47 protein-coding genes and 1 pseudogene are annotated in these 50,150 nt (G+C 64.7%); 28 read left to right on the top strand and 20 right to left on the bottom strand.

What is annotated here, in order from left to right; translation table 11 throughout:
* Both A5906_RS45345 and ccoS read left to right on the top strand, forming a co-directional pair.
* Nucleotides 1–757: HAD-IC family P-type ATPase (locus tag A5906_RS45345; RefSeq protein WP_245326986.1), on the top strand; the 757-nt coding region annotated here is incomplete at its 5' end.
* Complete coding sequence (gene ccoS, locus A5906_RS30860) at nucleotides 757–924, top strand: cbb3-type cytochrome oxidase assembly protein CcoS (RefSeq protein WP_008138466.1); 168 nt, start codon at nucleotides 757–759, stop codon at nucleotides 922–924. The genes A5906_RS45345 and ccoS, both read left to right, overlap by 1 nt.
* A 98-nt stretch (nucleotides 925–1,022) precedes the next feature.
* On the opposite strand, the gene A5906_RS30855 is transcribed toward ccoS, so the two are convergent.
* Together A5906_RS30855 and A5906_RS30850 are read right to left on the bottom strand one after the other, a co-directional pair.
* Entirely contained in the window at nucleotides 1,023–2,225 is a 1,203-nt protein-coding gene (locus A5906_RS30855) for an MFS transporter (RefSeq protein WP_080139018.1), read from the bottom strand.
* Between the two features lie 139 nt (nucleotides 2,226–2,364).
* Nucleotides 2,365–2,844 carry a cupin domain-containing protein gene (locus A5906_RS30850; protein ID WP_080138958.1) on the bottom strand — a complete coding sequence of 160 codons (480 nt, stop codon included), beginning with the start codon at nucleotides 2,842–2,844 and terminating at the stop codon, nucleotides 2,365–2,367.
* Nucleotides 2,845–3,079: 235 nt separating this feature from the next.
* Here A5906_RS30850 and A5906_RS30845 point away from each other — a divergent pair, with 235 nt between their 5' ends.
* Both A5906_RS30845 and A5906_RS30840 read left to right on the top strand, forming a co-directional pair.
* Nucleotides 3,080–3,364: a hypothetical protein gene (locus tag A5906_RS30845; protein ID WP_080138957.1), complete on the top strand. Its 285-nt coding sequence runs from the start codon at nucleotides 3,080–3,082 to the stop codon at nucleotides 3,362–3,364.
* Nucleotides 3,365–3,444: 80 nt separating this feature from the next.
* A complete protein-coding gene (locus tag A5906_RS30840) occupies nucleotides 3,445–4,161 on the top strand; it encodes a peroxiredoxin-like family protein (protein ID WP_080139017.1) in 717 nt (238 codons plus the stop codon).
* Between the two features lie 203 nt (nucleotides 4,162–4,364).
* Here the strand turns inward: A5906_RS30840 and A5906_RS30835 are convergent, their stop codons facing one another.
* The gene (locus A5906_RS30835; RefSeq protein WP_080138956.1) at nucleotides 4,365–5,252 is read right to left on the bottom strand and encodes a LysR family transcriptional regulator; all 888 of its coding nucleotides are present in this window, start codon (nucleotides 5,250–5,252) and stop codon (nucleotides 4,365–4,367) included.
* A gap of 197 nt (nucleotides 5,253–5,449) precedes the next feature.
* On the opposite strand from A5906_RS30835, the gene A5906_RS30830 reads away from it, so the two are divergent.
* Entirely contained in the window at nucleotides 5,450–6,598 is a 1,149-nt protein-coding gene (locus A5906_RS30830) for a DUF3734 domain-containing protein (RefSeq protein WP_080138955.1), read from the top strand.
* A gap of 82 nt (nucleotides 6,599–6,680) precedes the next feature.
* Entirely contained in the window at nucleotides 6,681–7,631 is a 951-nt protein-coding gene (locus A5906_RS30825) for an oxygenase MpaB family protein (protein WP_080138954.1), read from the top strand.
* Nucleotides 7,632–7,914: 283 nt separating this feature from the next.
* Here A5906_RS30825 and glgA read toward each other — a convergent pair whose 3' ends face one another.
* Nucleotides 7,915–9,330 (bottom strand): glycogen synthase GlgA, encoded by a 1,416-nt coding sequence (gene glgA, locus A5906_RS30815; protein ID WP_080138952.1) that lies wholly within the window; start codon nucleotides 9,328–9,330, stop codon nucleotides 7,915–7,917.
* A gap of 197 nt (nucleotides 9,331–9,527) precedes the next feature.
* Here glgA and A5906_RS30810 point away from each other — a divergent pair, with 197 nt between their 5' ends.
* The 3 genes from A5906_RS30810 to A5906_RS30800 all read left to right on the top strand — a co-directional run bounded on the left by A5906_RS30810 (nucleotide 9,528) and on the right by A5906_RS30800 (nucleotide 13,153).
* Nucleotides 9,528–10,724 carry a CaiB/BaiF CoA transferase family protein gene (locus A5906_RS30810; RefSeq protein ID WP_080138951.1) on the top strand — a complete coding sequence of 399 codons (1,197 nt, stop codon included), beginning with the start codon at nucleotides 9,528–9,530 and terminating at the stop codon, nucleotides 10,722–10,724.
* Nucleotides 10,725–10,870: 146 nt separating this feature from the next.
* Nucleotides 10,871–11,938 (top strand): alcohol dehydrogenase, encoded by a 1,068-nt coding sequence (locus tag A5906_RS30805; RefSeq protein ID WP_080138950.1) that lies wholly within the window; start codon nucleotides 10,871–10,873, stop codon nucleotides 11,936–11,938.
* A gap of 135 nt (nucleotides 11,939–12,073) precedes the next feature.
* Nucleotides 12,074–13,153 carry an isocitrate/isopropylmalate dehydrogenase family protein gene (locus A5906_RS30800; RefSeq protein WP_080138949.1) on the top strand — a complete coding sequence of 360 codons (1,080 nt, stop codon included), beginning with the start codon at nucleotides 12,074–12,076 and terminating at the stop codon, nucleotides 13,151–13,153.
* A 46-nt stretch (nucleotides 13,154–13,199) separates the two neighbouring features.
* Here A5906_RS30800 and A5906_RS30795 read toward each other — a convergent pair whose 3' ends face one another.
* The 5 genes from A5906_RS30795 to A5906_RS30775 form a co-directional block, all read right to left on the bottom strand.
* On the bottom strand, nucleotides 13,200–13,475 hold the full coding sequence (locus A5906_RS30795) for a hypothetical protein (RefSeq protein WP_080138948.1): 276 nt from the start codon (nucleotides 13,473–13,475) through the stop codon (nucleotides 13,200–13,202).
* A gap of 256 nt (nucleotides 13,476–13,731) precedes the next feature.
* Nucleotides 13,732–14,547 carry an enoyl-CoA hydratase gene (locus A5906_RS30790; RefSeq protein WP_080138947.1) on the bottom strand — a complete coding sequence of 272 codons (816 nt, stop codon included), beginning with the start codon at nucleotides 14,545–14,547 and terminating at the stop codon, nucleotides 13,732–13,734.
* 109 nt (nucleotides 14,548–14,656) lie between these two features.
* Nucleotides 14,657–16,006, bottom strand: a complete 1,350-nt coding sequence (locus A5906_RS30785; protein WP_080139016.1) for a L,D-transpeptidase family protein — start codon at nucleotides 16,004–16,006, stop codon at nucleotides 14,657–14,659.
* A gap of 395 nt (nucleotides 16,007–16,401) precedes the next feature.
* A complete protein-coding gene (locus A5906_RS30780) occupies nucleotides 16,402–16,773 on the bottom strand; it encodes a helix-turn-helix domain-containing protein (protein ID WP_020608151.1) in 372 nt (123 codons plus the stop codon).
* Between the two features lie 30 nt (nucleotides 16,774–16,803).
* Nucleotides 16,804–17,850: a LysR family transcriptional regulator gene (locus A5906_RS30775; RefSeq protein WP_080138946.1), complete on the bottom strand. Its 1,047-nt coding sequence runs from the start codon at nucleotides 17,848–17,850 to the stop codon at nucleotides 16,804–16,806.
* Nucleotides 17,851–18,334: 484 nt separating this feature from the next.
* Here A5906_RS30775 and A5906_RS30770 point away from each other — a divergent pair, with 484 nt between their 5' ends.
* Complete coding sequence (locus A5906_RS30770; protein ID WP_080138945.1) at nucleotides 18,335–18,601, top strand: hypothetical protein; 267 nt, start codon at nucleotides 18,335–18,337, stop codon at nucleotides 18,599–18,601.
* Between the two features lie 203 nt (nucleotides 18,602–18,804).
* Entirely contained in the window at nucleotides 18,805–19,536 is a 732-nt protein-coding gene (locus A5906_RS30765; RefSeq protein ID WP_080138944.1) for a cytochrome c biogenesis CcdA family protein, read from the top strand.
* A 42-nt stretch (nucleotides 19,537–19,578) separates the two neighbouring features.
* Here the strand turns inward: A5906_RS30765 and A5906_RS30760 are convergent, their stop codons facing one another.
* The 7 genes from A5906_RS30760 to A5906_RS30730 all read right to left on the bottom strand — a co-directional run bounded on the left by A5906_RS30760 (nucleotide 19,579) and on the right by A5906_RS30730 (nucleotide 26,614).
* A complete protein-coding gene (locus A5906_RS30760; RefSeq protein WP_080138943.1) occupies nucleotides 19,579–20,235 on the bottom strand; it encodes an HAD family hydrolase in 657 nt (218 codons plus the stop codon).
* 171 nt (nucleotides 20,236–20,406) lie between these two features.
* Nucleotides 20,407–21,324 (bottom strand): MBL fold metallo-hydrolase, encoded by a 918-nt coding sequence (locus A5906_RS30755; RefSeq protein ID WP_080139015.1) that lies wholly within the window; start codon nucleotides 21,322–21,324, stop codon nucleotides 20,407–20,409.
* Nucleotides 21,325–21,401: 77 nt separating this feature from the next.
* Complete coding sequence (locus A5906_RS30750) at nucleotides 21,402–22,607, bottom strand: NAD(P)/FAD-dependent oxidoreductase (protein WP_080138942.1); 1,206 nt, start codon at nucleotides 22,605–22,607, stop codon at nucleotides 21,402–21,404.
* A 114-nt stretch (nucleotides 22,608–22,721) separates the two neighbouring features.
* Entirely contained in the window at nucleotides 22,722–23,003 is a 282-nt protein-coding gene (locus A5906_RS30745; protein ID WP_080138941.1) for a hypothetical protein, read from the bottom strand.
* A gap of 97 nt (nucleotides 23,004–23,100) precedes the next feature.
* Nucleotides 23,101–24,060 (bottom strand): helix-turn-helix domain-containing protein, encoded by a 960-nt coding sequence (locus A5906_RS30740; RefSeq protein ID WP_167523696.1) that lies wholly within the window; start codon nucleotides 24,058–24,060, stop codon nucleotides 23,101–23,103.
* A 413-nt stretch (nucleotides 24,061–24,473) separates the two neighbouring features.
* Nucleotides 24,474–25,931, bottom strand: a complete 1,458-nt coding sequence (locus tag A5906_RS30735) for a sensor histidine kinase (protein WP_080139013.1) — start codon at nucleotides 25,929–25,931, stop codon at nucleotides 24,474–24,476.
* Nucleotides 25,932–26,269: 338 nt separating this feature from the next.
* Nucleotides 26,270–26,614 (bottom strand): DUF1236 domain-containing protein, encoded by a 345-nt coding sequence (locus A5906_RS30730; RefSeq protein ID WP_080138940.1) that lies wholly within the window; start codon nucleotides 26,612–26,614, stop codon nucleotides 26,270–26,272.
* A gap of 138 nt (nucleotides 26,615–26,752) precedes the next feature.
* On the opposite strand from A5906_RS30730, the gene A5906_RS30725 reads away from it, so the two are divergent.
* The 4 genes from A5906_RS30725 (at nucleotide 26,753) to A5906_RS30710 (ending at nucleotide 30,274) form a co-directional block, all read left to right on the top strand.
* A complete protein-coding gene (locus A5906_RS30725) occupies nucleotides 26,753–26,986 on the top strand; it encodes a hypothetical protein (protein WP_080138939.1) in 234 nt (77 codons plus the stop codon).
* 373 nt (nucleotides 26,987–27,359) lie between these two features.
* Nucleotides 27,360–28,358 (top strand): TRAP transporter substrate-binding protein, encoded by a 999-nt coding sequence (locus A5906_RS30720; RefSeq protein ID WP_080138938.1) that lies wholly within the window; start codon nucleotides 27,360–27,362, stop codon nucleotides 28,356–28,358.
* An 84-nt stretch (nucleotides 28,359–28,442) separates the two neighbouring features.
* Nucleotides 28,443–28,958, top strand: coding sequence for a TRAP transporter small permease (locus A5906_RS30715; protein WP_080138937.1), 516 nt, complete (start codon nucleotides 28,443–28,445; stop codon nucleotides 28,956–28,958).
* Entirely contained in the window at nucleotides 28,955–30,274 is a 1,320-nt protein-coding gene (locus A5906_RS30710) for a TRAP transporter large permease (protein WP_080138936.1), read from the top strand. The genes A5906_RS30715 and A5906_RS30710 overlap by 4 nt, the downstream gene beginning before the upstream one ends.
* A 46-nt stretch (nucleotides 30,275–30,320) precedes the next feature.
* Here the strand turns inward: A5906_RS30710 and A5906_RS30705 are convergent, their stop codons facing one another.
* Nucleotides 30,321–31,595 carry a serine hydrolase domain-containing protein gene (locus A5906_RS30705; protein WP_080138935.1) on the bottom strand — a complete coding sequence of 425 codons (1,275 nt, stop codon included), beginning with the start codon at nucleotides 31,593–31,595 and terminating at the stop codon, nucleotides 30,321–30,323.
* A 163-nt stretch (nucleotides 31,596–31,758) separates the two neighbouring features.
* Between A5906_RS30705 and A5906_RS30700 the strand changes: the two genes are divergently transcribed.
* Complete coding sequence (locus A5906_RS30700) at nucleotides 31,759–32,676, top strand: intradiol ring-cleavage dioxygenase (RefSeq protein WP_080138934.1); 918 nt, start codon at nucleotides 31,759–31,761, stop codon at nucleotides 32,674–32,676.
* Between the two features lie 5 nt (nucleotides 32,677–32,681).
* Here A5906_RS30700 and A5906_RS30695 read toward each other — a convergent pair whose 3' ends face one another.
* Both A5906_RS30695 and A5906_RS30690 read right to left on the bottom strand, forming a co-directional pair.
* Nucleotides 32,682–34,418, bottom strand: coding sequence for a bifunctional protein-serine/threonine kinase/phosphatase (locus A5906_RS30695; protein ID WP_080138933.1), 1,737 nt, complete (start codon nucleotides 34,416–34,418; stop codon nucleotides 32,682–32,684).
* Between the two features lie 59 nt (nucleotides 34,419–34,477).
* Complete coding sequence (locus tag A5906_RS30690; protein ID WP_080138932.1) at nucleotides 34,478–35,317, bottom strand: formate/nitrite transporter family protein; 840 nt, start codon at nucleotides 35,315–35,317, stop codon at nucleotides 34,478–34,480.
* 680 nt (nucleotides 35,318–35,997) lie between these two features.
* Here A5906_RS30690 and A5906_RS30685 point away from each other — a divergent pair.
* Genes A5906_RS30685 through A5906_RS30675 form a run of 3 tightly spaced genes read left to right on the top strand, consistent with a single transcriptional unit; the run spans nucleotide 35,998 to nucleotide 39,079 of the window.
* Nucleotides 35,998–37,314 carry a CmpA/NrtA family ABC transporter substrate-binding protein gene (locus tag A5906_RS30685; protein ID WP_080138931.1) on the top strand — a complete coding sequence of 439 codons (1,317 nt, stop codon included), beginning with the start codon at nucleotides 35,998–36,000 and terminating at the stop codon, nucleotides 37,312–37,314.
* 60 nt (nucleotides 37,315–37,374) lie between these two features.
* Nucleotides 37,375–38,271: a nitrate ABC transporter permease gene (gene ntrB, locus A5906_RS30680; RefSeq protein ID WP_080138930.1), complete on the top strand. Its 897-nt coding sequence runs from the start codon at nucleotides 37,375–37,377 to the stop codon at nucleotides 38,269–38,271.
* A 13-nt stretch (nucleotides 38,272–38,284) separates the two neighbouring features.
* The gene (locus A5906_RS30675) at nucleotides 38,285–39,079 is read left to right on the top strand and encodes an ABC transporter ATP-binding protein (RefSeq protein WP_080138929.1); all 795 of its coding nucleotides are present in this window, start codon (nucleotides 38,285–38,287) and stop codon (nucleotides 39,077–39,079) included.
* A 7-nt stretch (nucleotides 39,080–39,086) separates the two neighbouring features.
* Here the strand turns inward: A5906_RS30675 and A5906_RS41910 are convergent, their stop codons facing one another.
* Nucleotides 39,087–39,320, bottom strand: coding sequence for a hypothetical protein (locus tag A5906_RS41910; protein ID WP_136615601.1), 234 nt, complete (start codon nucleotides 39,318–39,320; stop codon nucleotides 39,087–39,089).
* A 96-nt stretch (nucleotides 39,321–39,416) separates the two neighbouring features.
* Between A5906_RS41910 and A5906_RS30670 the strand changes: the two genes are divergently transcribed.
* The 9 genes and pseudogenes from A5906_RS30670 to A5906_RS30630 form a co-directional block, all read left to right on the top strand.
* Nucleotides 39,417–40,796 carry an MFS transporter gene (locus A5906_RS30670; protein WP_080138928.1) on the top strand — a complete coding sequence of 460 codons (1,380 nt, stop codon included), beginning with the start codon at nucleotides 39,417–39,419 and terminating at the stop codon, nucleotides 40,794–40,796.
* A gap of 122 nt (nucleotides 40,797–40,918) precedes the next feature.
* Nucleotides 40,919–41,347 (top strand): globin family protein, encoded by a 429-nt coding sequence (locus tag A5906_RS30665; protein WP_080139012.1) that lies wholly within the window; start codon nucleotides 40,919–40,921, stop codon nucleotides 41,345–41,347.
* A gap of 10 nt (nucleotides 41,348–41,357) precedes the next feature.
* On the top strand, nucleotides 41,358–42,575 hold the full coding sequence (locus tag A5906_RS30660) for an NAD(P)/FAD-dependent oxidoreductase (RefSeq protein ID WP_080138927.1): 1,218 nt from the start codon (nucleotides 41,358–41,360) through the stop codon (nucleotides 42,573–42,575).
* A 1-nt stretch (nucleotide 42,576) separates the two neighbouring features.
* Complete coding sequence (locus A5906_RS30655; RefSeq protein ID WP_080138926.1) at nucleotides 42,577–45,279, top strand: nitrate reductase; 2,703 nt, start codon at nucleotides 42,577–42,579, stop codon at nucleotides 45,277–45,279.
* Between the two features lie 326 nt (nucleotides 45,280–45,605).
* Nucleotides 45,606–46,511, top strand: coding sequence for an SMP-30/gluconolactonase/LRE family protein (locus A5906_RS30650; RefSeq protein WP_080139011.1), 906 nt, complete (start codon nucleotides 45,606–45,608; stop codon nucleotides 46,509–46,511).
* Between the two features lie 10 nt (nucleotides 46,512–46,521).
* Nucleotides 46,522–47,361, top strand: coding sequence for an aldo/keto reductase (locus A5906_RS30645; RefSeq protein ID WP_080138925.1), 840 nt, complete (start codon nucleotides 46,522–46,524; stop codon nucleotides 47,359–47,361).
* 189 nt (nucleotides 47,362–47,550) lie between these two features.
* Nucleotides 47,551–48,492 carry a DMT family transporter gene (locus A5906_RS30640; protein WP_080138924.1) on the top strand — a complete coding sequence of 314 codons (942 nt, stop codon included), beginning with the start codon at nucleotides 47,551–47,553 and terminating at the stop codon, nucleotides 48,490–48,492.
* 61 nt (nucleotides 48,493–48,553) lie between these two features.
* The gene (locus A5906_RS30635) at nucleotides 48,554–49,633 is read left to right on the top strand and encodes a zinc-binding dehydrogenase (RefSeq protein ID WP_080138923.1); all 1,080 of its coding nucleotides are present in this window, start codon (nucleotides 48,554–48,556) and stop codon (nucleotides 49,631–49,633) included.
* Nucleotides 49,634–49,942: 309 nt separating this feature from the next.
* Nucleotides 49,943–50,150, top strand: a pseudogene (locus tag A5906_RS30630) (IS110 family transposase); the annotation flags it as partial.

The following is a 50,150-nucleotide window of genomic DNA, read 5'->3' as shown; positions in this document are numbered from 1 at the left end:
GGTTGCGCAGGCCGCCGGCGCAAGGGCACCCATCGTCAGTGCGGTCGAGGAGGCCGGGCAGGGCGTGCGGGCGGTGGTGGACGGCGCAGAGCTCCGACTTGGCCGTCCGTCCTTCTGCGGCGCAGAGGCGCTGGTTGACGGGGCCATGCTCGATCCGGAGGCCTCCATCGTGGCCTTCAGCAAGGGGACTGAAAAATTCATCCTTTCGGTGCGCCAGGGCCTGCGTCCGGATGCGCAGGCGGTGATCGCCGCGCTGAAGGCGCGCAATATCGGCATCGAGATTCTTTCCGGCGACCGCGAGCCGGCGGTGAAGGCGGCGGCGCATGCACTGGCGATCCCGGAGTGGCGCGCCGGCGTCATGCCGGCCGACAAGATCGCACGGATCGAGGAATTGAAGCGGCGCGGCACGAAGGTGCTGATGGTCGGCGACGGCATGAACGATGCGCCCTCGCTGGCCGCAGCCCATGTCTCGATGTCGCCGATCTCGGCCGCCCATCTCAGCCAGGCCACCGCCGACCTCGTCTTCCTCGGCCGGCCGCTGGCCCCCGTGACCGCCGCCATCGACGCTTCGCGCAAGGCGCTGCACCTGATGCGGCAGAACCTCTGGCTCGCGATCGGCTATAATGTGCTCGCCGTGCCGGTCGCGATCAGCGGCGTGGTGACGCCCCTGATCGCTGCGGCCGCCATGAGCGGGTCGTCGATCCTGGTGATGCTGAACTCGCTGCGCGCCCGCAGCTCGGCGCGGGAGATCGTGTGATGGAAATCCTGGTCATCCTGGTGCCGCTCGCCTTGATGCTCGGAGGTGCCGGTCTCGTCGCCTTCCTCTGGTCGCTCAGGAGCGGCCAGTACGACGATCTCGACGGCGCCGCCTGGCGCGCCATCGCCGACGACGAGCCGCCGCAGGAAGCGCCGGTGAAGCGTTAAAGCACGATCCGGAAAGGTGCGAAGCGGGTTTCCGGAAAAATCATGTCTAAAGCAATGATCCAAAGCGCGATGACGATTCATCCAAATCTCATTGTGCTTCAGCGTTTCAGGGCGACGGTGAGCAGGGCCGCCAGCGCAAGGGCCAGGCCGACACCCGCGACGCAGGCGTGCCAGCCGAAACCGTCGAACAATCGCCCGAGCACGACCGTCCCGACCAGCCCGCCGCAGAAGTAACACGCAAGATAGCTCCCGCTGGCGATGCCGCGGTTGTCGGTTGCCGCCTGCCCGACGAAGCTAGTTGCGGCGGCCTGTGCGAAGAATGTCCCGACGCCGACCAGAACCATGCCGGTGAGGACTTCGCCGAGATGCGGCGCCAGCATCAAGGGCAGGCCGAGCCCGGCGACAGCGAGCGCGCCCCAGATCGTCGGCCGCGTTCCGAGCCGAGCGGCCACCTTGCCGGCCAGAAGCGTCGTGACGACCGACGGCAGGAAGACGAAATAGACGAAGCCCAGATCCATCATGCCCAGCGCCAGCGGCGGCCGCACCAGCACGAAATTGACGAACGTGAAGGTACCGATGAAGGCGAACAGGATGCAGAAGCCGATGCCGAAGGCCGCGCGCAGGCGCGGATTGCGCCAATGTGCGATGGTGGCGGCGAGGGGCGAGGCCACCGGCATCATCGCATGCATCGGCTGCACGCGTCGAATCGTGAAATAGACCAGCACCGCTCCGGCCAGATTCAGCGCTGCGAACAGATAGAAGTTCCAGGCGAGGCCAAGGCCCTCGGCGACCGCTGCCGAGATCAGACGGCCGATAAGGTTGCTGGCGACATTGCCGGTGATGTAGGCGGCAAAGGCGCCGCCGGCATCGATCGCGCTGCATTGCTCGCCGAGATAAGCGAGGGTGAGCGCGAAGGCGGAGGCCATGCACAGGCCCTGCGCGACCCTCAAGGCTGTGAAGACGGCAAGATTTGGCGCGGACGCCAGCAGGCCGGTGGGGATCGCCAGCAGCATCAGGCTGAGCAGGATGCCGGTGCGCCGGTTGATGTGCGGGCTGAAGAAGCCGACGACGAGGCTGGCTGTCGCCATGCCGAACGTGCTGGCGTTGACGGCAAAGCCCATCGCCGCGGGTGTGACGCCGTAGTGCCGCGTCAGCGAAGGCAGGATCGCCTGTGTCGCGAAGAGATCGACGACGGTGAGGAATGCGGTGAGGCCGATCACCAGCGAGCGCAGCGTGAGGCCCGGCGAGTGCGCCGCCATCGTCATCGCAGCCGGTTTGATCGACGCGGAAAGATCAGTCATGGCGTGCATCTCCTTCGACTGTCATTCCGGGCTGGCGCGAACGGGACCGCAAAGCGGCCCGGAGCACCAGACCCGGAATCTCGAGATTCTCAGGTGCGCCTCGCTTCGCGTCCCGGAATGACTGGACACTAAAGGCTCGTCACATGTGATGGTCGTTGGGATCCTTGCGCACATCGCCGACATAGAGAATGACGGTCTCCTTGCCGAGGTTCTTCCACCAATGCGAGGTGCCGTAGACTTCGGGGCGGATGTCGCCGGCCTTGTGCACGATCGGATCGACGCAGTTGGAGGCGTATTCGACGATCTCGCCCTGCTGCACGAAGATCAGCGCAGGGCGGTCGTCATGGCTATGCCAGGGCACGACGCCGCCGGGCGCGATGGTCAGCTTGCGGAAGCGCAGCTCGCGGCCCTCGATATGAGCCGGCTGCTTGCCGAGATCGATGGCGCCGAGCGTCACGTCGGTGACGCCGACCGGCTTGGTGTCGACCATCTGCTGCGCGTTCGGCTTGATCCTGTCGGCGGGACATTCGCCGGCGAAGACCGGCGTTGCGAATGTCAGTGCACCGAGAGCGGCTGCGCCCGCCCAGACCAGGCGCGACAACATCTGCTGCTTGAACATGGGAAGTCTCCTCTGTTGGCCGCAACCTCGCTGGTCGCCGGCTATGGCAGGAGCTTCGTCGAGACCGCATCGCTGTTGAAATGCCGGCTCGCTTTCGATGCGATAGCCAAGCGCTATCTCGATGTCCGGCGGCTATCGAACCGATTGGGCAACGGCATTTCCGCTTCCGGGGCATCCGGCGTCCGATGGCAGCGCGCCCGATTGGCGGGCGTTCACNCAATCCGGAGGAGCGTCCATGACGAAACTGTCAAAAACCCTGATCCTTACCGCCGCAGTCGCGGTGATTGCCACCTCGGCCTTCTCGCAGGCCACCTGGGATTTCAAGGCCGGCATGGCCTATGTCTATGGCGGGCCGGGCAAGATGTCCGCGATGGCCATGGCCCCGGCCGAGAAGAACCATGAGGCCATGATGAAGAACGCCAAGAAGGTGCCCGAGAACACCGTCTTCTTCATGGACAACGGCACGCTGTACTCCACGTCGGGGCGGCTCGATCCCACCGGCAATTTTTACGTGAACTGAGCCGCCCTCGCGCAACGGCCGCCCCTTGTGGGCGGCCGGATAAAGCACCTACTATTCGCCTTCAAATGCCGGAGCGGAAGATGACGTCTCTTTCACCAGCCGACGCCGATCGACTGAGGCTCGCCTACCAGCGCTGCCGCGACATGGAGGGAACGCTGAACGAGCAGCTGCGCGCCTATGCCGATGCGAGCCGCGAGGTGTTTCCGGCCTATGGCGAGGCGGTCGACCGGCTCGTGGTGAGGCTGAACGGCAACGGCGGTGGGGAGACCGCGCCGCGTCCGGGCGATGCGATGCCGCCGTTCATGTTGCCTGACGAGGGCGGGCGTCTCGTGACGCTGCCCGCGCTGCTGGAGCGGGGTCCCGTCGCGGTGATGTTCTTCCGTGGCCACTGGTGCCCCTATTGCCGGCTCAATGTCCGTGCCGTCGTGCAGGCGCAGGAGCGCATCAAGGCGATGGGCGCACAGGTCGTCGCGATCATGCCGGAGATGCAAGAGTACACGAGGCAGGTCAAGGCCGATTCCGGCGCGCCCTTTCCGATCCTGACCGATCTCGACAACGGCTATGCGCTGTCGCTCAATCTCGCGATCTGGCTCGGCAGCGAGCTCCAGAGCCTGTTGTCCTATCAGGATATGGCGAAGTTTCACGGCAATGACGGCTGGATGCTTCCGATCCCCGCCGTGTTCGTCGTCGGCCGCGACGGACTGGTGAAGGCACGCTTCGTCGATCCGGATTTCCGCAAGCGCATGGAGATCGACGATCTGCTCGCGGCGCTGGAGCGCGCGAGCCGGGAGAATTGACTTCACGCACAGCGATCTCTCTTCCTTCTCCCCTTTGGGAGAAGGTGGCGCGAAGCGGAGGGGTATGTCTCCGCGTGCACTGATGCTCGCGGAGACATACCCCTCACCCAAGCGAGTCTGCGTCTACCAGCGTCGCTGCCCTCTCCCACAAGGGGCGAGAACACAGCAATGCGCATCTTGCGTGGTGCAAGACCGCTCATCTGCTACCCCGCGATCGCTCTCCAGTCCGCGCCGCGCAGCATCCGCATCACTGCATTGGCGACGGCCGTTCGCTGACGGCCGGCGACGCCGTAGAGGCTGACGGTGCGGCGGGTATCGAGGCCGGTGACCGCGGTGCGCTTCAAGCTGTCCGGCACCGGCGAGGTGCGCGGCATCATGGCGATGCCGATATCGGCCTCGACCAGCTCGATCAAATCGCGCTCGCTCGAGATCTCGTGGCCGTGATCGACGTCGATGCCCTGCTCGCGCAGGCTGGCGGAGATGCGCCTGGAATGCTCGCAATAGCTGCGGCCGAGCAGTTGCTCCGCGCGCAGATCGTCCGGCTCGACCGTATCTTGTCCGGCGAGCCGATGCTCGCGGCTGACGACGAGATCGAAGCCTTCCGTGAACAGCGGCCACACGTCGAGCCGCTCCCAGGCTTCGTCGATCTCGGCGGCGATGCCGAGCTCGGCTTCACCCTTCTTCAGGAATTCACCGACCTCGCGGCTCGTCCCGCGCTGGAAGCGCAACTCGAGCCGGTTGAACTGCCGCCTGATTTCGTTGAGATGCGGAATGAGCAGTGCGAGGTCGATCGAATGCGTCAGCGCGATGCGCAGCGCGCCGATCTCGCCGCTGCGGAACGAGGAGGCGAGCGAGCGCGCACCGGTGGCGGCGTCGTAGCACTGCTTCAAGAGCGGATGCATGCGCTGGCCGAGCTCGGTCAGTTGCGCAGCGGGCCGCTCGCGGCGGAATAGGTCGCCGCCGAGCTCGGCCTCGAGCTGCTTGATCGCGCGCGTCAGCGAGGGCTGCGTCACGTTGCATTCCTCGGCGGCGCGCGTAAAATTCAACAGCTGCGCGACCGCGAGGAAATAGCGGACCTGGTGCATTTCCATGGATCGGCTCCCAGCTGGATCGGCCGGAATCTAGCCGATCCGGACCGGGAATGACATCCCGGGCTCGATAGCGCCTGCGTATGGTTACGGAAGCCAGCCGGCATTTCCAAAAGGCCCGACAATCGCCGAGAACGGCAGGACGTAACAATGGCCTTACACCTGACGAATGGTAACGATAGGCTCGACGGGAGCGAGACATGAACGGCATGCAGGACAAGGTACAGCGCAGGAGTATGGACCTGCCAGGCCAGGTCGTCCTCGTCCTTCAGGGCGGTGGCGCGCTCGGCTCCTATCAGGCCGGGGTCTATCAGGCCTTGCACGAAGCCGGCATCGAGCCGGACTGGATCATCGGCACGTCGATCGGCGCCATCAATGCGAGCCTGATTGCGGGCAACGCAAGGGAGCACCGGCTGGCGCGCCTGCGGGAGTTCTGGAAGCGGATGGAGCAGCAGCCGGTCTGGGACTGGCGCGCCGCATTTCCCGGCTTCAACGAGAAGCTGGCCTATTGGTCGACCGTGACCCACGGCATTCCCGGTTTCTTCCGGCCCAATCCGCTGGCGCATGCAGGCGATTCATATCCGCTGGGTGCGGATCATGCCGGCTTTTATTCGACCGCGCCGCTGGAGAAGACGCTGCTCGAGCTGGTCGATTTTGATCTGGCCAATCGCTGCGCGCCGCGCCTGACGGTCGGTGCGGCACATGTCTGCACCAGCGAGATGCGCTATTTCGATAGCCGTGACGGCGAGCTGACGGTGAAGCATGTGATGGCTTCGGGCGCGCTGCCGCCGGCTTTTCCGGCGGTGCGCATCGACGGTGAGCTCTATTGGGATGGCGGCATCCTGTCGAACACGCCGACCGAAGCGGTGTTCGACGACAATCCGCGCCGGGATTCGCTGATTTTCTCGGTGCATCTGTGGAATCCCGTCGGGCCTGAGCCGGCCACGATGGCGGAGGTGATGAACCGGCACAAGGACGTGCAATATTCCAGCCGCATCGCGAGCCAGATCGTGCGACAGCAGCAGGCCCACCGCCTGCGCCACGTCATCAACCAGCTCGCGGCGCTGCTGCCGGAGAGCGAGCTGAATGATCCCGCCGTGAGGGAACTGATGAGCTACGGCTGCTCGACCCGCATGCATGTGGTGCGGCTCCTGGCGCCGCAGCTCGAGCACGAGACCCACACCAAGGATATCGACTTCAGCCCGTCGGGGATCACGCGGCGCTGGCATGCCGGCTATGCTCACACGCGATCGGTGCTGGCGCGCAGGCCCTGGATCGGCGAGTTCGATCCGCTCGCCGGCGTGGTGCTGCACGAGCATACGGACGAGATGCCGATTGCGGCGGAGTGAGGGCCCTGTTTTGGGCGGTGACGATGTCAAGAGGCCGCGGTCTGGGCTATTGTCGCGACCTCTTCTCTCGCGAGACTCGCAAGTGGTCGTTGAGAAAGATCTGGAAGCGGCGCTCGATCAGGTCCGTGCTGATGCCGCGGGCGCGGTTGCCGGCGTGTTCGGTCCTGACACGGTGACCTGGCGGATCGACCGGGAGGCCGTGAACTTCCTTGGCGCCGGTCGCGCGCTGCTGCTGCAACTCGCCCATCCGTGGGTCGCCGCCGCCATCGCCGAGCATTCGAAAACATTCGCCGATCCGGTCGGCCGCTTCCATCGCACCTTCGACATCGTCTTCGCCATGGTGTTCGGTTCGCTCGACCGTGCCATGCAGTCGTCCCGGCAATTGCACCGGCGCCACGGCATGATCGTCGGGCAGATGCCCGAGACGGTCGGCCCGTTCGCGGCGGGCTCGCGCTACTGCGCCAACGACATTCCGCCGCTGCGCTGGGTCCACGCCACGCTGGTCGACACCGCGCTGATGGCGCATGACCTCGTCCTGCCACAGCTCTCCGTGGAGGAGCGCGAGCGCTATTGGGCCGAGAGCCGGACGTTCGGTGCGCTGTTCGGGCTGACGGGGGATGATTTGCCGGCGGACTGGGCCGGCTTTGCGGCTTACACCGCGGCGATGGCGCAATCGGACACCCTCACGGTCAGCGCGGCGGCACGTGAGATCGCGTCGCAGATTTTTGATGGCGCGCGTCCGTGGTTACGGCCGCCGCGATGGTATCGCGCGCTTACCGCGAGGATGTTGCCGGAGCGCTTGCGTGTGGGGTTTGGCTTTGAGCTTGACGAGCGGGATGCCAGATCCGCCGACAATGCGCTGCGCTGGATCAGGCGCGTCTATCCGAAATTGCCAGACAGGCTGCGCTATGTCGGCCCCTATCAGGAAGCGCAGGCGCGGCTGCGGGGCGAGTTGCAGCCCGACTGGATGACGCGCTGCCTCAACCGCGCCTGGATCGGCCGGCCGCAGATGGACGTGCGCGGGAAGAGGTGAAGGCCAAATCTCTCGTGTCCCGGACAAGCCGCAACGGGTGAGCGTTGCGGCGCGGAGCTGGGACCCAGAGTCACGGCTTTTCTCTGTGAGACGGGCCCCGGCTCAGCAGCGCACCACGTCGCAAGGCGATGCGCTGCGTCCGGGACACGAGATGGGAGCGAGGCGATACTCTCTCCTCATCGTCATTGCGAGCGCAGCGAAGCAATCCAGAATCCGTCCGCGGAGAGACTCTGGATTGCTTCGCTGCGCTCGCAATGACGGAGTATGCGGAAGCACTCCGGCCTCACACCGACGCCAGTTTCCTATACAGCGCGCTGTAGCTGCCGGCGGAGATGCTCCAGGAGAACGATCGTCCCATGGCGCTGCGGCGCATGGCGTCGAGCTGGTCGTGCGCCATGAAGGCCGAGAAGGCGCGGCGGACGCCGCCGAGGAAGGATTCGTGCGAGGGCTTTGAGAACAAAAAGCCGGTCTCGCCGTCGCTGATGGTCTCGGCGAGCCCGCCGGTCTGGTGACCGATCGGCAATGAGCCGAAGCGCTGGGCGTACATCTGGCTGAGGCCGCAGGGCTCGAACCGTGATGGCATCAAGGTGAAGTCGCTGCCGGCAAAGATGCGCCGCGCCTGGGCGTCGTTGAAGCCGATCGCGACGCCGATGGCGTCGGGACGGCGGCGATGGGCGTCGATCAGCGCCTGCTCGAGCGCCGGCTCGCCGGAGCCGGTGACCACGATCTGTCCGCCGGCATCGATGATCTCGTCGGCCGCCGCCAGCACGAGGTCGATGCCCTTCTGATGCACGAGTCGGGCGACGATGCCGAACATCGGTCCGCGCGACACCGCAAGCCCGAACTGCTTGCGCACGTAATCCGCATTGGCCTTCTTGCCGACCCAGTCGCCGGCACCGAATTGCTGGGCGAGCTGCGCGCAGGAACGCGGGTCCCAGCTCTCGTCGATGCCGTTGAGGATGCCGGTGAGCTCGGCGGCGTCCGAGCGCAGGCGGAGCAGGCCTTCCAGGCCGCAGCCGAATTCGGCCGTCGTGATCTCGCGCGCATAGGTGCCGCTGACCGTGGTGAGGTGTGAAGCGTAGACCAGGCCGGCCTTGAGGAAGGAGACCTGGTCGTAGAACTCGACGCCGTCGATGTGGAAGGAGCTCTCCGGTGCGCCGATCCGCCGCAGCGCCTCCTTCGGGAAGAGGCCCTGATAGGCGAGGTTGTGAATGGTCAGGATCGACGGCAGCTTGGCGCCGCGCCAGGCGAGATAGGCCGGCACCAGCGAGGCTTGCCAATCGTTGGCATGGACCAGGTCCGCTGCCCAATTCTTGTCCAGCCTGCCCATGGCCAGCTCAGCGGCTGCCGAGGCGAAGCGCGCGAAGCGGATGTCGTTGTCGGGCCAGTCGCGCCCGGACTCGTCGCCATAGGGATTGCCGGGCCGGTCGTAGAGCTGCGAGCACAACAGCACATAGACCGGCAGGCCGTCCTTGGTCGCGGCACGGCCGAGCGAACAGGCCGGCAGCTCCGCGAACGGCGGACAGCGACCGACGATCTGGATATGCGTGAGCTGCTCGATGATATCGCGATAGCCGGGCAGCATGATCCGGATATCGGCGAAGGGGCGCAGCGCTCGGGGCAGGGCGGCGGAAACGGCTCCAAGCCCGCCGACGCGGACAAAGTCGTCCATCTCTGTCGTAACGAACAAGACCCTCAAGAACTGCTGCCCTCTTCCGATCCCGTTTGCTGCTATGCAAGAACGGGTCCAGTTGCCCAGGAAATTCTCAAGCCCGCCGCGAGACGCGTCTGCTCGGTAAAGACTTTCCTACTCAGCCGCCGCCCTCTAGGGTCGCCGCACCAACAAGAGAGAACATCCATGGTTCCCGAAGGGAGCCCCAGGGAGACGCGGCACGCATGCAGCTACCAGACAAGCATGAGGGGACGACGACAAAGGCTTTCGCGGGCCTGCGGGTCCTGGATTTTTCGACCACGATCGCCGGTCCCCATTGCGCGCGCATGCTAGCCGACATGGGCGCCGAGGTCATCAAGATCGAGTCCGATGGCGGGGAGACGATGCGGACCCGGCCGCCGCTGCGCAAGGGGTGCAGCACCGCGTTCGGCCAGCTCAATGTCGGCAAGAAGAGCCTGGTGCTCGACCTCAAGTCCGAGGATGGCAGGGAGGCGGTCCGCCGGCTGGCCGCGACCGCCGACATCCTGGTCGAGAACTTCCGGCCAGGCGTGATGCACCGGCTGCGGCTCGACTATGACAGGCTGCGTGCGGTCAACCCGAGACTGATCTACTGCTCGATCTCCGGCTATGGCCAGACCGGCCCCTCGGCCGAGCTGCCGGCCTATGCGCCGGTGATCCACGCCGCCTCCGGCTACGACATGGCGCATCTTGCCTACCAGCCCGGCCGTGTCAGGCCCGACTATTGCGGCATCTACCATGCCGATGTCCTCACCGGCACCTACGGTTTTGGCGCGATCGCGTCGGCGCTCTATCAGCGCACCGTGACCGGGCTCGGCCAGCACATCGACGTCTCCATGCTGGAATCGATGCTGACCTTGACCCTGACCGAGTTGCAGAGCTCGCAATTCGCGGTTGCACCGCCGCCGCGCCCGATGTTCGGGCCGACCGCGACGGCCAGCGGCTATGTCATGATCACGGTCGCCAGCGAGAAGACGTTCCAGGCCCTGATGGGCGTGATCGGCCGCCCCGAATGGATCTCCGATCCACGCTTCGTCAGCTACGCGCCGCGCCGCCAGAACTGGGCGGAGTTGATGGACGGCGTCGAGGTCTGGTCGGGGCAGCTTTCGACCGATGCATGCCTGCTCGCGCTTGGCGCTGCCGGCGTGCCGGCGTCAGCCTATCGCACCGTGTCAGAGGCACTGGCCGATCCGCAGCTTGCGCATCGCCAGGCGCTATCCGAGGTGCGGGACGAGGGCGGATCGTTTAGGGTGCTCAACCTGCCGTTCCGGATGTCCGGCGCCGATACGACGCCGGCCAGGACGGTGGCGGTGCTCGGCGCGCACACGGATGCGTTGCGCGACGAGATCGGCCTTGCGAACGATGCGGCAATTCCGTCAGGCAAAACGGCCGCGCAAGGCTGAATGGCTTCGTGCCGCGAGCAATGCGGCCCTGCGCGCCGTCGGGTTGCCATCCTTGATCGCCGTAAACTAGACAGGAGCGAGTTTGTCTCGCCCCGCCGGCCATGGCATGCTGAGGCGAGAACAAGAAGCATGCCGGGAGGATTGCGATGAAGAGTTTCAAGGTTGCCGATTTCAAGGCGCCGCTGCAGGAGTTCGACGAGGCGACGCCGCAGCCTTCGGGCACGCAGGTGCTGATCAAGGTGAAGGCTGCCGGCGTCTGCCACAGCGACCTTCACATCTGGGAAGGCGGCTACGATCTCGGCCACGGTCGCAAGCCGCTGTCGCTGAAGGACCGCGGCATCAATCTGCCGCTGACGATGGGGCACGAGACCGTCGGCGAAATCCTCGCCTTCGGCCCGGACGTGAAGCCGACCGATCAGGGCGATCTCAAGCTCGGCGATGTTGGCCTCGTCTATCCCTGGATCGGCTGCGGCAAGTGCGCCACGTGCCTCGGCGGCGACGAGAACATGTGCCTGACGCCGCGCTCGCTCGGCGTCTATTGCGACGGCGGCTATTCCGATCACATGCTGGTGCCGCATCCGCGCTATCTGCTCAATCTGAAGGGGCTCGATCCCGCGACGACCGCGCCCTATGCCTGCTCGGGCGTCACCACCTACAGCGCGCTGAAGAAGGTCGAGCAGCATTTCGACACGCCGATCGTGATGTTCGGCGCCGGCGGCCTCGGCCTGATGGCGCTGTCGCTGCTGAAGGCGATGGGCGGCAAGGGTGCGATCATGGTCGACATCGACGCCCGGAAGCGCGAGGCGGCCGAGAAGGCCGGTGCGCTTGCGACCATCGATCCCAAGGCCCCGGATGCGCTGGAGCAGCTTGCGAAGAAGGCGGGCGGGCCGATCCGCGCCGTGATCGACCTCGTCGGCAACTCCGCGACGACACAGCTCGGCTTCGACTGCCTGACCAAGGGCGGCAAGCTCGTCATCGTCGGCCTGTTCGGCGGCGGCGCGACCTGGGCGCTGCCGCTGATCCCGATCAAGGCGGTGACGATCCAGGGCAGCTATGTCGGAAATCTGCGCGAAACGCAGGAGTTGCTCGACCTCGTTCGCACCAAGAAGGTGCCGCCGATCCCGGTGACGACGGCTCCGCTCGCCAAGGCCAACGACGCGCTGGTGCAGTTGCAGCAGGGCGCGGTGGTCGGCCGCACGGTGCTGACGCCGTAGTTACAACTCTTTCCACCGTCATTGCGAGCGAAGCGAAGCAATCCAGAAATCCCTCCGCGGAGACAGTCTGGATTGCTTCGTCGCAAGAGCTCCTCGCAATGACGAGATCACTTTGACCTTCACGCAGGAATCCTCATGTCCGCGAACAACGCCTTCCACATTGCCGTGCTCGCTGGTGACGGCATCGGTCCCGAAGTCATGGCGCCGGCGCTCGAGGTGCTGCGCAAGGTCGGCGCAAAATCCGGGCTCGGCTTCCGCTTCACCGAGGCGCCCGCCGGCGCCAACAATTATCTCGCCACCGGCAAGTCGATGCCGGATACGACGATCAAGCTGTGCGAGGAGGCGGACGCGATCCTGCTCGGAGCCTGCGGCCTGCCGTCGGTGCGCTACCCCGACAATACCGAGATCGCGCCGCAGATCGAACTGCGCTTCATCTTCGATCTCTATGCCGGCGTGCGGCCGGCGCGCCTCATTCCCGGCGTGCCGAGCCCGATTGTGGGAGCCGACAAACGCGGCATCGATCTCGTCGTGATCCGTGAATCCACCGAGGGCTTATTCGCCTCGATGGGCAAGGGCGTCGTCACTCATGAGGATGCGCGCGAGACAATGGTGATCACGCGCAAAACCTCCGAGCGTCTATTCGAATTCTCGTTCCGCCTCGCCGAACGGCGCAAGGCGCGCGGCAAGCCGGGGATGCTGACCTGCGTCGACAAGGCGAACGTGTTCAAGGCCTTTGCCTTCTTCCGCGGCATCTTCGATGAGATCGAGAAGAAGCACCCGGGTGTGAAGAGCGACCGGCTCTATGTCGATGCCTGCTCGGCGATGCTGGTCAAGCGACCCTGGGATTTCGACGTGATGGTGATGGAGAACATGTTCGGCGACATCGTCTCCGACATCACCGCGAGCCTGATCGGCGGCCTCGGCATGGCGCCGTCGGCGGACATCGGCGACAAATATGCCGTGTTCCAGCCTTGCCACGGCACCGCGCCCGACATCATGGGGCAGGGCAAGGCCAATCCCACCGGCATGATCCTGTCGGCCGCAATGATGCTGGACTGGCTCGCCGAGAAGCATGGCGTGGAGAGTGCGGCGGAAGCGGGCCAGACCATCGAACGCGCGGTGGACCAGGTCTATGCCGGCGGCATCAAGCCGATGGAATTCGGCGGCAGCAATGGCACGGCCGACATCACGAAGGCAGTGCTGGGGGCGCTGTAGTCAGCGCGCGCACTTGAAAAAGGGGCCCTCGGGGCCCCTTCATCGTTTACCAGCGACGCCAATGGTGGCCGTAATAGCCATATCGTGGCCCGTAGAAGCGGCGCGGGCCGTAATAGCCATAGGCACCGTAATAGTTCGGTCGCCACCAGCAGCGGCCCCACGCATTGCAGACCATGCGGACCTGATCGACATTCGCGGCCGGACCGCTCGCGATCTGGTCGGCCTGCGGAATGCCGTTCGGCATCGCCGCGAGCGCTTGTCCCGACGCCAGCGCAGCGCCGCCCAGGGCAGCCAGACCGAGAAAAGCAAATCTGAGTTTCATCGCAATCTCCCTCGTTGGTGGCGGAAGAACTTGCGACGGATCAGTTAGTTGCTATCGCGGTGCGGGCGGCTGAGGAATTTAATCTTCCTGAACGTTGGTTCAGGTTCGTCGAGAGTTCCGAGATCTCTCCACCTCGGCATTGCGAGCGCAGCGAAGCATCCAGAGCCTTTCCGCGGAGAGACTCTGGGTTTCTTCGTCGCTGCGCTCCTCGCAATGGTGATGGAGAGATGCGTGGGCTCGGCAATGACGCCGGGACTCACCGCCCCGAGAACTTCGGCTTGCGCTTCTCCATGAAGGCCTGCCGGCCTTCGCGGAAATCCGCGCTGTCCATGCATGCGGTGCCGATCGTCTTGATCGCACCCATGTCGCGCGCACTCTCGTCCTTCAGGACCTGCGCGATGGTGATCTTGGCCGCCTTGATCGCGAGCGGGGCGTTCTGCGAGATGGTCTCGGCAATCGCCATGGTCTCGCCCCAGAGCTCGCCCTCCGGAAACACGCGCTCGACGAGGCCGATGCGCAGCGCTTCGGCTGAATCGATCCGCATGCCCGTGTACATCAAAAGCCGCGCCCAGGACGGGCCGACCAGCGACACCAGGTGCTTCAAGCCGTCGAAGCCATAGGCGATGCCGAGCTTCGCTGCGGGGATGCCGAACTGGCTGCCCTGTGCGGCGAGGCGGATGTCGGCGAGCATCGCGACCTGCATTCCGCCGCCGAGGCAAAAACCCTGGATGCAGGCAATCGTCGGTTTCGGATAGTCGGCGAGCAGCGCGCGCTGGGCGACGCTGCGCCTGGCGTATTCCTCGGACGCGGCGGCGTTGTGGCGGGACTTCTCGAACTGGCTGATGTCGGCCCCCGAGACGAACGCCTTGCCGCCGGCACCGCGCAGGATCACGACGCGCACGGCGTCGTCGTCGCGCAAGGCCGTCAGCGCCTCGCCAAATCCCTCCCACATCTCCAGCGACATCGCGTTGCGCTTGTCGGGATTGTTGAATGTGATCACGCCGACGCCGTCGGTGGCGTGCTGGAGGATCTTGCCGTCGGCGTAGGATTTTTCGTTGGGGAGATCAGGCATCGCGCGCTCGCTCGTCTTGGGCCGAGCGCAATGTGCGACCTTGCCGCGGCCTTGGTCAACCGCGGCAAGGCGAGGGACCCGTGCCGCGATTGCATGGCGCGGAGAGCGCCTATTGCGTCACATGCATGTGTGCGGTCAGCGGATGGTCGGCGGCCCTGCCGAAGAACGCGGCCTCTTCGGCCGTCGCCTCCAGCAGCTGCTCGTCCTGGTTATAGACGTCGTTGCGGAACTGGATGGTCTGGTCCTTGGTCATCCAGGCCGTGAGATAGATCCATGCCACCGGCACCTTCTTCGCCATGGCGACCTCGAGGTGCTGGCCGCTGGCGATCTCGGCGTCGATCGCCGCCCGGCTCCATTTCGGCTGGTCCTTGAGCAGCCAGGCGGCGAGATCGCGCACGTTGTCGACGCGCGAGCAGCCGTGGGAATCGAAGCGGTAGTCGTCGCTGAACAAATTGCGCTGGTTGGTGTCGTGCATGTAGACGGAATAAGAATTCGGCATGTCGATCTTCACCGCGCCGAGCGCGTTGAAGGTGCTGTTGTGCTGGCGCACGGTGAAATTTGGCGTGTGCGTGCCGGACCAGTCGACCGAATGCGGATCGATCGGATTGTCGTGGGCGTCGAGCACCTCCATGTGCATGCGCGACAGGTACGTCGGGTCCTTGCGCATATGCGCCGAGATCTCGGTCTTGGCGATCGAGGCCGGCACCGTCCAGGTCGGGTTGAGGACGACGCTGGTGATCTGAGCCGTCAGCGTCGGCGACGGCTTTTCGGTCTTGCCGACGATGACGCGATAGCGCCGCACCACGACGTCGTTCTCGACCGCCTCGGCGAAGGCAGCGGGGATGTTGACTACGACATAGCGCTCGCCGAAGCCGAAATTCATGTTCTCGAGCCGCTCGAGCGAAGCCTCGAGCTGGCGGATGCGCTTCTGTACGGAGACGTTCATCGCCGCGAGCGTGCGCGGCGTCACCGTGCCGGTCGGCGCGAGGCCGTGACGGGCCTGGAAGCGCTTCACCGCGTCGGCGAGATCCTGGTCGAAGGCGCCGCTGGTCTTGTCGGCGGAAAGATCGCCGGAGAGGATCAGCCGTTTGCGCAGGAGATCGTCGCTCGCGCCCTGGACGCCGAGCGCGAACTTGGCGTCGGCAGGGATCGTCGGCCAGCCGCCGCGCACGGCGAGCGCGGAATAGCTGAATGCGGCCTCCTTGATCCGCTGGGCGGAGCCTTCGTCATAGGTCGGCTCGTGCGTCAGCGCGAGCGCCGCGGCTGAACGGCTTTCCGCCGTAGAGGCGGGCGTCGTTGCGGCCTTCGGCGCAGCTGCGTGAGCCGGATTCGTCGCGGCCGGCACTGTCCCGGCCGTCGCCGGCTTGGGCGTGGCCTGCCCAACGGTCTCGGTTTGCGCGAGCGCCGAGGCGCTGGCGAGCACGCCGACGGCAATGATCATCGCATGGCGTTTCGACATGTGTCCCATCTTCCCCAAGAGAGCGAGGCCCGGACAGGCCCTCGCATTGGCAATCCTCGGCCGCCGCACTGCGTACGCCGATTCGTGAAATCGGCGGAAAATTAGGGCGCCGGTGTTGAGGTCCCATTAAGCGCGGCAGTCGAAAGCTCCGCGCGTCCGCTGCGGAGTCTCTCGATTGGGTCGCCGCAAGGCCGGAATGGGTTCGCGAAATCCGCGATGGAGGAGGGTAAAGGGCGAGAAAAAAGGGCGGTCGGGCCGCCCCGAGGGCCGCGTGCGGATGGCACACGCCAAATCTGGTTCAGAAGATCCGATCCAGCTCAGATCGTCCAATCCGGCCGCGCCCCCGTGACGCGGCGGATTGAACGTTGGCCGTCAAGGCCAGACCGTCGATCGGCTCAGCTTTCGTTGGCCGCGATCGATTCCATCAGCGAGACGAGCTGACGCTGCACCGTCTGGTCCTTGATCTTGCTGTAGGCGCGCAGCAGGCGGAGGCTGAAAGCCGAATCGAGGAAGAGCAGGCTCTCGACTTCGCGCGCCTTGTTGTCGCCGTCGTAGAAGAAGGTCACGGGCACGTCGAGGGCGGAGGCGATCTGCTGCAGGCGGGCTGCGCCGACGCGATTGACGCCCTTCTCGTACTTCTGGACCTGCTGGAAGCTCACGCCGAGCTTTTCGCCGAGCTCGGCCTGCGAGATCTTCATCTCGACGCGCCGCAGGCGGATCCGCTTGCCAAGCTCAATGTCCGGCTTGCCAGCGCTGCGCTGCTTCATTCTTTTCGCCGCTGTTTTCATAGTCGTTTCTCACCGTTCTTCGGTTGAAAATCCCCCGAAGAGCTGGGTCAGGGGTTCGCCCATATACGAGTCCTCGAATTCATGCGGGTGCACGAACTCTTCCTTAAACCACGGGAATCGAGCCGGATTGAAAGCCTCGATCAGCCAGTCAATCATGTGCCGGACGCGTGGGATGCGGCCGCTACCGGGATGGTAGGAAAGCCAGATATCCAGCGGACGGTTCAATTCGACCTCCAGTGGAATCAACTTCCCGCCAAGCGCAATGGCGTAGCTCGGGAATACGCCGATTCCGGCGCCATTCGCGACCGCCCAGTAATTGGCGCTTGAGACGTTCGTCTTCATGACCAGAAGGTCACGTTCCTGAACGCCCGGGAAGAAGCTCTCAAAAGTCTCCTTGGCTGCGAGCTGGTCGGCGAATTGCAGCACCAGGCGGTGCTTGATCAATTCATGGGCCGAGCGCGGCGTGCCGTATTTTTCGAGGTATTTCTCCGAAGCCCAGAACATCAGATGCATGCGGCCGAGCCGCACCAGCTTGACGTCGAGCGCAGAAGGCCGGGACAGGTGGATGGCGACGTCGGCCTCGTGGCGCGAGACGTCGGCCGAGCGCATGGCGCAATGTAGGTCGACCAGGATCTTCGGATAGGCCTGCTGGAATTCGACCAGGCGCGGGGCGAGCCAGAAGGTGCCAAGGCCCTCGGTGACGGCGACGCGGACCTCGCCGGAGAGGGCATTGCCCGTCGAATCACTGGTGCGCAACACGTCGAATGCGGCGGCTTCCATCCGCTCGACGGCAGAAACGACGAGCGCGCCTTCGTCGGTCAGATGAGTGCCATGGACGTCGCGGGTGAACAGGGTGGTGCCGGTCTGGCGCTCGAAATCGTCGATGCGGCGGCGGACAGCATTGATCGACAGCGACAGCCGTTCGGCCGCCGAACGGAAACTTCCGCAGCGGACGACCTCCAGGAAGATGCGCGCCGCATCCCAATCGGAGAGGCTGCTGAGATTTGTTTTTGGGCGTTCCTCTGGAGGAACGCCCCTTTCCGCCAAGGAGTGCATACAAGTCCCTTCGGTTGGTTAAACTGGCAGAATCTGGCGCAAACCACAACCACGGCGGGTTGCGGGGTGGCGAGTTTTGAACGTCATCCTTACTGCCTCGCGGGTGGTATGATGGTGCAGCCACAGGCTGGGAATCAGGCAGACGATCGCCTGAATTGAGGGGTGTCGCGTGAGTTCCGTTGCGAGCCTTCAGATGGCTGCGGGATTGTCGGCCCTGTCCGCAATGGACATCCGTTCGCATGTTGCGCTTCCAGCTCCCGGAATGGATCACGCGCAACGCAGCAGGTGTTCTGTCCCTGGCAGTTTAGACGACGGCCAACGGTGCAGCGGGGCAACGTTCGCCGAAACCGCGGTTTCAGCGCAGAAACACATTGAAATCATGTTCAGAGGCGCTGCGGCCTCGTGTTATCCTTGGTCTCCCATGGGGGCCACAGGGGTCGTCGCACATACGTCTCGCAGGCCGAATTAACGGAAAGAACGCCCGGTGTCGCATTCAGACGAACAATTGCAGTCGGTGCTGGAAACGCTCGAGGGGTGCCGCAGGGCGCTCAACGAGATGAACAGTCGTGAGTCGGCCGAGCTGCTGTCGATTGTCATCCTCGACGTGCGGATGAAACTCAAAGGAATTGACGGCGCCGATCTGAAGGCGCTGTGCGACGAAATGCTGCGGAACGCCGGAAGCGAGCCGCAGCCCCCTTCCAAGCAGACGCAGGACCAGCCCCGGCGTCCGCTGCTCCGCGTGGTGAAGTAGCCGCCCCGCCTGATCTCGCTTTTTGGCGAGGTTTGTGCGCGTCCCGATGCCGCATCTGTGATCACGGACGGCATCGGGAGGAGCCCTGGTTTTGTGCGCCTCTGTTGCGCATTTCCCGGCATCGGCTACACCAGAGCCGGCGCTCCTGGCCGCGCGCATTCCCCGCGTGCCGCACTGGGGCCTGAGATGGCTCCGACTGCATCATGCAAAATGTTTCGATCCCGGCGGCGCTGATTGCCGGCCTCGTCAGTTTCCTCTCCCCTTGCGTCCTGCCGCTGGTCCCGCCCTACCTGATCTATCTCACGGGCGCGACGATCGAGCACGTCGAGAGCGAGGAGCCGGTCGCGGCCTCCAAGCGCGCGATCATGATGTCGGCGCTGCTGTTCGTTCTCGGCTTCTCTACGGTGTTCGTGGCGCTCGGCGCCAGCGCCTCGCTGATTGGCGGGCTGATCCGGGCCTGGTCGGCGGAATTGTCGATCCTCGCCGGCATCGTCATCATCATCATGGGCCTGCACTTTCTCGGCCTGACGCGCATCGGCCTGCTGATGCGCGAGGGCCGGCTGCCGATCCCAAAACCCGTTGGTCTCTGGGGGGCCTACATCATGGGGCTCGCCTTCGCCTTCGGCTGGACGCCCTGCATCGGCCCGATCCTGGCGGCGATCCTCTCGATCGCCGCGGCCGAAGCCACGGTGACGAAGGGCGCAGGCCTGCTCGCGGTCTATTCGGCGGGCCTCGGCATTCCCTTCCTGATCGCCGCGCTGATGATCGAGCAATTTTCCACGCTGTTCGCGCGCATGAAGGGCCAACTCGTCAATGTCGAGCGCGCCATGGGCGTGTTGATGGTGATCACCGGCATCGGTTTTCTCACCGGCGCGGTTTCCAATGTGAGCATCTGGCTGCTCGAGACCTTCCCGGCGCTGCAGACGATCGGGTAGGGCGGAGGGCGGCGTCCGAGGAGAGAACTCGGGGTGCTGCGATCACGTCATGCGCAGCAAAGCCGGAAGGTCGCTCATTCGATGAAAGAGATTGTCGCAGACCTCCGCGAACTCTCGTTCAACACCTGAATCGCCTCCGGTAAAGCCGAGGACTCTCATCCCCGCGGCCTTTGCCGCGCGAACGCCGGACAACGAGTCCTCAACAACGACGCAACGTGAGGGGGGAACGCCCAACGTTCGTGCGGCGTGCAGGAACAGGCCGGGGTCCGGCTTCCACGAACCAACCTCATACGCACTGAAGATGCGTCCTTCGAAATGCTCCAGCAACTTGGTCAGTCCGAGTGCATGCGTCAGCTTCGACATGGGGCCGTTGGACGCCACGCAAACCGGAACGTCGATTTCGGCCAATGCCGCATGGATTCCTTCGACGGGCTTGAGTTCGGCATCAAATGCCAGCGCGGTTGCCCGACGAACGTCGTCGATGAAACTGTCTCGGACGCCGCGGCCTAGCCGGCGCTCGATTTCACGCACGCAATCGGCCATCTTGACCCCACGGAAAGAACGTATGGCGTCTTCAACGCTGATCGATATGCCTTCCTCGGATGCCGTTTGAACCAGCGCGGTCAGTGCAATGATCTCGCTATCGACCAGGACGCCGTCTGAATCGAAAATGACAAGTTCGGGACTTGCAGAGGTCATTCTTGCGAGGCTCCAAGCACATCGTTCACCGGAACGTCTCGCTATATCCGGGACGATGGACGGAGGCCATACTGGCGTCCGGTCGCGGATGCCGAGCGCCTGGTGATTTGCAGCAGGGCGCGTACTCACGAACGTCATGAGCACGCGCCTCTGTTCTCGGCTGACAGGCCGTCAATAGTCCCAGAACACCGGCACCCAGCGGAAGGCGTCGCCATCGACCGCCACGCGGCCCACCGACGGGAACGGCAAATGCGTGGCGACCAGCATCTCGCCGGTCGCGGCCAGCTCGCGCAGCAGGCGGATACGAACGCGCGCCGCTTCCTCGGGATCGTGTTCGAAGCCGTTGTGCCAGTCGGGTTGCTCGAACCCCACGGCAAACACGGCGTCGCCGGCGAAGGTCAGCGCGTCATCGCCGGAGGCGATGCGAACCACGCTGTGCCCGGGGGTGTGACCGCCGGTCCGGAGCGCGACGACGCCGGGTGCAATCTCCTGCGTCTCGCCGAAGGTCCGCAGCTGGTTGCCATACTCGCTCACGAACCGCTTGGCGGTGGCCCGAAGCGCGTCCGGAAAGCCCTGCGGCATGTTGGTGTGGGAGAAATCGGGCGCCTCCCAGAACTTGACCTCGGCAGCCGCCACGTGGATGCGCAGGTCCTTGCGCAGCCGCTGCTTGACGCCATCGACGAGCAGCCCGCCGATATGGTCCATGTGCAAATGGGTCAGCACGAGGTCGGTCACGGCCGAAAGATCGATGCCGGCGGCCTCCAGTCGCTTGATCAACTGCCCGGCGCGCGGAAGGTGCAAGTTCGGGTCGGAGCCGAGGCCGGCGTCGATCAGGATCGTCTTGCCGCCGCTGCGGACCATGACCGCATTCAGCGCCCAGTCGAATGCGTCCTGCGGCAGGAACATGTCGTGCAGCCAGGCCGCCCGCTCGGCCGGGGCCGCGTTGTGCGCCAGCATCGTGGTCGGCAGCGGCAGCACCCCGTCGCTGACCACCAGGACGTCGATCTCGCCGATCTTCAGCGCGTAGCGCGACGGCACCAGCTCTTCGGGGCCCGAGGACTGCGGATATGAGGTGATGTGCAGATTCATGTGTGTCTCCTGTTTCTGGCTGGTCTTGCTGAGTGGTCCGCGCAGCCAGGACACGCGGCCGCTGTCGCTTCGCGTGTCTAGAGATCAGTCACGCGCTCCGGATCGGCCGAGGCGAGCGCGGCTGCGCGCTCGGCCTTCGGCGGATAGATCCAGACGGTGTTGATGTCCTGCTTAGTCTTCTTGGCGACGTCGCCGACCATTTCGACCTTGCGCTCCCAGCCGCGCGTGAACAGCGCGCCGGCTTCGCCGAGGTCGAGGCAGGTGACATAGGCCTTCTGGTGATAGGGCCTGGTCGGAACGCCCAGCAGCTCGGCGGCTGCGTTGTTGCCGGCAAAGGCGCCCATGCGAGTGGCGTGCTGGCACGACATCAGCGCGTAATTGCCGTCGTCGTCGCAAGCCGCGCGGGCGGCATCGCCGGTGGCGAAGACGCCGGCAACGCCGGGCACGCGCAGGTCGCGATCCACCAGCAGCCGGCCGAACTTGTCGCGCTCGGCGGGAATCTGCGCCGTCAATGGTGCGGCGCGGATGCCGGCGGCCCAGACCACCGTCTCGGTTTCGATGTGCTCGCCGGTCGACAGCGTCACGCCGGATTTGTCGAGCGAGGCGACGCCGGCACCGAGCCGAGTCTCGACGCCGAGCTTGCGCAGCGCCTCTTCGATCAGCGGGCGGGGACCTTCGCCCATGTCGGGCGCGATTGCGCCGTTGCGCTCGACGATGACCACGCGTGTCTTCGAATCCTTGCCGAAGATATTGCGCAGGCGCGCGGGCAGCTCGGTTGCAGCTTCGATGCCCGTGAAACCGCCGCCGGCGACGACGACCGTGTCGCGTCCGTTCGCCGCCGGCCGCTTGGCGAGGGCGTGCAGATGCCTGTCGAGCGCGACCGCGTCATCGAGCGAGTCGACGCTGAAGCCGTGCTCCGCAAGGCCGGGAATATTGGGGCGGAACAGGCGGCTGCCGGTCGCGACCACAAGGCGGTCATAGGACAGGGATTTGCGCGTCCCCTGGGAAGTCGCGATCTGCACTGTTCGTGCCTTGGCGTCGATCGTCTCGGCGCTGCCCTGGATGTAATCGACATCGATCGCCTCGAGGAGGTCGAGCAAGGACGCCGTCAGGGTTTCCGGCTTCGCCTCATAGAGCCGGGGGCGAACCACCAGCGCCGGCTCCGGTGCGATCAGCGCGATCTCGAGATCGTCAGGCGAGGCACCCTGGATGTCGCGCAGGCGGGCGGCGGAGAGGGCGGCATACATGCCGGCAAAGCCGGCGCCGATGATGAGCAGTCGCATATGGTTCACTCCTGGATTGGGTTGATCGGGACAGACGTGCGTCATCGCGGCCGCCCAAGGTTCGGCGGAGCGGGCTGATATGACGCGAAGAGGTGAAACGGTGGACGCTGGACCTTACGGGGCGGCGCAGCCTGGCAGTGATGACAGCAGCGCGGGGCTTCCACAGGCCGCCTGGCAGCTTCTCGGGCTCGATGGCCAGCCGCGCAGGGCGACCGGTACCGCAGGTCTCCTCGGCCAGTCGTGATTGATCAGGATTGATGCCAGGGGACTGGCGTTCTGCGTCGTCGCCTCCTCGGCTGTCGGCGAGGTGAGACGCACGGTCAGCGAGAGCCCGTACAGGAGCGCCATCGCGATGGCTTTGCGGCGCGGTGCGATTGCAAGGCGTTTCCAGTCCATTGTTCGTCTCCGTCCGCGTGGTCTGCTGCTGCGATGTCTAGCGAACCAGATACTCGACTGCCCCAGAGCGATTGCCTTCGCTGTCGCGGGATTGCTGCTAACGCGTCCGCCTGCGCCAATCGCTCGGCGTTTCGCCCGTCAGCTTCTTGAATGCCGCGGCGAAGGCGGTCTGCGTGGAATAGCCGAGTGCAGCCGCGATCGAGACGACCGGTTCGTCGGTCTCCCGCAGCATGTTCATGGCCTGCTCGAGCCGGTGCTGGCGCAGCCAGGCGTGCGGCGAGAGCCCGGTGCTCTCCTTGAACGACCGGCAGAAATGGAAGCGCGACAGGCCGGCCTCGGACGCAAGCGCCGAGAGCGAGACGTCCGCATCGCTGTCCGAGCGAAGACGTTCGATCGCCCGGCGCAGGACCGTCGGCGAGAGGCCGCCGATGATCGGCTGCTGCGCGGCCGGCACGCCGGCATGGGCGGCCAGCACGCGCGTGGCGAGGAGATCGGTCAGTTGCTGCCTGAACAGCGTGTCGAGCGTGGCGCAGCCTTCGAGCGAGTCGGCGGCACTCAGCAGCAGGCGGGACGTGATGGCATCTGGATGCCCGGTTCTTTCCAAGAGGTCGCCGGGACTTGCCGTGCTGGCTTCATCGGCGATGCGCAGCAGCGTTCGCTGCGGAAGATAGAGCTGAACGACATGCATGGGCCGGTGAATATCCCATCGCGAGGTCGACCCGGCCGGAATGATCGTGACGACGCCGGGACGCGCCGTGCTGATCGCAGCCGATTTTCCGCTGCGCCGCTCCAACGCCTGTGAGCCCGCGGGATAGGTCATGATGACGTGATCGGCCATGGGTTCGACCACGTCGTGCAGCGGCTCGTGCTTCCAATAGGCAATCGTGCCGCTCTGGGAATCCGAGGCCATGCGAAGCGGCTTGGTCTTGAGCACGCGTGCCATCTCCGCATCGGCAGCGCGCAGCTCGGACGTCGCGTTGTCGTCCGGCCTGGCGCCGGGTGTGAAGGACAAGCCCTTGTGCGAGGGATGGCGCATGAGTGCGGTGCTCCCGGTCATCATGTGGCTCCTCCTGATCGTCTCAGGCTGCACATCAGTCGTCCGTATTTGTACGGGTCGGCGCGTGTTCTATGGCTGCAAGGATTCAGCGTCTTTCCTGAAGCGGCTGTGCTTTGTCCGATCCTGCTCAGGGCGGGCGCGCGTTTTCGCAAGCGCACGCCGGGCAGCGCCAGGCTGTCGCGGTGTTGAACGAAGATCGCGTGAGGGGCGGTTAGATGCCGTTGAAACAGCGTGTGAAAGCGCGGCCAGCCATCATGCGGTGCTGTGCGGCGCTCTCTACGTCATTGCCGGGCTTGACCCGGCAATCCATCATCCTTTGAGGAAGGATGGATGCCCGGGTCAGGCCCGGGCATGACAGTCGCGCATTCGGCGAGTCAACGCGCAGGTCGGCATCATTGCTCGACGGCTCCTGTTCACCTCGCCTCGTCCAGCGTGCAGGTCACGGTACAGACGACGCCGCGCGGCAGGAAGTCGACGGTGGCCTCGCCGCCGAGCTGGTCACGCGCGCTGCGCTCGATCAGGCGCGAGCCGAAGCCGCGTTGCACCGGGGCGGTCACCGGCGGTCCGCCCATCTCGGTCCAGATCAGCCGCAGCCGCGGCTTGGGCGCCTCGCTGATGACTTCCCATTCGAGCGTCACCCGTCCGGTCTCGTTCGACAGCGCGCCGTATTTCGCCGCGTTGGTGGCGATCTCGTGGACGATCATCGACAGCACCACCGCGAACCGAGGCGACAGCGGCACGGCCGGGCCCGCCATGCGGATGCGGTCGGGATTGCTCAGCAGGAACGGCCGAAGCGCCCGGGCGATCACGTCCCTCAGCTCGGAGCCCGCCCATTTCTCCTGGCTGAGCAGATTATGCGCCTCGGCGAGGGCGCCGAGCCGGCCCTCGAACTTGGCTCGCTCGTCCCGGCTGGCGCTGCGGAAGGTCTGCACCGCGATCGCTTGCATCAAGGCCAGCGTGTTCTTGACGCGGTGATTGAGTTCCTCGATCAGGAGGTCATGCAGCATCTCGCCGCGCGCGATCGTGGTTGCCATCCGCACCGCAAAGGTGAGGCCGATCAGCAGCAGGATGCCGCCGATCAGGCTCGTGATCGCGATGTTGCGCCAGAGCGGCGCGATCAACGAGCTTTCGGGGACGCCCGCGGCCACCGTCCAGCCCGTGAGCCGCGATCTTGTGTAGGCGGAGGCGAGCGCAACGCTCTCGAGCGAAACCGACGACAGGGTTGCCTCGGGCGCGCGAAACATTTCCGCGTAAAGCGACGGCGAGGCGCGCTTGCCGAAGTTTTCGTCCGGGTTTGGCACGCGGGCAAACACCGTGCCCTTGGTGTCGAGCAAGGACACCGTCCATTGCTGGTCGGGCCGCTGCTTCTCGATCAGCTCCTGGAAGATGCCGACCGGCGGGCTGAAGCAGAGGTCGTAGATCACCTCGCCGTTCCGAGATACCGGCACCTCGACGGTCAGAACCTGGCGCCCGTTGATCGCGCCGGTGAACAGGTCGGAATATTGCGGCGTCCTGGTCGCGAAAACCTTCTCGATGGTCTCGAGATTGCCCCGCGCCGGCAGGCTCGCGGTGTCCTCCGTCGTCGAGGAGAACAGCAGCCGGCCATTGCGGTCGGAGATCAGCAACAGACCGCCCTTGCCGTACTGGTCGAGGAAGCCGAGCGCGATGCGACGAAAGTTCTGGAAGTCGTCGTTGCGCAGCGAGTTTGTCAGTGCCAGCACCTGCAGACTGCCGGTCATCCGCTGCACCTCGGAATCCAGCACAAGGCGCATGCTGCGCACGGTCTCCAGCACGCGGCGGGTCGCGTCGCTGCGGTCCTGCTGGTAATGATAGAAGGCGATGCCGACCGCGAACACGATCATCGGCAGCATCGTTCCCGCGATCAGGAGAGCGAGCCGGACCGGCAGGGTGAGCTTCGACAAGCGCGCGTGTCCCGCTTCCGGCGCGGCGGCGCCGGCTTATGATTTTGACGAGAACCATACGGGCAGGACCGGCATCGCGCCACGATTTTCGCATGCGGCGACCAGCCGGGTGGATTTTGCAGCGCGGCGCGAGGCGTCCTGCGCTTCAGCTCATGCTGATCGCAGGCGGTATCGGACAGGCAGCCGCCAAGTCGAGGCCGGCGATCCACACCTCTCGATGCGACGTCATGCGGACAACGAGCAAGGGCGGCCGCCTCCAAGGCCGCCGCCCATCCATCAGATCGCGATCAGTCGATTTCTTGCACGACCGTCCGCGTGCCCGGATCCACCAGCATCACGCGTTCGCCTGAATAGACGTAGCGATATTTCGTCAGCGACGGGCCCCAATCGGCCGGAACCGCCTGGAGCTCGACGTCGCTCGGCACCGTTGCGCCGACGATGATCTTCTCCTTCGTCGTGACCGGGCGGACGCGATGCTCGGTGACGTAGGATTTGATTTTGGTGCGATATTCCGGCTCGATCTGAACCGCGGCCGCGTGGCCGGTTCCGGTCGTGGTCACTACGGTCGACTGTGCGAACGCGCCGGTCGAGATCAGAACCGCTGCTGCGGATAGCAAAAATAGCTTCTTCATCTTGTCCTCCTCGCAGGAATGAGCGCCGCAACAACCGCCCGCCGGGCGCGACGTTCCCCGAGGATAGGAACAAAATACCATTTTTTCCCGTTGCTGAATCGACCGGACCGTAGTCCGGCAACTGGAGGAGGAGACCAGATGAAGCTGAAGATCGCGACTGCAGCACTCATGGTTGCTGCGTTTTCCCTGCCGGCGTTCGCGGCCGACGAGTTCTACGTGGTTCAGGACGTCAAGACCAAGAAGTGCACCGTCGTCGACAAGAAGCCGACGGACACGTCCATGACCGTCGTCAGCCCGTCGGGCACGATCTACAAGTCGCGCACCGAGGCTGAGAGCGGCATGAAGACCGTCAAGGTCTGCACATCCAATTGAGGAGGACGTGATGCCAGTACTCATTCTCTGGGCCGTGCCGGCGGTCATCGTGATCGGCGGCGGCATCTATCTGATTGGTCATATGCACTAGGTCTGTCTTGAAGGACGTGCGGATCCTGCATGCAACGCGCGGGTCCGCACGTCCTCCCGTTTCCTTCCGGGGCGGCGAAGCCGCTCATGCGGCGTGTTGGCCGGGCGCGAGTTGCAGTGCAACAGGTCGTGCGGGGGCAGCCCTGCGACGAAGAGCACCTCCAGCGCGCGCGAAATGACTTCCGTCCCGCCGGGGTTTTTCATACCCTTCGCTCTTGCGAGCCACATACCGGCTGCACGCACGGCCCGGCGACAGGGCCGGCACATCAAGGGAGGGGAGACGATGAAGCGAAGATCATTTCTCGCTGGTATCGGTGCGACCACTGCGGCGGCCACGATTGGCATGCCCTCGATCCTCAGGGCACAAGCGCCGATCACGTTGAACGGCGCGGTGCAGTTCAACGACGATCATGCCTTCAACCGGGCACTGATCCGGTTCGAGGAGCTGGTGAAGAAATATTACGGCAAGCCCGTCAATTTCACGCTGCACAAGAACTCCTCGCTCGGGCTCGAGAAGCAATATTTCGAGTACATGTCGCAGGGCAAGGCGGTCGATTACGGCATCGTCTCGCCAGCCCACATGTCGACCTTCGCCAAGGCGGCTCCGTTCATCGATGCGCCCTTCGTGTTCAAGGGCATCGAGCACATGAACAAGGTCGTCGAAGCCAATATCCTGGCGCCGATCGCCGACGAGGTCGCGGCGAAAGCCGAGGTCGTTCTGATCGGCTATTCCGGCGGCGGCATCCGCAACATCTTCGCCAACAAGCCTCTCAAGAATCTCGCCGATCTCAAGGGTCTCAAGGTTCGCGTGCAGGGCGCGCCGATCTGGTCGAAGACCTTTGCGGCCGTGGGCATGAGCCCGACGGTGATCGCCTATAACGAAATCTACAATGCGATCCAGAACGGCGTGATATCGGCCGGCGAGAACGAGGCGGCGGGTGTCGAGGCGATGAAGTTCTACGAAGTGGCCCCGCATCTCAGCCTCACCCAGCACGCCGTTTCGATCCGGCCGATCTGCTTCTCGGTGAAGACGCTGAAGACATTGCCGAAGGACTTGCAGGACGCGATCATGAAGGCCGGCAAGGAGGCCGGCGACTACGGCCGTCAGCTCGAGTCGAGCGAAGAGGTCGTCAAGCTCGACACGCTCGAGAAGGCTGGCAAGCTCAAGCGCGTTCCCTTCGAGGAGCGGGACGCCATGAAGAAGCTCGCCGACCCCGTGATGACCACCTACGCCAAGGAGATTGGCGCGGAGGGAATTTTCGAGAAGATCAACGTCGCCTGAGCTCGTTGCATCCGCCGACGGCAGGTCCGGGCAAGCCCCGCTTCTTGCCCGGCCGTGGCGGATGAGCTGCCGCACGGAGTCCAAATGTCTGATACGCCCCTCCCGTCCACGCCGTCGCTGTGGCGCCGCGTCACGGCGGCCTATGCCAAACTGCTGGAAATCCTGCTTGCGGCCTGTGTCGGCATTCTCGTCGTCCCCGTGACGCTGCAGGTCATTTCGCGCTACACGCCCTTCATCCCGTCCTACATCTGGACGGAGGAAATGGCGCGCTTTCTGTTTGTCTGGACGATCATGATCGGCGCCATGGTTGGTGTGCGGGAAGCGCAGCATTTCGAGGTCGACGTGTGGCCGGATCTGTCGCGACGGTCGGAGGCGGCAGTGCGGATCCTCGCCCGCCTCGGAGTGCTGGCGCTGTCGCTGGTGTTCGTGTCGGCCGGCCTCGAGTTCACCCGCTTTGCCTGGAACAGGACGTCGGAGCTGGCCGATCTGCCGCTTTGGCTGATTCACGTCGCCTGGCCCGTGACCGGCGCGACTTGGATCGTCTTTGCGGGCGAGCAGATCGTCGATGAAATGCGCGTCCTGGTCGGGGCACGGCGATGAGCGGCAATGTACTCTCTGCCGGGCAGGCTGCGATGGTGCTGTTCGGGGTCTTCATCGGCCTGCTCATCGTGCGCGTTCCCGTCGCGTTCGCACTCGGCCTTGCCTGCGTGCCGATCCTGCTGATCGAACCGCGTCTGTCCTTGATGATGCTCGCGCAGGAGACCTTCAATGCGTACAATTCGTTCATCCTGCTGGCGGTGCCGTTCTTCCTGCTGACGGCAAACCTTATGAGCATCGGCGGCATCACCGATCGGCTGGTGGCGTTGTCGCGCTCAATGGTCGGCCACTGGCCGGGATCCCTGGCGCAGATCAACGTCGTGCTGTCGGTGTTCTTTGCCGGCATCTCGGGCTCCTCCACCGCCGACGCGGCGAGCCAGTCAAAAATCTTCATCGATGCGCAGACCAAGGAGGGCTACGATCTCTCGTTTTCCATCGCCATCACGGCGGTGTCGGCGGTCCTGGCGGTCATCATCCCGCCGTCGATCCTGATGATCGTGTGGGGCGGGCTGATCTCGACCTCGATTGCGGCGATGTATCTGGCCGGCATCGTGCCGGGCCTGCTGATCGCGGGCGCGCAGATGGCGACGGTGCACATCTACGCGGTGCGCCGCGGCTACCCGACCTACCCGAAGGCGACCTGGGTCGAGATGCGATGCGCGATCTGGCAGTCGATCCCGGCCTTGATGACGCCATTCATCATCGTCGGCGGCATCCTGCTCGGATGGTTCACCGCGACCGAGTCCGCCTGCGTTGCCGTGCTCTATTCCGTGGCACTCTCGACATTGTTCTACCGAGAGACGGGTCCGCGCGAACTATACAAGGCCTTGCTCGACACAGGACGTCTTGCCGGCGTCGCGCTGTTCTGTGTCGGCACCGCGAGCGCATTTGGCTGGCTGCTCGCCTATTACAGGATTCCGCAGGAATTGCTGGCCAACGTCTCGTCATGGGGCATGGGCACCGTCGCGGCCGGCTTCTTCATCTGCTTCTGTTTTCTGGTCGTGGGCTGCTTCCTCGACGCCATTCCGGCCATCATCATCGTCGGCACCGTGCTGGAGCCGCTGGCCAAGTCCGTCGATCTTCATCCGGTCCAGTTCGCGATCATATCGATCGTGTCGCTGGCCTTCGGGCTGGTGACGCCGCCCTACGGTCTATGCCTGATGATCGCCTGTTCGGTCGCCGGCGTGCGGCTGCGCTATGCGCTGAAGGACACGGCGATCATGCTGATCCCGATGCTGCTCGTGCTGGCTGCGCTCATCGTCTGGCCGAGCGTGTCGCTGTTCCTGCCGCGCCTGATCGTGCCGGAGATGCTGAAATGAGCATCTGTGATCCCGCGGTCGCCGGCTGCGGGATCAGCTCGATGGGTCACAGATTGCTCTCGGTGATGGCGGCGTAGACCATGCTGCGCAGCTCGCGGCGGAGCGGATAGGCGCTCGACGGCAGCACTTGCGTCATGAAGATCGTGATCAGTTCCTCGGCCGGATCGATCCAGAACGAGGTCGTGGCCGCGCCGCCCCAATTATATTCGCCGGGACTGCCGGCGATCAGCGTCTCGGCCGGGCGCATGGTCACTGCGAAGCCGAGGCCGAAGCCGATGCCGTTGTAGGTGGCCTCGGAGAACAGCGAACGCGACACTTCCGGCAGCGCGCGGCCGCCGGGAATGTGGTTGGTCGTCATCAGCGCCAGCGTCTTCGGTCCGATCAGCCTGACGCCGCCGAGCTCGCCGCCGTTCAGCAGCGCGCGGCAGAAGGTAAGATAGTCGGGGGCGGTCGAGCACAAGCCGCCGCCGCCGGAGATGAAGGACGGCGGCGACAGGAACGAGCTCGTCGTCGGATCATCCTGGAGCGTCAGCCCCTCGCGGCGCTGGCCGGCATGAAAGGTCATGCCGCCGCCCGGGTCTGCCGAATAGCAGGCCGCGAAGCGGTGCGCCTTCGAGGCCGGCACGTGGAAATCGGTGTCGGTCATGCCGAGCGGATCGAGAATGCGTGCCTTCAGGAACTGCTCGAACGGCATGCCTGAGATCTTGCCTATGAGGTAGCCGATCACGTCGGTCGCGACCGAGTAGTTCCAGGATTCGCCCGGCGAGAATTCCAGCGGGATCTTCGCCAGCCCGTCGATCATGGTCTGGAGCGTGCCTGACTTCTCGACCTCGCCGAGTTTCTCGGCGCGATAGGCGGCATCGACATTGGAGCGCTGCTGGAAGCCGTAGGTAAGGCCTGAGGTGTGGCGCAAGAGGTCGACGATCAGCATCGGCCGCGATGGCGGCCGGCTCAGAAACGCCGGCGCGGTGCCGGCGACGAACACGCCGAGGTCCTTCCATTCCGGAATGTATTTGGCGACGGGCTCGTCGATCGCGACGAGGCCTTCCTCGACCAGCATCATGAAGGCGACGCTGGTGAGCGGCTTGGTCATGGAATAGATGCGGTAGATGGTGTCGTCCTTGACCGGCACCTTGCGCTCGACATCGGCGAGGCCCTGCACCGAGCTGTGGGCGATCTTGCCGCGGCGATAGACCAGGAGCTGCGTGCCCGGGAAACGGCCGGCATCGATGTACCGCTTCTTCAGATGCGCATCGACGCGGTCCAGCGCGGCCTTGGACATGCCGACGGATTCGGGCGAGGCAGGGGTCGGGGCGAGCATGAGTTCCTCCGGGGCGTTTTGTCGGAAAGTTGATAGCGAAATGGGGGCGCCATTCCAAGCCGGTCGCGCTTAACGCGGGGCCTCCGGCTGGTGTAGTGTCCGGTTTGGAACGCCTCCAGGGAGCCCGGCCGGGCCAACGAGAAAAACGCGAAGGCAAACGCACATGACCCAGTTCAACGAGACCGAACTCACCGAAGCCGTCGTCAAGAGCTTCGATCAGACGCCGAATCCGCGGGCAAAATTCCTGCTGCAGGAATTGGTGAAGTCGCTGCACGATTACGTGAGCAAGACCGGTCTGACCTTCGAGGAGTGGGAATATGCCATCGAATTCCTGACCCGTACCGGGCAGAAGTGCACGGATACCCGCCAGGAATTCATCCTGCTGTCCGACGTGCTCGGCGTCTCCATGCTGGTCGACGCCGTCAACCACAGGGATCGCGAGGGCGCCACGGAGACCACGGTGCTCGGCCCGTTCTATGTCGGCGAGCACAAGGTGACCGCGCACGGCACCGACATCTCGCCGAACAATCTCACCGGCGAGCGGATGTTCGTGCAGAGCCGCGTCACGGATCTGAAGGGCAAGCCGCTTGCGAACGTCCCCGTCGACGTCTGGCATGCCGACGATGACGGCTTCTACGATTCACAGAAGGCCAATTACGACGAGGTCGGCGCCTCGGCGCGGGCGCGCTTCATCACCGACAGCGACGGCCGCTTCTTCTTCCGCACCATCCTGCCATGCAGCTATCCGATCCCGACCGACGGCCCCGTCGGCGAGATGATCATGCAGACCAAACGCCACCCGATGCGGCCGGCGCATGTGCACTTCCTCGTCAATGCGAAGGGTTACGAGCCGCTGATCACCCACGTCTTCATGGACGGCGACAAATATCTCGATTCCGACGTGGTGTTCGGGGTCAAGGACGACCTCGTCGCCAAGGTCGAGCCCCGCAACGATCCTGAGATGCCCGACGGCACCAAGGCGAAGGGGCAGTGGCATCTGATGACCTACGAATTCCACCTCAAGCCCGGCGGCGGCATGGCGCCGAAACCGCTGGGAACGAAGGCGGCGGAGCCGGTGTGATTCGGCTATCGCAGCCGAAGCGCTGCGAGCAGCACGATGACCGCGCAGGCCAGGATCGCCGTGGTCAACTTCCAGAACAGCAGCGGATTGCGCTCCAGCAGGGGCGTGGTCCGCGTGGCGAGATAGGCCGGATTGGGATTTCTGAGCTCGAACACGAACTCGGAGAGGTCTTCGTGGCGCTTGTAGGGATCGGGATGCAGCGCCTTCCTGAGCGCGCCGTCGATCCAGCCGGGAATGCCCCGCTCGGCGTCGATCGCGGGGCGATATCGCAGTTTCCACGCGTCCGATCGTCCCCGGATCTTGGCGAGCTGGGCGCCGTAGGGCAGGTGTCCGGTGAGCATCTGGTAGCAGATGGCGGCCAGTGAGAACATGTCGGACCGGGGCGATCCGCCCTCGCCGAGGAAATACTCCGGCGCCGTGTACTGGACCGTGCCGAGGATTTCCGCATCGGCCGATGCTGGTGCAGCTTCGGCGACGCCCGCGACCCTGACGGATCCGAAGTCGATGATCTTCGCGGTGCCGGTCTTGTCGATCAGGACGTTGTCGGGCCTGAGATCCTGGTGCAGCATCTCCATGCGGTGGAAGGCGCGAAGCCCGGTGGCGATCTGCTCGACGATCCTGCGCACCGTCTCCAGATCGGGACGGGGGTTGTCGAGCATCCATTGTCGCAGCGTCTGTCCTTCCACGAACTCGGTCGCGACGTAGAGATAGTTGCGCCGGGTCGGCCTCGACCGCGGCTTGAGCACGTACGGACTGTCGATCCGCCGCGCGATCCATTCCTCCATCAGGAAACGTTTCAGATAGGCCTGGTTGTCGCGCAGGTCGATCGACGGAATTTTGAGCGCAACCGTTTCCTCGGTCTCCGCATCGACGGCGAGATAGATGTGGCTGCGGCTGCTGCCATGGATCTCCCGGACGATCCGGTAGCCGTCGAACATGGCCCGGGGCTCAAGCAGGGGCGGCAGCGGCAGTGCCGAGCTCCGATCGAAGACGCGGGATTCCTCCTCCGGCACCGCATCGATGCGCAGGATCTGGACGGTGATGTTGTCGTCGCTGCCGCGGCGATAGGCCTCCTCGACGATCGCCTTCGCCGCGCCGTCGAGCGCGGCGGCATGCTCGTTGATTGCGCTCGTGATGAAACGCGGCTCGACGAATTCGTAAGCGCCGTCGGTTGCAAGCAGGAAAGTATCGCCTGCCTGGACCTCGACGGTCTGGTAGTCGATCTCGAGCTGCGGATTGATGCCGAGCGCGCGGCCAAGATAAGTCTGCTCCGACGACACGATGATGCGGTGGTCGTCGGTCAGCTGCTCGAGCGCCTTGCCGGCGACGCGGTAGATGCGACAGTCGCCGACATGGAAGATGTGCGCGGTGGCCGCCTTGATAACCATGGCGCTGAGAGTGCAGACATAGCCCTTGTCGCGGTCATAGGCATATTGGCTCTTGCGCGTCTGCGCATGCAGCCACGAATTGGTCGCCTCCAGCACGCGGCGGGCGGAGGTCTTCACCGTCCAGGATTCCGACGTGCAGTAATAGTCCATCAGGAAGCTCTTGACCGCCGACTCGCTGGCGATCTGGCTCACGCTGCTGCTGGAGATGCCGTCGGCGAGAACAGCTGCGATGCCCTTCAGGCTGAGCAGCGGCTCTTCGGGAATCAGGACGCCGTGAAAATCCTGGTTGACGGGCTTGCGACCCCTGTCGGAGTGCTGGCCGATCGAGATCAGGAGTCCGCGAGACATCGTCATCACCAGGAGAGGGAGCCTCACCCTGCTCGGGCGAGGCTCCCCTGTCGAGACGGATTCGGTCAGGCCGCAACGCGGGGCGGCGTGGCCTTGCCGGCCTGGCGCTTCGGCAGGGTCATGACGTGCGTGGCGTAGAGGGTCATGCCGGTGAAGGCGAGGCCGCCGACGAGGTTGCCGAGCACGGTCGGGATCTCGTTCCAGATCAGATAGTCCATGATCGAGAACTTCGCGTGCAGCATCAGGCCCGACGGGAACAGGAACATGTTCACGACGGAATGCTCGAACACCATGTAGAAGAACACCAGGATCGGCATCCACATCGCGATGACCTTGCCGGGGACCGAGGTCGAGATCATGGCGCCGACGACGCCGGTCGAGACCATCCAGTTGCAGAGCATGCCGCGCATGAACAGCGTCGCCATGCCGGCCGCGCCGTGTGCGGCATAGCCCAGCGTGCGGCCCTCGCCGATGTTGCCGATCGCCGCGCCGATCTTGTCGGGCGCCTGAGTGAAGCCGAAGGTGGTGACGAAGGCCATCATGAAGGCCACGGTAAAGGCACCGGCAAAGTTGCCGAGGAAGACGAGGCCCCAATTGCGCAGCACGCCGCCAAGGGTGACGCCCGGGCGCTTGTCGATCAAGGCGAGCGGCGAGAGCACGAACACGCCGGTCAAGAGGTCGAAGCCCAGCAGATAGAGCATGACGAAGCCGACCGGAAACAGCAGCGCGCCGACCAGCGGCTGACCGGTGTTCACGTTGATGGTGACGGCGAACCAGGCGGCAAGCGCAAGGATGGCCCCGGCCATATAGGCCCGGATGACGGTATCCCGGGTGGACATGAAGATCTTGGACTCGCCTGCATCCACCATCTTGGTGACGAATTCCGAAGGCGCGAGATACGACATCAATGGTTCCTTTTGCTTTCGTAAGTGAGATCGACACGTCCCTTCAGAGGACGCGGCTGAACGTCATTTGGCCGTGCGAACGGTTCTGCCGCGCACGAGGGCTATGGAAGGTCTGGAAGCCTTGGGAATCGCGTCACGAGGACTGAGCCGGAAAGGCTGCGAAGCAGTTGAGCTTCCTGATGCAGCCGCCAGAGGCTGCAACGATGCGGCAAGCCGCAGTCATCGTTGACGCAGTAGGAGCTGCAAATTGCGTGCCGCGGCGGTGAGGTCAGAAAATCGAGTTAGGTCAATCTATTGGTGTCTGCTTTGGTCCGGTTTCGGCGCGCCTTGCCGCCTTTTGCTTGAGCGTCTGCACAACCTTTGTGCGGCGCACAAGTATTGAGCAGATCGCAAATTTCGCGTGCGGAACTGGCCTGCGGCAGTCTGGCGCTGAACATATAAGTTGCTGATTTTTGGCCATTTTCAGCGCCGTCGAGCTTGGCATGAAGCTTGAATAGTTCCAGGCCGACGCCATTGAAGCCGTCCCGCGAGACTTCTCATCCGATTTTGCTGACGCCACCCGAACGGGGGTCTCCCCCGTCGCGCGTTCGCATGCGCCTTTTCTGGCGTCACGGACGGACGGGCTGCTCGTGCGCACTGACGCAATCATTCCGCAACGACGCAAAAGGACGACACCACCGATGACCAAGCGCATCCGCCGGCCCTCCGAGACTGGCCTTAGCCGCCGTCAATTGCTGAAAGCCGCCGGCTCTACCGCAGCCCTTCTCGCCGCCGCCAAGCTCAATTTCCCCGCCGGCGCCTTCGCGCAGGATGCAGGCCCCGAGGTCAAGGGCGCCAAGCTCGGCTTCATCGCGCTCTCCGATGCCGGCCCGCTGTTCGTCGCCAAGGACAAGGGTCTGTTCGCCAAATACGGTGTGCCCGACACCGACGTCCAGAAGCAGGCCTCTTGGGGTACGACGCGCGACAATCTCGTGCTCGGCTCCGAGGGCAACGGCATCGATGGCGCACATATTCTCACCCCGATGCCGTATTTGATCTCGGCCGGCAAGGTGACGCAGAACAACCAGCCGACGCCGATGTACATCCTGGCGCGGCTCAATCTCGATGCGCAGTGCATCTCGGTCGCAAAGGAATATGCCGATCTCAAGCTCGGCACCGATGCAGCGCCGTTCAAGGCGGCGCTCGAGAAGAAGAAGGCCTCCGGCAAGTCCGTGAAGGCCGCGATGACCTTCCCCGGCGGCACGCATGACCTCTGGATCCGCTACTGGCTCGCCGCCGGCGGCATCGATCCGGACAAGGACATCGAGACCATTGTGGTGCCGCCGCCGCAGATGGTGGCGAACATGAAGGTCGGCACCATGGACTGCTTCTGCGTCGGCGAGCCCTGGAACCTCCAGCTCGTCCACCAGGACATCGGCTACACCGCAGTCAACACCGGCGAACTCTGGAACAAGCATCCGGAGAAATCCTTCGGCATGCGCGCGGCCTTCGTCGACAAATATCCGAAGGCGACCAAGGCGATCCTGATGGCGGTGCTGGAGGCCCAGCAATGGGCCGACAAGGCCGAGAACAAGCAGGAGCTCGCCGCCATCATGGCCAAGCGGCAGTGGATCAACTGCCCCGTCGAGGACGTCTACGACCGCACTGCCGGCAAGTTCGACTACGGCAACGGCAAGGTGGTCGAGAACTCGCCGCACATTATGAAGTACTGGCGCGACTTCGCCTCCTATCCGTTCCAGAGCCACGACCTCTGGTTCCTCACCGAGGACATCCGCTGGGGCAAGTATGAGGCGAATTTCGACACCAAGGCGCTGATCGCCAAGGTCAACCGCGAGGACATGTGGCGCGATGCGGCCAAGACGCTCGGCGTCGCGGCCGCGGAGATTCCGACCTCGACCTCGCGCGGCAGGGAGACCTTCTTCGACGGCAAGGTGTTCGATCCCGAGAATCCGGCTGCCTATCTGAAGTCGCTCGCGATCAAGCGAGTCGAGGTCTGATGGAGCCAGCGGCCGCCCATGGGCGGCCGCACCGTCCTTTGCAGCCGGAGAGATATTGTGATGAACATGCCTGCCACGAAGATCGAGGTTGAGACCGCAACGCCCGCGGCTGTTGCCGCCCCGGTCGTCGCGATGACGCCGAGGCGCCCGCCGCGCAGCGAGGCCTATGCACGGATGGCACGGGAAACCGCCGTGCGCGTCATCCCGCCACTGGTCGTGATCGCGCTGCTGACGCTGATATGGGAGCTCGTCTGCCGGAGAGCCGGATCAGCGCTGCCGCCCCCGTCAAAAGTGTTCAAGGACACCAAGGAGCTGATCCTCGATCCGTTCTTCGACCATGGCGGCATCGACAAGGGCCTGTTCTGGCATCTCTCCGCCAGTCTCCAGCGCGTCGCGCTCGGCTATTCGCTCTCGGCGATCGCCGGCATCGCGCTCGGCGTGCTGGTCGGACAGTCGGTCTGGGCGATGCGCGGGCTCGATCCGCTGTTCCAGGTGCTGCGCACCATTCCGCCGCTCGCCTGGCTGCCGCTCTCGCTCGCCGCGTTCCGCGACGGCCAGCCCTCGGCGATCTTCGTCATCTTCATCACCTCGATCTGGCCGATCATCATCAACACCGCGGTCGGCATCCGCAACATCCCGCAGGACTATCGCAACGTCGCCGCGGTGGTGCAGCTCAATCCGCTCGAGTTCTTCTCCAAGATCATGATCCCGGCCGCCGCGCCCTACATCTTCACCGGCCTGCGCATCGGCATCGGCCTGTCCTGGCTCGCGATCGTCGCCGCGGAAATGCTGATCGGCGGCGTCGGCATCGGCTTCTTCATTTGGGACGCCTGGAACTCGTCGCATATCAGCGAGATCATCCTGGCGCTGTTCTATGTCGGCATCGTCGGCTTCGTGCTGGACCGCCTGATCGCGGGCCTCGGCAAGATCGTCACCCGCGGCACCGCGACAAGCTAAGGAGCAGGGACACATGACCGCCTATCTCAAGCTCGACCATATCGACAAGATCTTCACCCGCGGCGCCGCGACGACCGAGGTGCTGAAGGACATCAACCTGACCATCGAGAAGGGTCAGTACGTCTCGATCATCGGGCATTCCGGCTGCGGCAAGTCGACTCTGCTCAACATCATCGCCGGGCTCACGACCGCCACCACCGGCGGGGTGCTGCTGGAGAACCGCGAGGTCAACTCGCCGGGCCCCGATCGCGCCGTGGTGTTCCAGAACCACAGCCTGCTGCCGTGGCTCACGGTCTACGAAAACGTCAGGCTGGGCGTCGACAAGGTCTTCGCCAAGACCAAAACGAAGGCCGAGCGTGACGCCTGGGTGATGCACAATCTCAACCTGGTGCAGATGGCCCATGCCAGGGACAAGCGTCCTAACGAAATCTCCGGCGGCATGAAGCAGCGCGTCGGCATCGCCCGGGCGCTGGCGATGGAGCCGAAGGTGCTGCTGCTGGACGAGCCGTTCGGTGCGCTCGATGCGCTGACCCGCGCGCATCTGCAGGACTCGGTGATGGCGCTGCATCAGAAGCTCGGTAACACGATTCTGATGATCACCCACGACGTCGACGAGGCCGTGCTCTTGTCCGACCGCATCGTGATGATGACGAACGGGCCGAGCGCGCGGATCGGCGAGGTGCTGGAGGTGCCGCTCGCGCGTCCCCGCAAGCGGCTCGAGCTCGCGACCAACACCACCTATCTGAAGTGCCGGCAGCGCGTGCTCGAATTCCTCTACGAGCGGCATCGCTTCGTCGAGGCCGCGTAACGGCTCGTTAACGAGTCGAGCTGCGCGCCCAATTAAAAGCCATCAAGCTCAATCCTTGTGCGCCGCACAGGGATTGAGCGAATCGCAAATTTTGCGAGCGAAATAGTCTTGCAAAAATTTCGGGCAATTCGAACAAGCCCCTGAAATCCTTATATTTCCAGCGCGCGCGCAATTGGCACGGAAATTGAAATGGATTTGCGCGACGCCAACGACGACGTCCCTCAACATCATCAATCAGCATCGTGATCTCGCCACCGGGGAGAAGCCCCGGAGCGCGCCTCCGTGGCCGGAGGCAGAGCCTGCAACGACGCAGCGGTGAGCCTGGAAGGGATAAGCAATGACGAAGAGTCCGACTTGGATTTCTGACTGGCGCCCCGAAGACGAGGCGTTCTGGAATGCGGGCGGCAAGACCATCGCCCGGCGTAACCTGATCTGGTCGATCGTCGCCGAGCATATCGGTTTTTCGGTGTGGCTGATCTGGAGCATCGTCACCACCAAGCTGCCGCAGGCGGGTTTCCACTACACCACGGACCAGCTGTTCCAGCTCGTCGCGGTGCCGGGGCTGATCGGCGCCTTCATGCGCTTTCCCTACACTTTCGCGGTCACCACCTTCGGCGGCCGCAACTGGACCATTTTCAGCGCGGCGATCCTGTTCATCCCGACGCTGTCGCTGGCCTATTTCGTCAGCCAGCCCGACACGCCGTTCTGGCTGATGCTGCTGGTCGCCTCCACCGCCGGCCTTGGTGGCGGCAATTTCGCCTCCAGCATGACCAACATCTCGTTCTTCTTCCCCGACCGGATGAAGGGGTGGGCGCTCGGCCTCAACGCGGCCGGCGGCAATATCGGCGTCTCCAGCGTGCAGCTCCTGACCCCGATCCTGATGACGCTCGCCGTGATCAACCTGTTTCAGGCGAGCCCCGTCGACGGCATCTATCTCCAGAATGCCGGCCTGATGTGGGTGTTGCCGATCGCGATCGCGGTGTTCGGCGCGGTATTTTTCATGAACAACCTGACCACGGCCAAGTCATCGATCAGGAACCAACTCGCGGTGGTCAAGCGCAAGCATACCTGGATCATGGCGTATCTCTATATCGGCACGTTCGGGTCCTTCATCGGCTACTCCGCGGCATTCCCGCTGCTGCTCAAGACCCAGTTTCCGTCGGTGACGATCTCGATCGCCTTCCTCGGGCCGCTGGTCGGTTCGCTGTCGCGCCCGTTCGGCGGTTGGCTCGCCGACAGGATCGGCGGCTCGGTCATCACCTTCTGGAATTTCATCGTGATGGCGGGCGCCACGGTCGGCGTGCTCTACTTCGTCGGGCACAAGGACTTCATCGGCTTCCTGTCGATGTTCCTGATCCTGTTCGTGACAACGGGCATCGGCAACGGCTCGACCTACCGCATGATCCCCTCGATCTTCCGCGAGCAGAACCTGTTCAAGGTGCGCGGCAAGGGCGACGTCGCGCGCGCGGCCGCGCTGAAGACGGCGAGCATCGAGAGCGGCGCGGCGGTCGGCTTCATCGGCGCGATCGGTGCCGTCGGCGGCTATCTGATCCCGAGCGGCTTCGGCAAGTCGATCGCCCTGACCGGCGGTCCGCAGCTCGCGCTCGCGATCTATCTCGCCTTCTACGCCTCCTGCCTCGGCCTGACCTGGTGGTTCTATCTGCGTCGCAGCCCGCAGGGCGAAGGCGCGTCAGGCCTCGCGGAAGCAAGAGTCTAATACTTGGTACGAATCTCGCTTCTCCCCGCACGCGGGGAGAAGACTCTCTGATGACGTTTGACCCATGAACCTTGTCCGCGACGGCGCGGACAAAGGCAGACCGAAACAGACAGGAGACCATCATGACGCCCGAACAAGTGACCCTCATTCAGCAGAGCTTCGCCAAGGTCGCTCCGATCTCGGAGCAGGCTGCGGTGCTGTTCTACGATCGCCTGTTCGAGGTGGCGCCACCGGTGCGCGCGATGTTTCCAGAGGACATGACCGAGCAGCGCAAGAAGCTGATGAGCATGCTTGCCGCCGTGGTCGGCGGCCTGTCGAGCCTCGAGACGATTCTTCCCGCGGCCTCTGCGCTCGCCAAGCGTCACGTCGCCTATGGCGCCAAGGCCGAGCACTATCCCGTGGTCGGCGCAACCTTGCTGTGGACCCTCGAGAAGGGCCTCGGCGAAGCCTGGACGCCCGAACTGGCAAAGGCCTGGACCGACGCCTACGGCGTGCTGTCGGGCTACATGATTTCCGAGGCCTACGGCGCACGGGCGCAGGCCGCCGAATAGGAGATGCCTCGTGAGTGAACCGCTGGTCATCGTCGGTAACGGTATGGCGGCCGCGCGGCTTGTCGATGAACTCGCCAAGACCGCACTCGGCCGCTACGCGGTTGCCGTCATCGGCGATGAGCCGCGGCTCGCCTACAATCGCGTGCTGCTCTCCTCCGTGCTGGCCGGCGAGACCGGCTCGCACGAGATCGAGCTCAGGCCGGCCGATTGGTGGCGTGAACGTGGCGTCACGGTGCGCTACGGCTATCGCGTCACCGAGATCGACGCCGGCCGCCGCGAGCTCAAGATCGCCGGCGAAGAAAGCATGGAATATTCCAAGCTCGTGCTTGCGACCGGATCGACACCGTTGCGGCTCAACGTGCCTGGCGCCGATCTCGCGGGCGTGCACACCTTTCGCGACACGCGCGATGTCGACCTGCTGCTGACGCTGGCTGCGGCGAAGAAGCGCGTCGTCGTGGTCGGCGGCGGCCTGCTCGGCCTGGAGGCCGCCTATGGCCTCGCCAAAGCCGGCGCGCCCGTCACCCTGCTGCATCTGATGGACCGGCTGATGGAGCGTCAGCTCGACGCGCCCGCGGCCGACCTGCTCAAGACGCTGGTCGAGCGCAAGGGCATCCGCATCCTGCTCAATGCCTCGACCGCCCGAATCCATGGCGACGGTCATGTCGAGGCCGTCGAGCTTGCCGACGGCAGCCGCATCGAGGCCGATGCGGTGATCTTCGCCGCGGGCATCAGGCCGAACGTCGCGCTGGCGAAAGAGGCGGGGATTGCTGTCAACCGCGGCGTCGTCGTCAACGATGTGATGCAGACCTCTTCATCCGACATTTTCGCGCTCGGCGAATGCGCCGAGCATCGCGGCACCTGCTACGGCCTGGTCGAGCCGGCCTATGAGCAGGCGCGAGTACTGGCGCGGCATCTCGCCGGCCGGCCCGCCGCTTATCAGGGCAGCGTGGTCTCGACCAACCTCAAGGTCTCCGGCGTCAGCGTGTTCTCCGCCGGCGACTTCATGGGCGGGCAGGGCAGCGAGAGCCTGGTGCTGTCAGACCGCAGGCGCGGCACCTACAAGAAGCTCGTCATCGCCGACGGCCGGCTCACCGGCGCGGTGCTGATCGGCGATACCGTCGATGCGCTCTGGTATCTCGAGCTGATCCGCAATCGCGACAAGGTCGCCGCGATCCGCACCGACATGATGTTCGGCCGCGCGCTCGCGTTGCCTCCGAAAGCGGCGTGAGATGACGGCGATCGATCCAAACCTTCGCACCACCAAGACGACGTGCCCCTATTGCGGCGTCGGCTGCGGCGTGCTGGCGACACCCGATGGCAAGGGCGGCGCCGCGATCGCGGGAGATCCCGATCATCCCGCCAATTTCGGCCGGCTGTGCTCGAAAGGCTCGGCGCTCGGTGAGACGGTCGGGCTGGAGAGCCGGCTGCTCTATCCCATGATCCGCTGCAAGGGCGTGCTGGAACGCGTCGCCTGGAGCGATGCGCTCGACCACGTCGCCCACCGCATGCAGCACATCGTGGCGCGCGACGGCGCCGACGCGGTCGCGTTCTATCTTTCCGGCCAGCTCCTCACCGAGGATTATTACGTCGCCAACAAGCTGATGAAGGGCTTCGTCGGCACCGCGAATGTCGACACCAATTCGCGGCTCTGCATGTCGTCCTCGGTCGCCGGCCATCGCCGCGCCTTCGGCGCCGACACCGTGCCCGGCTGCTACGAGGATCTCGACCGGGCCGACCTGCTCGTCTTCGTCGGCTCGAATGCGGCCTGGTGCCATCCCGTGCTGTTCCAGCGCATGCTGAAGAACCGCGGGGAACGCGGCGCGCGCATGATCGTGATCGATCCGCGCCGCACCGACACCGCCAGCGACGTCGATCTGTTCCTTGGCCTCAAGCCCGGCACCGACACCGCGCTATTCTCCGGCCTGTTCGTCCACCTCGCCGACAACGGCGCGCTGGACCAGGACTACATCGCTGAGAATACCAGCGGTTTCGACGACGCGCTGGCGCGTGCGCGCAACATCGCCGGCAGCGTCACCGCGACCGCGCTGGCTACGGGCCTGTCCGAGCAGGACGTCGCGACCTTCTTCAAGATGTTCCGCGACACCGCGAAGGTCGTCACGCTCTATTCGCAAGGTGTCAATCAGTCGGCGCAGGGCACCGACAAGGTCAACGCGATCCTGAATTGCCATCTTGCCACGGGCCGGATCGGCAAGCCGGGCGCTTCGCCGTTCTCGCTCACCGGCCAGCCCAACGCGATGGGCGGCCGCGAGGTCGGCGGCCTCGCCAATATGCTCGCCGCCCATATGGGCTTCACGCCGCCCGACATCGACCGTGTCAGGCGGTTCTGGAAGGCGCCGCGCATCGCCACCCACGAGGGGCTGAAGGCGGTGCAGCTGTTCGAGGCGATCAACCGCGGCGAGGTCAAGGCGCTGTGGGTGATGGGTACCAACCCCGCGGTGTCGCTGCCCGATGCCGACTTCGTGCGCGCGGCGCTGAAGAAGCTCGAGCTGTTCGTGGTCTCCGAGAACGTGCTCTCCAACGACACCGTCGAAGCCGGCCCGCATGTTCTGCTGCCGGCGCTGGCCTGGGGCGAGAAGTCGGGCACGGTGACCAATTCCGAACGCCGCATCTCGCGCCAGCGCGCGTTCCTCCCGGCACCGGGCGAGGCGCGGCCCGATTGGTGGATCCTCAGCGAGACCGCAAAGCGCCTCGGCTTCGGCGACAGTTTCAGTTACAAATCGGCGGCCGATATCTTCCGCGAGCACGCCGCGCTCTCCGCTTTCGAGAACGATGGCAGGCGCGATTTCGACATCGGCGCGCTGACCTCGCTGTCCGACGACGCCTTCGACGCGCTGAAGCCGGTGCAGTGGCCGGTGCGCGAGGGCGGGACACCTGGCGAGCGCTTCTTCGCGCAAGGCGGCTTCTTCACCAATGACGGCAAAGGCCGCTTCATTGCCCCGGAAGTGCCAGTGCTGCGCGGCGAGACCGGGCCGTCGCGTCCCCTGCGGCTCAACACCGGGCGCATCCGCGACCAGTGGCACACCATGACGCGCACGGGCCTCAGCCAGCGGCTGGGCGCGCATCTGCCCGAGCCATTCGTCGAGATTCATCCCGATGACGCCAGCAAATATGGCATCGCCCATGACGGCTATGCCCGCATCACCACCGATTACGGCCAATGCATCCTGAAGGCCCTCGTCAGTGAAGGGCAGCAGCGCGGCACCCTGTTCGTGCCGATCCACTGGAGCGCGATGAACGCCTCGCACGGCCGCGTCGGTGCGCTGGTGCAGTCCTTCACCGATCCGTTCTCGGGGCAGCCGGAAGCCAAGGCGACGCCGGCCGCGATCGCGCCCTATGAATTCGTCTTCCGCGGTTTCGCGCTGTCGCGCAAGCAGCTCGAGCTGCCGCAGAACCTGTTGTGGACCCGCGTCACGGTGACCGGCGGCTTCGGCTATCTCTTCGCCGACAACGCGGATCTCGCGCGCTGGCCGGCCTGGCTCGAGGGCGTCGCCGGTGAGGACGTTGCCGAGTACCGCGATTTCGGCGGCGGCGTCTATCGCGCCGCCTCGTTCGCAGGCGATCGCATCGAGACCTGCCTGTTCGTCGGGCCCGCCCACGACGCCGGCGATTGGGAGGTGGTGAAGAGCCTGTTCGTGGCCGATCAGGTCACCGACGATCAGCGCCGCATGCTGCTGTCCGGCAAGTCCAGCGAGGGCGCCGCCTCGACCGGCCCGATCGTCTGCGCCTGCTTCGGCGTCGGCCGCGGCTCCATCTGCGACGCCATCGCTGGCGGCGCACGCACCGCCGCCGAGATCGGCGCCAAGCTCAAGGCCGGCACCAATTGCGGCTCCTGCATCCCCGAGCTGAAGCGCCTGATCGCGACGACGGAGGTGCCCGCGCAGCCGGCCAAGGTCGCGAGCGCGGCGGGGTAGGGCCGTCTCTCTCCATCGTCATTGCGAGCCAACGGGTCCGCGCGAAGCGCGGCCCGATGACAGGCTCCGCGAAGCAATCCAGAGTCTTTCCGCGGAGGGATTCTGGATTGCTTCGCTGCGCTCGCAATGACGTGTTTGTTGAGGCGGCGCTCATCCATCTCCCCATCGTCGTCCCGCCGCCCGTGCGCAATTGCGCACTAGGCCGGGACGACGTCGGAGTGTAAGCGCCGGGCACCAATTGCGGCTATGGTATTGCCCCAATCGACGCGCCCGCCATTGTGCCGTATGCTGGCGCGCGCTCCCCCTCAACACCCATAAAAGCAATGATGTACCTGGAAACGCCGCCGCGCCTGATCGAGACCAGGCTCTTCTCCGCGATGCCCGACAAATTCCGCCGCAAGGGCGAGCGGACCGATTGGGCCGACGCCAACCGCCCGGGCGTTGCGACGGACTCCTTCATCGAAGGGCCGTCATTCGACAGGGACGGCCATCTCTACATCGTCGACATTCCGTTCGGCCGTATCTTCCGCATTGCGCCCGACGGGGAATGGTCGCTCGTGATCGAATACGAGGGCTGGCCGAATGGGCTGAAGGTCGCAGCCGACGGCCGCATCCTGGTCGCCGACTACATGCACGGCATCATGGAGCTCGGCGCGACGGCGGGCCGCATCAAGCCGATCCTGACCGCACGCAATTCGGAATCGTTTCGGGGCTGCAACGACCTGCATCTCGCCTCCAACGGTGACATCTATTTCACCGATCAGGGCCAGACCGGCCTGCACGATCCGAGCGGCCGGGTCTATCGTCTCGCACCAAACGGGCGGCTCGATTGCCTGATCGACACCGGCATCAGCCCGAATGGTCTCGTGCTCGATCCAACCGAAACCGTGCTGTTCGTCGCGATGACGCGCGACAATGCGGTCTGGCGGCTGCCGTTCATGAAGGACGGCAGCGTGTCCAAGGTCGGCCGCTTCTGCTCGCTGTTCGGCACCAGCGGCCCCGACGGCATGACAATGGATGCGAAGGGGCGCCTGTTCGTCGGCCATGCCTCGCTCGGCCATGTCTTCGTGTTCGCGCCGAACGGGGAACTGATCGCGCGGATCAAGTCATGCGCAGGGCCGAATTGCACGAATGTCGCCATCGGTGGCGAAAACAAGGATCGGCTCTATATCACGGAGTCTGCGACCGGCAGCGTGCTGGTCGCCGACATCAGCGGTCTCCAGAGCATCTGAAGGAACAAACATGAACACAAAACCCTTCGGCAAGACCGGCGCCAACGTCTCCGTGATCGGACAGGGCACCTGGTATCTCGACCATGGCGACCGCAGGCGCGCGATCGCGGCGCTGCAGCGCGGGATCGATCTCGGCATGACCCACATCGACACCGCCGAGATGTACGGCGATGCCGAGCTCGTCATCGCGGATGCGATCGCGGGCCGGCGCGACGAAGTGTTCCTGGTCTCGAAGGTGCTGCCGAGCAATGCTTCGCGCCGGGGTACCATCGCGGCCTGCGAGCGCTCGCTGAAGCGGCTGAAGACCGATCGGCTCGACTGCTATCTCCTGCACTGGCGTGGTTCGTATCCACTCGAGGACACCGTTGCCGCATTCGAGGAGCTGGTGACATCAGGCAAGATCAAATCCTGGGGCGTGTCCAATTTCGACGCCGACGATCTCGAGGAGATTCTCGATGTCGCGGGCGAAGGGCGGATCGCCTGCAATCAGGTGCTCTATCATCTCAAGGAACGCGCCATCGAGCATGCGGTGATCCCGTGGTGCGAGCAGCATGGCGTTGCCGCCGTCGCCTATTCGCCGTTCGGCCACGACGATTTTCCGGCGAGCAACAGCAAGGGCGGCGCCGTACTCGCGCGTATTGCGGAGGCGCGTCGTGCGACACCGCGTCAGGTCGCCCTGAGCTTCCTCACCCGTGCGACTACGGTGTTCGCGATCCCGAAGGCGTCATCCGCCGAACATGCCGGCGAGAATGCGGCGGCAGGTAGCCTCGTGCTGACGAAGGAGGAGATTGCGGCGCTGGATGCGGCGTTTCCGCGCGGTCCGAAGCCGCGTGGCCTGCCCATGCTGTAGTGCAGCAAAGGCCCATTCTTAATGGAGTCTTGATGCGCGCGGCGGTCAGCGCATATCGGCATCCTGTTTTCGGAAGTTGTGAAAGCGGCGCATTTGTCGTTTTTTACGAACGCACTCGATTCGCATTTTTCCCGAGTTCCAGCCGTGACCCCGCCGCCAGCCGCAGCCGCAAGGCTCGACAGTATTTCCGTGCCCATGCCCGAGAAGAAGCATGTCGGTCGCCGCGCGCCTGCGCGCGTCGATCATCCCTTCAAGGGCATCGCACTGATCCTGCTATCGACGGTGTTTCTCGGCTGCTCCGACACCGCCGCGAAATATCTGTCGACCAGCCTGCCGTCCATCGAGATCACCTGGATCCGCTTTCTCACCTTTGCGCTGATCTTCACGCCGGTGATGCTGCGGTCTTCGCCTTATTACGCGATGCGCACCGAGCGTCTCGGGTTGCAAATGATGCGCGGCGCCGTGCTGCTCGGCTCCTCGCTGTTCTTCATCACGGGGCTTGGTTTCCTCCCGATCGCGGAGGCGTCCGCCACCGGCTTCGTCGCGCCGCTGTTCGTCACCGCGCTGTCGATCATCTTCCTCGGCGAGAAGGTGGGCATGCGGCGCTGGTTCGCGACCGCGCTCGGCCTCGTCGGCGTGCTGATCATCCTGCGACCGGGCACCAGCGCGTTTCATCCGGCTGCTTTCTTCCCGGTGGTCTCGGCGGCATGCTGGGCCGGCACGCTGATCCTGACGCGCATGATGAGCGGACGGGAAGCCGTCGTCACCACCATGGCTTATTCCTCGCTGACTGGCCTTGCGATCCTCACCGCGATCGTGCCGTTCGTCTGGGTGACGCCGTCCTGGACCGCGATTGCGCTCGGCATCTTCATCGGCGTCGCCTCGACCGCGGGACAGTGGATCGTCGTGCTGGCCTATCGCTACGGCGATGCCTCGGTGCTGGCGCCGTTCTCCTACTCGCAATTGTTGTGGGTCAGCATTCTCGGCTTCTTCATTTTCGGCGAGGTGCCGAGCATCTGGACCATTGTCGGCGCGGCCTTCATCGTCGCCAGCGGCCTCTACATCGCCCATCGCGAGCGCGTTCGCCGCGCGCAGCTTCTGGTGCTGGAAGAGCGTTCCCCGAACGCCTGACGCAAGTTCGCAGCTTCCGCCTCGTGCTATCAACGGCTCCAGACGATACGGGAGGAGCCGGATGCGCGCCGCGATTTTCAGGAACGGTGAGATTGTCGTTGGCGAGATGGCCGATCCGAAGCCGGGCAATGGTCAGGTTCTGGTCAGGACGCTCGCCTGCGGCATCTGCGGCTCCGACCTGCATGCGCGTCAGCACGCTCCGAGGATGGTGGAGATAGCCAGGAAGACCGGTCGCACGCCGATGGATCTGTCGCGCGATGTCGTGTTCGGTCACGAGTTCTGCTGCGAGATCGTCGACTACGGCCCCGGCACCGAACGTCGGCTCAAGCCGGGGACGCAGGTCTGCTCGCTGCCCGCGCTGCTGACGCCGGAGGGCATCAAGGGCATCGGCTATTCCAACGAATTTGTTGGCGGCTATGCGGAAGCGATGCTGCTGAGCGAGCCGTTGTTGCTCGAAGTGCCCAATGGTCTTGCGCCGGAACATGCCGCGCTCACCGAACCGCTCGCGGTCGGCGTTCACGCGGTGGCGAAAGCGAACATTCGCGGCGATGAAGTGCCGCTGGTGATCGGCTGCGGTCCGGTCGGGCTCGCGGTGATCGCCGCGCTGAAGATCAGGGGCCTGCATCCGATCGTCGCCGCCGACTATTCCCCGGCGCGGCGCGCGCTCGCGGCAAAGCTCGGCGCCGACATCGTCGTCGATCCCAGGGTGTCGCAGCCCTACGCGACCTGGGCCGAGCATGCGCAGATGTCGGAGGCCGAGAAGGCGGCGCGGCCGCCGTTCCAGGCCATGCTGCCGGCGCTGAAACCCGCGATCATCTTCGAATGCGTCGGCGTGCCCGGCCTGCTGCAGCAGGTGTTCGAGGGTGCCCCGCGCGATGCGCGCATCATCGTGGTCGGCGTCTGCATGGAGACTGACAGAAACGAGCCCATGCTCGGCATCATGAAGGAGCTGAACGTCCAGTACGTGCTCGGCTACACTCCGGAGGAGTTTGCGGCTTCGTTGCGCCTGATCGCGGAAGGACAGGTGGATGTTGCGACGATGGTCACGGCCGAGGTCGGCATTGAAGGCGTCGCAAAAGCGTTCGCCGATCTCGCCAATCCGGAGGCGCACACCAAGATCATCGTGCAGCCGTGGCGGTAGCCGCTTGGTAGTCTCGGAGGGTGGGCAAAGGCGCAAAGCGCCGTGCCCACCATCTTTCCAGATTCAAACGCAGGTGGTGGGCACGCTACGTTTTGCCCACCCTTGTAATAGCGCAATCGGATATTGTCTGGGTGTTCCGAGAGGAATGGCCTGCCGCAGCTGCAACCACGGCAGGCCGCTGGCGATCGGATCGCGCCCACCCTGAGCAGTTTATGGCTGCCCCGTAGCAGGATCGCGCCAGCACCTTCATCGGACCCGGATGGTTGCCGGAACTATTTGGTTCGCTTCACAAGGCAGGGGTCGACGAAGATGACGAAGACTAACATGATTGTGGCCGGCATCGATACGGCCAAAGACAAGCTGGACGTCGCGATTTGCGGTCAGGTTCTGTGTTTGCAGGTCGCAAACTCAATGCGGGGCTGGAAGCAACTGTGCTCGGAGCTCGCAAAGGCGGGCGTCGAGCGGGTCGGGATCGAGGCGACCGGTGGTTACGAGCGTGGGGTGGTCAGGCACCTGC

This window comes from Bradyrhizobium sacchari (genome assembly GCF_002068095.1).
Classification (GTDB): domain Bacteria; phylum Pseudomonadota; class Alphaproteobacteria; order Rhizobiales; family Xanthobacteraceae; genus Bradyrhizobium; species Bradyrhizobium sacchari.
The sequence above is the reverse complement of the archived record's forward strand: the minus strand, read 5'-3'. Positions and strand labels throughout refer to the sequence as shown.

Coding starts and splice junctions, on each gene's coding strand:
- A5906_RS30780 (WP_020608151.1), bottom strand. CDS start 16,773: ATGAAGCAGCGCAGCGCTGGCAAGCCGGACATTGAGCTTGGCAAGCGG.
- ntrB (WP_080138930.1), top strand. CDS start 37,375: ATGAACATGCCTGCCACGAAGATCGAGGTTGAGACCGCAACGCCCGCG.
- A5906_RS30775 (WP_080138946.1), bottom strand. CDS start 17,850: ATGCACTCCTTGGCGGAAAGGGGCGTTCCTCCAGAGGAACGCCCAAAA.
- A5906_RS30710 (WP_080138936.1), top strand. CDS start 28,955: ATGAGCGGCAATGTACTCTCTGCCGGGCAGGCTGCGATGGTGCTGTTC.
- A5906_RS30685 (WP_080138931.1), top strand. CDS start 35,998: ATGACCAAGCGCATCCGCCGGCCCTCCGAGACTGGCCTTAGCCGCCGT.
- A5906_RS30850 (WP_080138958.1), bottom strand. CDS start 2,844: ATGTTCAAGCAGCAGATGTTGTCGCGCCTGGTCTGGGCGGGCGCAGCC.
- A5906_RS30765 (WP_080138944.1), top strand. CDS start 18,805: ATGCAAAATGTTTCGATCCCGGCGGCGCTGATTGCCGGCCTCGTCAGT.
- A5906_RS30810 (WP_080138951.1), top strand. CDS start 9,528: ATGCAGCTACCAGACAAGCATGAGGGGACGACGACAAAGGCTTTCGCG.
- A5906_RS30795 (WP_080138948.1), bottom strand. CDS start 13,475: ATGAAACTCAGATTTGCTTTTCTCGGTCTGGCTGCCCTGGGCGGCGCT.
- A5906_RS30635 (WP_080138923.1), top strand. CDS start 48,554: ATGCGCGCCGCGATTTTCAGGAACGGTGAGATTGTCGTTGGCGAGATG.
- ccoS (WP_008138466.1), top strand. CDS start 757: ATGGAAATCCTGGTCATCCTGGTGCCGCTCGCCTTGATGCTCGGAGGT.
- A5906_RS30760 (WP_080138943.1), bottom strand. CDS start 20,235: ATGACCTCTGCAAGTCCCGAACTTGTCATTTTCGATTCAGACGGCGTC.
- A5906_RS30790 (WP_080138947.1), bottom strand. CDS start 14,547: ATGCCTGATCTCCCCAACGAAAAATCCTACGCCGACGGCAAGATCCTC.
- A5906_RS30735 (WP_080139013.1), bottom strand. CDS start 25,931: ATGCTGCCGATGATCGTGTTCGCGGTCGGCATCGCCTTCTATCATTAC.
- A5906_RS30700 (WP_080138934.1), top strand. CDS start 31,759: ATGACCCAGTTCAACGAGACCGAACTCACCGAAGCCGTCGTCAAGAGC.
- A5906_RS30800 (WP_080138949.1), top strand. CDS start 12,074: ATGTCCGCGAACAACGCCTTCCACATTGCCGTGCTCGCTGGTGACGGC.
- A5906_RS30655 (WP_080138926.1), top strand. CDS start 42,577: ATGACGGCGATCGATCCAAACCTTCGCACCACCAAGACGACGTGCCCC.
- A5906_RS30855 (WP_080139018.1), bottom strand. CDS start 2,225: ATGACTGATCTTTCCGCGTCGATCAAACCGGCTGCGATGACGATGGCG.
- A5906_RS30650 (WP_080139011.1), top strand. CDS start 45,606: ATGTACCTGGAAACGCCGCCGCGCCTGATCGAGACCAGGCTCTTCTCC.
- A5906_RS30835 (WP_080138956.1), bottom strand. CDS start 5,252: ATGGAAATGCACCAGGTCCGCTATTTCCTCGCGGTCGCGCAGCTGTTG.
- A5906_RS30785 (WP_080139016.1), bottom strand. CDS start 16,006: ATGTCGAAACGCCATGCGATGATCATTGCCGTCGGCGTGCTCGCCAGC.
- A5906_RS30845 (WP_080138957.1), top strand. CDS start 3,080: ATGACGAAACTGTCAAAAACCCTGATCCTTACCGCCGCAGTCGCGGTG.
- A5906_RS30730 (WP_080138940.1), bottom strand. CDS start 26,614: ATGAAGAAGCTATTTTTGCTATCCGCAGCAGCGGTTCTGATCTCGACC.
- A5906_RS30740 (WP_167523696.1), bottom strand. CDS start 24,060: ATGACCGGGAGCACCGCACTCATGCGCCATCCCTCGCACAAGGGCTTG.
- A5906_RS30665 (WP_080139012.1), top strand. CDS start 40,919: ATGACGCCCGAACAAGTGACCCTCATTCAGCAGAGCTTCGCCAAGGTC.
- A5906_RS30670 (WP_080138928.1), top strand. CDS start 39,417: ATGACGAAGAGTCCGACTTGGATTTCTGACTGGCGCCCCGAAGACGAG.
- A5906_RS30840 (WP_080139017.1), top strand. CDS start 3,445: ATGACGTCTCTTTCACCAGCCGACGCCGATCGACTGAGGCTCGCCTAC.
- A5906_RS30755 (WP_080139015.1), bottom strand. CDS start 21,324: ATGAATCTGCACATCACCTCATATCCGCAGTCCTCGGGCCCCGAAGAG.
- A5906_RS30750 (WP_080138942.1), bottom strand. CDS start 22,607: ATGCGACTGCTCATCATCGGCGCCGGCTTTGCCGGCATGTATGCCGCC.
- A5906_RS30690 (WP_080138932.1), bottom strand. CDS start 35,317: ATGTCGTATCTCGCGCCTTCGGAATTCGTCACCAAGATGGTGGATGCA.
- A5906_RS30705 (WP_080138935.1), bottom strand. CDS start 31,595: ATGCTCGCCCCGACCCCTGCCTCGCCCGAATCCGTCGGCATGTCCAAG.
- A5906_RS30645 (WP_080138925.1), top strand. CDS start 46,522: ATGAACACAAAACCCTTCGGCAAGACCGGCGCCAACGTCTCCGTGATC.
- A5906_RS30725 (WP_080138939.1), top strand. CDS start 26,753: ATGAAGCTGAAGATCGCGACTGCAGCACTCATGGTTGCTGCGTTTTCC.
- A5906_RS30830 (WP_080138955.1), top strand. CDS start 5,450: ATGAACGGCATGCAGGACAAGGTACAGCGCAGGAGTATGGACCTGCCA.
- A5906_RS30805 (WP_080138950.1), top strand. CDS start 10,871: ATGAAGAGTTTCAAGGTTGCCGATTTCAAGGCGCCGCTGCAGGAGTTC.
- A5906_RS30675 (WP_080138929.1), top strand. CDS start 38,285: ATGACCGCCTATCTCAAGCTCGACCATATCGACAAGATCTTCACCCGC.
- A5906_RS30715 (WP_080138937.1), top strand. CDS start 28,443: ATGTCTGATACGCCCCTCCCGTCCACGCCGTCGCTGTGGCGCCGCGTC.
- A5906_RS30720 (WP_080138938.1), top strand. CDS start 27,360: ATGAAGCGAAGATCATTTCTCGCTGGTATCGGTGCGACCACTGCGGCG.
- A5906_RS30695 (WP_080138933.1), bottom strand. CDS start 34,418: ATGACGATGTCTCGCGGACTCCTGATCTCGATCGGCCAGCACTCCGAC.
- A5906_RS30745 (WP_080138941.1), bottom strand. CDS start 23,003: ATGGACTGGAAACGCCTTGCAATCGCACCGCGCCGCAAAGCCATCGCG.
- A5906_RS41910 (WP_136615601.1), bottom strand. CDS start 39,320: ATGCTGATTGATGATGTTGAGGGACGTCGTCGTTGGCGTCGCGCAAAT.